We start from the raw sequence: 57671 nt of genomic DNA on the forward strand, positions 1-57671 counted from the left end.
GCCGGATGACCAAGGGTTCCTGGGGCAGGCTAATCCGCCCAGGGTAAGTCGGGACCTAAGGCGAGGCCGACAGGCGTAGTCGATGGACAACGGGTTGATATTCCCGTACCCGCTACGATGCGCCAGCGCCGAACCTCGTGATGTTAAGGCCGTGAAGCCGCCGGGATCCTTCGGGTGATCGGATGGGTGGAGCCGCCGAACCAATCGGGTAGTAGGTGAGCGATGGGGTGACGCAGGAAGGTAGTCCAGCCCGGGCGGTGGTAGTCCCGGGGTAAGGGTGTAGGGCGTCGTGTAGGCAAATCCGCACGACATACAGCCTGAGACCTGATGCCGACCCGATTGTGGGGAAGTGGATGATCCTATGCTGCCGAGAAAAGCCTCTAGCGAGTGTCGTGGCGGCCCGTACCCCAAACCGACTCAGGTGGTCAGGTAGAGAATACCAAGGCGTTCGGGTGAACTGTGGTTAAGGAACTCGGCAAAATGCCCCCGTAACTTCGGGAGAAGGGGGGCCATTGTTGGTGATCCCTCTTGCAGGGTGAGCTGGTGGTGGCCGCAGAGACCAGCGAGAAGCGACTGTTTACTAAAAACACAGGTCCGTGCGAAGTCGTAAGACGATGTATACGGACTGACGCCTGCCCGGTGCTGGAACGTTAAGGGGACCGGTTAGCTCTTCGGGGCGAGGCTGAGAACTTAAGCGCCAGTAAACGGCGGTGGTAACTATAACCATCCTAAGGTAGCGAAATTCCTTGTCGGGTAAGTTCCGACCTGCACGAATGGCGTAACGACTTCTCGACTGTCTCAACCACAGGCCCGGTGAAATTGCACTACGAGTAAAGATGCTCGTTTCGCGCAGCAGGACGGAAAGACCCCGGGACCTTTACTATAGTTTGATATTGGTGTTCGGTTCGGCTTGTGTAGGATAGGTGGGAGACTGTGAAGGGGACACGCCAGTGTTCTTGGAGTCGTCGTTGAAATACCACTCTGGTCGTGCTGGATGTCTAACCTGGGTCCGTGATCCGGATCAGGGACAGTGTCTGATGGGTAGTTTAACTGGGGCGGTTGCCTCCCAAAGGGTAACGGAGGCGCCCAAAGGTTCCCTCATCCTGGTTGGCAATCAGGTGTCGAGTGTAAGTGCACAAGGGAGCTTGACTGTGAGACCGACGGGTCGAGCAGGTGCGAAAGCAGGGACTAGTGATCCGGCGGTGGCTTGTGGAAGCGCCGTCGCTCAACGGATAAAAGGTACCCCGGGGATAACAGGCTGATCTTCCCCAAGAGTCCATATCGACGGGATGGTTTGGCACCTCGATGTCGGCTCGTCGCATCCTGGGGCTGGAGTAGGTCCCAAGGGTTGGGCTGTTCGCCCATTAAAGCGGTACGCGAGCTGGGTTTAGAACGTCGTGAGACAGTTCGGTCCCTATCCGCTGTGCGCGTAGGAGTCTTGAGAAGGGCTGTCCCTAGTACGAGAGGACCGGGACGGACGAACCTCTGGTGTGCCAGTTGTTCTGCCAAGGGCATGGCTGGTTGGCTACGTTCGGGAGGGATAACCGCTGAAAGCATCTAAGCGGGAAGCTTGCTTCGAGATGAGGACTCCCACCAGCTTCGGTTGGGTAAGGCCCCCGAGAGACGATCGGGTTGATAGGCCGGGTGTGGAAGCCCTGTGAGGGGTGGAGCTGACCGGTACTAATAGGCCGAGGACTTGTCCTCAGTTGCTACGCGTCCACTGTGTGGTTCCCGAACCGCAATCGGTTTCGGGGAACCTGTTTGATAATTGAATCACCGCATGTGATTTCTGGTTCACCGAACGACCCATGGTTGTGGGTTCGATGGTTTTCCGGTGGTCTTGGCGGAGAGGAAACGCCCGGTCTCATTCCGAACCCGGAAGCTAAGCTCTCCAGCGCCGATGGTACTGCACTCGAAGGGGTGTGGGAGAGTAGGACGCCGCCGGAATCTACGTGAATAAGGGGCCCCACCCCGGTGGGGCCCCTTATTTTTTTATCCTGTTCTATTTATCGTGGCGACCCCTGCGTTCAGGGGTTCACGGCCACTGTCGGGTGCGCCGACTTCGTTCGTCATACGGGACAATGGTGGTCGCGCCACAGGCGACTGCGTACCCGCACGACGATCACGAGGAGCAAATCCCATGTCCAATCCCCCCTCCGAGGGACGGCCGAGTCGCCGTCCCGGTGGATCGCAGTACTCGGGGGCGGTGGCGGCGGTGATCGCCGGCCGTTCAACCGTGACGATCGTGGTGGCCGTCCGGCTTCCGGTGATCGTGGCCAGGGCGGTCGTGATGATCGGGGCGGTTCGCGTCCTTCGTTCAACCGTGACGACCGTGGGGGCAACCGCGGTGCGGGTACGGGGCGTCCGCAGTCCGGTGGGCGGGACGATCGTGGTGGGTTCTCGCGTCCGTCGTTCAACCGGGACGATCGTTCCGGTGGCGGTTCGCGTCCGCCGTATCGGTCGGACCGGCCCGAGCGTTCGGATCGGCCTGCTCGGGACGACCGTGGTGGGTCGCGGCCGCCGTTCAATCGTGACGACCGTGGGTCCGGTCGGCCGTCGTATGGCAACCGCGACGATCGTGGTGGGTCGCGTCCCTCGTTCAATCGTGACGACCGTGGTGGGGACCGGCGTTCCCAGGGTGGGCGCGACGATCGGCCCGGGTTCCGTGAGGAGCGCGGTGGGGATCGTCGGCCGCCGTTCCGGTCGGATCGGCCCGAGCGTTCCGACCGGCCTGGTCGTGATGACCGTGGTGGGTCGCGTCCGCCGTTCCGGTCGGATGCTCCGGAGCGGGATCGTGGGCAGTCGCGTACTTCGTACGGGGCCCGTGGCGACCACGCGATCGCCCGTCCGAACCGCGAGGACCGGCCGTCGTACGGCCGTGACGATCGTGGTGGTCGACCGTCGTATGGCAACCGCGACGATCGTGGTGGGTCGCGTCCCTCGTTCAATCGTGACGACCGTGGTGGGGACCGGCGTTCCCAGGGTGGGCGCGACGATCGGCCCGGGTTCCGTGAGGAGCGCGGTGGGGATCGTCGGCCGCCGTTCAACCGCGATGACCGTGGCGGGGACCGTCGTCCGCCGTTCCGGTCGGACCGGCCCGAGCGCTCCGACCGGCCTGCCCGCGATGAGCGTGGTGGGTCGCGTCCTCCCTACGGTCGGGACGACCGTGGGGGGCCCGGTGGGCGGTTGCCGTTCCGTTCGGATCGTGCGGATCGGCCTGCTCGAGACGATCGTGGTGGGTCGCGTCCGGGGTTCGAGCGTGATGACCGCGGTGGGGATCGTCGGCCGCCGTTCAACCGTGACGACCGTGGGTCCGGCCGGCCGTCGTATGGCAGCCGGGACGACCGTGGCGCGTCGCGTCCGCCGCAGCGGGCGGAGCGGCCTGCTCGGGACGAGCGTGAGTTCGGGGATCGTGACCACCGCGACGGCGCCAGCAGCCGGCCGACCTACAACGGTCGGCCCGGCGCGCGGCAGCCGTTCCAGGAGCGTCGTCCGGCGCCGCGGCGGGACGACCGGGGTTCCGGGCGTCCGGCGAGTGGCGGTCGGGACGAGCGCGGTGGGGATCGTCGGCCGCCGTTCAACCGCGACGACCGTGGTGGGGACCGTCGTCCGCCGTTCCGGTCGGACCGGCCCGAGCGCTCCGACCGGCCTGCCCGTGACGACCGTGGTGGGGCGCGTGCTCCGTTCCGGTCGGATCGGCCCGCGCGGGACGATCGTGGGGGCTCGCGCCCCTCGTTCGGGCGGGACGACCGCGGTGGTCGGCCCTCCTTCGGGGACCGGGACCGCGATCGTGGCGGTCGGTCGTCGTACGGGAACCGGGACGACCGTGGCGCGTCGCGTCCGTCGTACGACCGTCGGGACGAGCCGGGCTACGTGCCGGTCGAGCGCATGTTCATTCCGGAGGACGTCCAGGCCGAGGAACTCGGTGCGGAGGCGCGTCAGGAACTGCGTGGGCTGCCCAAGACGCTTGCCGACGAGGTCGCGCGCAACCTGGTGATGATCGGCCGTACGGTCGACGAGGACCCCGAACTGGCGTACAAGTACGCGAAGGTCGCGCTGCGGCTCGCGTCGCGCGTGGCAGCCGTGCGTGAGGCGGCCGGGATCGCGGCGTACATGGCCGGGGCCTATGCCGAGGCGCTGTCCGAGCTGCGGGCGGCCCGGCGGATGACCGGGTCCAGCGAGCACTGGGCCGTGATGGCCGACTGCGAGCGTGGCCTGGGCCGTCCGGAGCGGGCGTTGCAGATGGCCGGGGCGGACGAGGTCAAGGAGCTGGACAAGGCCGCGCAGATCGAGCTGCGGATCGTCGCGGCCGGTGCGCGTCGGGACCTGGACCAGCTCGACGCGGCCGTGGTCACCCTTCAGGTGCCGGAGTTGAATTCGGCGTCGACGAATCCGTGGGTGGCGCGACTGCGGTTCGCGTACGCCGACGCGTTGGCGGCGGCGGGTCGCGACGACGAGGCGCGGGACTGGTTCGGGCGGGCCGCCGAGGCGGACACGACGGGCGAGACCGGTGCGGCCGAGCGGGTCGCGGAGCTGGACGGACTCGACTTCACCGATGCGCTCGACCCGGACGCGGAGGACGACGAGGTCGACGACGATGAGGTCGACGTCGACATCGAGGACTCGGCTGCGGAGGCGGTCGAGTTCGAGGGTGACGCCGAGACCGAGGTCGAGACCGAGACCGAGACCGACTCGGACGATGACGAGGATTCGGTCGTCGGTGACGTCAAGGACTGATTGAGCGTCGAAGAGGTGTGATGGGAAGGGCCCGGCATTCGTGCCGGGCCCTTTTTGTGTTTCGGTGTGGTGGGCTACGTGGTCATTCGGCCAGGTCGAGGCTTCTGAGAACCAGGCCCGTGGCCGGCTTCGGGCCGAACGAGGTGGACTTCCTGGGCATGCGGATGTCCTGTTCGGCCAGGTCCCGGACCACTCGTTCGTCCGTGGGGCGCAGCAGGATCGCGGTGCCGCCGGTGTGGTTGGCCTGGCGGACGGCGGCCGCGGCGTCGTGGACGTAGGTGATGTTGTCCCAGTTGTCCGGCACGTGCCACACCTGTTCGAGCAGGGCGGCGTGCAGGACCGTGGCGTCCAGGCTGCGCCAGATGCGCGGGCGGTCGGCGCGGATGGCGAGGTCGAGCAGGTCCGGGTCGGGGCCGGTGAGCAGGTGGAAGCGGCGGTCGCCGGCGAGCAGGAACGCCGGCCCGGTGGCCTGGTCCAGGGCCCACAGGGCGGCGGGCAGCGTGCCGTCGAGGGGGCGGGCCAGGAACGCGCCGGCGCCCGCGTCGCCGTACGTGGCCAGTTCGTTCAGCGCCTGTGCGGGGCGCAGCTTCGGCAGTACGCGGTGGATCGCGCCGACCCGCAGCGGGTGGCGGACGGTGTCCACGAGCAGCACCAGGCCGCGATCCCAGGGGCCGTCGCCGCGGCCGTCCGCGTGCGCGCGGTCGCGCATCCGCGCGTAGGCCGCCCAGCGATGGTGGCCGTCGGCGATCAGCGCCTTGCGGAGTGCCAGGTCGTCGCGGATCCCGGCGAGCGCGTGGCGATCGGTCACCCCCCACAGCCGGTGCCGTATGCCGTCGGGTGTGCGCAGGCCGACGAGCGGCGGTTGGTGGGTGGTCTGTTCGACTATGTCCGAGGCGCGTCCGCCGCCCGTGTACACGAGCAGGATCGGCTCGGGGTTCGCCGACAGCTCGCTCATGATCGCGGCGCGGTCCGCGACGGGGCCGGGCATCACGTCCTCGTGCGGCAGTACCGCGGAGTCGAGTGAGAGGGCGCCGATCAGACCGCGTTGGATCGAGTTGTGGTCGCGCTGCTCGTAGACGTAGAGCGCGGGCAGCGGATCGGGACGCAGCACCCCCTCGGCGAGCCAGGTGCGCAACGTGGTGCCGGCGTGTACCGCGCTGCGCGGCAGCACCAGGCGCACGATGTTGTGCGGGTCGGCGTCCTCCAGCGCGGGTACGCCGCCGGGCTCGACCACGTCGTACGGTGGCGAGGTCACCGACGCGACGTCCCCCACGCGTTCCGGGTCGTAGCGGAGCCCGCGGAAGGGGGCCAGATCGAGCCCGTTCGGCACTGCGTCATCCATGACCGAATGTTACGGGCCCGAGGGCGGGCAAGATCAGGACATCCGATGTCGCCGGCCCTCCGGATCGTCGGACGTCCCGGTTCGGGGCGTCGGTTCGGTGGACGGCGGGGTGGTCGAGGTGCGGGAGGGCATCATGGCGATGGCTCAGGGAGCCGACGGGGTGAACGGTGCGCCCACTGGAGACGTGTACGACTGGTATCGGCGCGGGGTGCAACTGCTCGCGTCGGGTAATCCGGCCGCCGCCGCGCTGTTGCTGGCGCGGGCGGCGGACGCGGCGCCGGAGTCGCGCAGCGTGCGGGAGGCGCTGGCGCGGGCCTGGTTCGACTCGGGTAGACACGATGAGGCGCTGCGGCATTTTCGGGCGGTGGCGGAGTCGGATCCGGCGGACGACTACGCCCAGTTCGGCTGGGGCCTGTCCGCCTCGCGGCTCGGCGACTTCGAGACGGCCGTGGAGCACTTGGCGCTCGCGGTGGCGATGCGGCCGGAGACCAAGCACTACCGGACGGCGCTGGTGCAGGCGCGGGCCACGTTGCGGGCGCGGGCGGGGGCATACGGGACGATCGGTGCGGACGGCCGGGACGGTGGGTCCGGTCGGGACGGTGACGAGACGAGCGACAGGAGTGGCGACGCGTGAGCGGGCATACCTCGGCGGTGGCGACGGACGGTTCGGACGCGGGCGGGGACGGGGGTGAATTGGCGCGGGCCTACGACGTGGCGCTGCTCGACCTGGACGGGGTCGTGTACACGGGTGCGCGGGCGGTGCCGCATGCGGTGGAGGTGTTGGCCGAGGCGCGCGAGCGGGGGATGGGGTTGGCGTTCGTCACCAACAACGCGTCGCGTACGCCCAAGGCGGTGGCCGAACACCTGGTCGAGCTGGGGGTCCCGGCGCAGCCGGAGGACGTGGTGACGTCGGCACAGGCCGCCGCGCGGGTGGTCGCGGAGCGGGTGCCCGCGGGGGCGTCGGTGCTGGTGGTCGGCGGTGAGGGCCTGGAGGTGGCGCTGCGGGAGCGTGGGTTGCGACCGGTGCGGTCGGCGGATTCGGACTCGGGTTCGGACGCGGGTTCCGGTTCGGATTCGGGCTCGGACTCGGGTTCGGGTTCCGGCTCGGGTGGGGACGGGCCTGCGGCGGTTGTGCAGGGGTTTGCCGCGGATGTGGGGTGGGCGGAGTTGGCGGAGGCGTCTTATGCGGTGGCGCGTGGGGTGTTCTGGGTGGCCTCGAACGCGGACCTGACCATTCCGACGGAGCGTGGGATCGCGCCCGGGAACGGGGCCCTGGTGGGGGTGGTGCGCGCGGCCACGGGGGTCGAGCCGGTGGTGGCGGGCAAGCCGGAGTTGCCGCTGCATCGGGAGACGATCCTGCGTACCGGGGCACGTCGGCCGCTGGTGGTGGGCGATCGGCTCGACACGGACATCGAGGGCGCGCACAACGGCGGCGTGGACAGCCTGCTGGTGCTGACCGGGGTGACCACGCCCGGGGCGTTGTTGGCGGCCGGTGCGGGCCGGCGGCCGACGTTCGTCGCGGAGGACTTGCGGGCGCTTCTGGAGCCGGCGGTGACGGCGCGGCGGGACGGCGACGCGTGGGTGTGCGGCGGGTGGTCGGCGCGGGTGGTGGACGGCGCGTTGGCGGTCACGGGGAAGGGCGCGCGGATCGACGGGTTGCGGGCGGCGTGTGCGGCGGTGTGGGCCGAGGACGCGGAGGCGGCGGATGGGGTCGACACGGATGGGGTCGACACGGACGGGGTGGTGGAGCGGTTGGGGTGGTAGGGGCGACGGGCGGTCCGGGCGCTGCCGGGTGTTCGGGGGTTCTTGATTTACCCGGTTCCCCGGTTCCCCGGTTCCCCGGGTCAGAGCAGCTTGCGGAGTACCAGCAGGTCCCTGAAGGACGCCTCCAGCTTGACCCGGCCCTTGGCCCATGCGGAGGCGAAGTTGAGGGTGCCGGCCACCAGCGCGACCAGGTCGTCGCCGGTCATGGCCAGTCGGATCTGCGCCTTCTCGGTGCGCGGCTCGGTGTCGATGTCGTGCAGGGCGCCGTCGCGCAGGCGTCCGGAGAAGGTGACGTCGAGGTCGGTGACGTGGCAGCTGAGGCTGCGGTCGAGTTGAGCGGCCTTGCGGGTGTCGCCCTCCGCTCGGCCCATCTTGGCGGACAGTTCCTCGAGGGCCGTGCGGCACTCTTCGACGGTGGCCATGCGGGGACGTTCCTTCCGTGGGATCCGGTTGGCGACCGTACCCCACCCGGGGGCGGCCGATGCCCGGGGTGGTCGTGCGGTGGGCGGTGCGGCGCGGTTCGGGTTCGCCGCGTTCGTGTCGGCGGCATGTCGTTGCTTCCGTTCGCGCGCCGGTCGAGAGGGTAGCGTCGGGGGCAGACCGATCATCGCCGTTCGTATCGCCGCGCAGGCACCGATACGGCGGCCGGAGCAGGAAGGCGGGCGCCGGTTCATGCGAGACGTCGTGCGCAGTTACCTTCAGATCGCCAGTGGCTTGACCGAGATGACCAGGCAGCGGGTCACCGAGGTGGCCAAGGTCCTCGTCGAGCGCAGCGGCCTCGACCTGGAGCAGGTTCCGGAACAGGCCCAGGCGCTGCCGCAGTTCGTGCAGCAGGTGGCCGAGGAGTTGTACGAGACCGGCAAGGCGAACCGGGACCTGCTCGTGGGCATCGTGCGCGGCGAGGTGGACAAGGCGCTGACCCGTACGAGGCCGTGGACCAAGGATCTGGCCAAGGCCGAGGAGGAGATCACCCGGTTGAAGAGCCGGGTGACGGACCTGGAGCACCGGTTGGCGCGGGCGTCCACGCCTCGGGCGGCGCGGCCGGCGGGTGCGCCGGGATCGGGTGGTGGGGTGGGGCGTTCGGCGGGGTCGAGCGGTTCGTCCGCGACGCCGGTCGCGACTCCGCCGGTGACCGGCCCGCCCGTTGCCACACCGCCTGTTGCCACGCCGCCGGGCGCCGGCTCGTCGGGGTCCGGCAAGCCGGTCGCGAAGAAGGCGGCGGCGAAGAAGAGCGTCGCGGACCTGCCCGCGGCGGAGGGCGGTTCGGCGTCGCCGGCCGCGCCGCGCAAGCCGGCGCGCAAGACGAACGGGACGGCCGCCACGAAGAAGACGGCGCCGGCCAAGAAGGCGATCCGCAAGCCGACCGCGCCGGCGGCGGACGCGGACGGGCAGTCGTGAGCGAGGCCCTCGGTACGGAGCGGGTGGTCGGCGAGGACGCCGCGACCGGGTCGGGCGTCGTCGAACCGCCGCCTCCCACGGGCGACCCGCACGTGGATGCGGTGCTGGCCACCCTGAGCCGTGTGGGTGACCTGCCCACCGAGGCGCACGGGCCGGTGTACGAGGATGTACACCGGGGATTGCGGGACACCCTCGCGGATTTGGATCGTTAGGGCGGGTCCGTGCTCTCCCGTCGGGCTCCGCGGCGTCCGGCACCGCGCCTCGCCGTATCGGCGAAGCATCCGATCGGGACCACCGAACGGGTGCTTCGCCGGTACGCCGGGGCACGGCACCGGGCCCCGCGGAGGCCGGCGGGCGACCTCCCGGCGCCGGCGCGAGAGTGGCGGTTCTCGTCGACGACTTCGGCACAACCAAGGAACGGCAGGCACGACCGGTGGCACGACGCAGGCTCGACGCCGAGCTGGTGCGCAGGGGACTCGCTCGCTCCCGGGACCACGCGAGCGAACTGATCGCGGCCGGGCGCGTGACGGTGGGCGGCCAGGCCGCGACCAAGGCCGCCACGCAGGTCGACGCGGGGGCGGCCGTGGTGGTCGCCGCCGACGCGGGCGACCCGGACTACGTATCGCGCGGCGGGCACAAGCTCGCGGGCGCGCTCGCCGCGTTCACCCCGCTCGGGCTGACCGTGGAGGGGCGGCGCTGTATCGACGCGGGCGCCTCGACCGGCGGCTTCACCGACGTGCTGCTGCGCGCGGGGGCGGCGCACGTGGTCGCGGTGGACGTGGGGTACGGGCAGCTCGCGTGGGCGCTGCGCAACGACGACCGGGTGACCGTGCGGGACCGGACCAACGTGCGCGAGTTGACGCCGGATCAGGTGGGGCCGGCGGCCGAGGTGGTGGTGGGCGACCTTTCGTTCATCTCGCTCGGGCTGGTGTTGCCGGCGCTGGTGCGCTGTGCGGCGCCGGAGGCGGACCTGGTGATGATGGTCAAGCCGCAGTTCGAGGTGGGGCGCGAGCGGTTGGGCGCCGGTGGCGTGGTGCGCGATCCGGCGTTGCGGGCCGAGGCGGTGCGGATCGTCGCGGAGCAGGCCGCGAAGTCGGGCCTGGGGGTGCTCGGGGTGACCGCGTCGCCGCTGCCGGGGCCGTCGGGCAACGTCGAGTACTTCCTGTGGATGCGGGCCGGCGCGCCCGAGCTGGACCCGGCGGACGTCGATCGGGCGGTCGCCGAGGGGCCGCGGTGAAGGGCGTGCGCGATAGCGTCGCGGCGTACGGGTCGGGCTCGGCCCGAGGTGGTGTGGACGGCGGCGCGGTGGATGGATCGGGCTCGGTCTGCGGGTCGGGTTCGGCCGGAGGCTGCGCCGAGGGTGGTACGGCGTACGGGTGCGGTTGCGCCGGCGACGGTATGGCGTACGGATATGGCTGCGGTCGACGCGATGCGGACGAGGGGATTCGGGGATGAGCGATCGCACGATACTGGTGGTCACGCACACCGGCCGTCCCGCGGCGTTGCGCAGCGCGCGGCTGGTGGTGGAGCGGCTGATCGCGGCGGGCCTGGGTGTGCGGGTACTGGAGCCGGAGGCGGACGATCTGGCCCTGCCGGGCGCGGTCGTGGTGTCCGTGGAACCGGATGCGGCCAAGGGCTGCGAGCTGGCGATCGTGCTCGGCGGCGACGGGACGCTGCTGCGCGGCGCGGAGTTGGTGCGCGAGGCGGCGGTGCCGATGCTCGGGGTCAACCTGGGCCGGGTCGGCTTCCTGGCGGAGGCCGAGCGCGAGGACCTGAACGACGTGGTCGAGCGCGTGGTGGCGCGGAACTATGACGTCGAGGAGCGCATGACGCTCGACGTGGTGGTGCGGGTCAACGGCGAGATCGTGCATACGAACTGGGCGTTGAACGAGGCCGCGATCGAGAAGGCCTCCCGCGAGCGCATGCTGGAGCTGGTCGCCGAGGTGGACGGCCGGCCGCTGTCGCGCTGGGGCTGCGACGGGGTGGTGTGCGCGACGCCGACGGGGTCGACGGCGTACGCGTTCTCCGGTGGCGGACCGATCGTGTGGCCGGAGGTGGAGGCGCTGATCATGGTGCCGATCAGCGCACATGCGCTGTTCGCGCGGCCGGTGGTGGTCTCGCCGAACTCGGTGCTGGCGCTGGAGTTGGCGGCGGAGACTCCGCCCGGTGCGCTGTGGTGCGACGGGCGGCGGACGGTACACCTGCCTGCGGGCGCGCGGGTCGAGGTGCGGCGGGGGACCCAGCCGGTGCGGTTGGCGCGGCTGCATCGAGCGCCGTTCACGGATCGGCTGGTGGCCAAGTTCGCGCTGCCGGTGAAGGGGTGGCGCGGGCGGCGCTGAGGCGTTCACGCGTGCGGACGGGGTTCCGCGGGCGGGACGGGCGAGGCTCGATCCGCGGGGCGGTGGCCGTGCCGGCGGGGCGGTGACTGCGCTCGCGAGGTCGGTGGTCGTGCCGGCGGGGCCGAGTCTGTGCTCGCTCGGGAGGCGGTGACTGCGCTCGCGAGGCTGGTGGTCGTGCCGGCGGAGCTCTGTGACTGTGCCCGGGATCGCGCGTGTGGGGGCGGGTGGCTGCGTCCGCGAGCCGTGACTGCGTCCGCGAGGCTGGTGGTCGCGCCGGCGGCGCTCCGCGCTGTGCCTGGGAGCGGGGGATTGCGTGTGCGGGGGTGGCTGGTTGTGCGTGCGGGGTGGAGCTGTGCCTGTGGTGTCGTGGGAGTGCGTTTGTGGCCGGTCCGGCTGTGCGGGCGGGGCTTGGTGATCGTGCTTGCGCGGGGCGGGTGGCTGCGTCCGCGAGCCTTGGCTGCGTCCGCGAGGCGGTGAATCCGCTTGCGAGGCTGGTGGTCGTGCGGGCGGAGCTCTGTGGCTGTGCCTGGGAGCGGGGGATTGCGTGTGCGGGGGTGGCTGGTTGTGCGTGTGGGGTGGAGCTGTGCCTGTGGTGTCGTGGGAGTGCGTTTGTGGCCGGTCCGGCTGTGCGGGCGGGGCTTGGTGATCGTGCTTGCGCGGGGCGGGTGGTTGCGCCTTCGTGGGCGGGGGACTGTGCTTTTGGGGTCGTGACTGCGCCCGCGAGGCTGGTGGTCGTGCCGGCGGAGCTCTGTGGCTGTGTCTGCGAGCGTGAGATCGCGCGTGCGGGGGCGGCTGGTTGTGCTTGCGGGGCCGGGCTGTGCCCGTGCGGCGGGATGGTGCTCGTGGGGTTGTTTTTGCGGCGCGGGCTGGTGCTTGCCAGGTGGGTGGTCGTGTATGTGGGGACCCGTGGGTGTGTGTGCTTGTGAAGGTGGCGGGCTGGGCCGGGTGGGTCGTGGGGGTGCGCCTGCGGGGCCGGGTGGGCGGGGCCCGTGGTGCCGGTCCGTTGGGCTTGTCGGGTGGGTCCGTTGCGTGTGTGGGGGCGTGTTGGGGTGGGTGACACACGCCGTTGAACTGCTTTCTTCGCGTGGAGTCCCCGCGACCTCGTAGTGTCGTCCCCGTGCTCGAAGAGATGCGGATACAGGGTCTGGGTGTCATCGAAGACGCCGTAGTCGAGCTCGCGCCGGGCTTCACGGTGGTCACGGGCGAGACCGGCGCCGGCAAGACGATGGTGGTCACCGGGCTCGGCTTGCTGTTCGGTGGGCGGGCCGATGCCGGGCTGGTGCGCAACGGGACGGGGAAGGCTCTGGTCGAGGGCCGGCTCGGGGTGCCGGCGGATTCGCCCGCCGGGCGGCGGGCGGCCGAGGCGGGTGCCGACGTCGACGACGGCGAGCTGCTGCTGGCCCGTACGGTCTCGGCCGAGGGGCGCTCGCGCGCACACGTCGGCGGGCGATCCGCGCCGATCGGGTTGCTGACCGATCTGGCCGACGACCTGATCGCGGTACACGGGCAGACCGACCAGCAGCGGCTGCTGCGGCCCGCCCGGCAGCGCGCCGCGCTCGACCGGTACGCCGGGGAGGCGGTGTCGGTACCGCTGAAGGCGTACGGCGCGGTCTACCGGCGACTGCGCGAGGTGAGCGCGGAGCTCGACGAGATCACCACGCGGGCGCGCGAGCGGGCGCAGGAGGCGGACCTGCTGCGGTTCGGGCTGACCGAGATCGAACAGGTGGTGCCGCAGCCGGGCGAGGACGCCGAACTGGCCGCGGAGACGTTGCGGCTGGGACACGCGGACGCGCTGCGCACGGCGGCGACCACGGCGCACGAGGCGTTGCTGGGCGATCCCGAGACCGGTTCGGACGCGGTGGACGCCTCGACCCTGCTCGGTGCGGCGCATCGGGCGGTGGAGGCGGTGCGGGCGCACGATCCGGCGTTGGCGGCGCTCGCCGATCGGCTGGGCGAGGTCGGGTATCTGGTGGCGGACGTGGCCACCGAGCTGGCGTCGTACGCGGCCGGGGTGGACGCGGACCCGGTGCGGTTGGCGGCGGCGGAGGAGCGGCGGGCGGCGCTGGCGGGGTTGACCCGCAAGTACGGCGAGTCGATCGACGAGGTGTTGGCCTGGGCGGAGCGGTCGGCCGCGCGGTTGGCCGAGTTGGACGGCGACGACGACCGCACCGAGGAGTTGACCGCCGAACGCGACGCGCTGCGGGGCGAGTTGACGGCGCTCGCGGGCGAGGTCTCGGCGGCTCGGCATGCGGCGGCGGAGAAGTTCGCGGCGGCGGTGACCGGTGAGTTGACGGCGCTGGCGATGCCGTATGCGCGGGTCGGCGTGGCGATCGACGGGGTGGACGACGCGGACGGGCTGGCGGTCGGGGACCGGGTGCTGGCGTATGGGCCGACGGGCGTGGACGAGGTCGAGTTGCAGCTGTCCCCCCACCCGGGCGCGCCGCCGCGGCCGCTGGCCAAGGGTGCCTCCGGCGGTGAGCTGTCGCGTGTGATGCTCGCGGTCGAGGTGGTGTTCGCGGGGGCCGACCCGGTGCCGACGTTCGTCTTCGACGAGGTCGACCAGGGCGTCGGGGGCAAGGCCGCGGTCGAGGTGGGCCGCCGGCTGGCCCGTTTGGCGCGCGTCGCGCAGGTGATCGTGGTGACGCACCTGCCGCAGGTGGCCGCCTTCGCCGACCGCCACTTGGTGGTCGAGAAGTCCAGCGACGGCACGGTCACCCGCTCCGGCGTGGTCACCCTCGACGACGCGGCAAGGGTCCGGGAGCTGTCCCGCATGCTGGCGGGCCTGGAGGACTCGGAACTGGGCCGCGCACACGCGGAGGAACTACTGGCCACAGCGGCCGGTGCCAAGCGCGAGGCCGCCTCGCCGTAAGGGCCACGGACCTGGGCGGTGGGCCGGGTGCGGAGTGTGTTCCCACCCGGCCCACCCGTGCTGTCGGTCCCCGAGGCTGCGGTTTAGAGGCTTCGGGTGGGCCTGGTCGGGCCTGGCGGCCCGTGGCGGGGCCGGTGGCCTGGTGGCGCGAGGAGGAGGCTGCGTGGTTCGCTGCGCAGCGGGTGGGTGCGGGGGCTGCGCTGTGCGCATCGGGATGCGTGCTCGCCGTCGAGCGGTGGGCTGCGGGGGCGTCGGGCCGGGTGCCGGGTGTTCCCACCCGGCCCACCCGTGCTGTCGGTCCCGGAGGCTGCGGTTTAGACGCCTCGGGCGGGCCTGATCAGGCCGGGGTGGCCGGGGTGCGCCCGGGTCTGGTGGCCGGCGGGATGAGGAGTGTTGCGCGTTCGCTGCGCATCGGGTGGGTGCGGGGCTGCGGTGTGCGCATCGGGTTGCGGGGGTGTTGGGCCGGGTGTGGTGTGTTCCCGCCCGGCCCACCCGTGCTGTTGGTCTTGGAGGTTGCGGTTTAGAGGCTTCGGGTGGGCCTGGTCGGGCCTGGTGGCCGGGGTGGGTGGGTTGCGCCCGGGCCTGGTGGCCGGCGGGATGAGGGGCGTTGCCCGATCGCTGCGTAGTCGGGTGGGTGCGGGGCTGCGCTGTGGGCATCGGGCTGCGGGGGTGTTGGGCCGGGTGTCGGGTGTGCTCCCGCTCGGCCACTTGTGCTGTCGGGTTCGGAGGCTGCGTTCACTGAGGTTTGCGTTTTTGGTTGCGTGGTGCCGGTGCCGGCACGTGCGGTGGACGGCCGCCGGCGTACGGGGCCCGAGAGCGGAAGCCCCGACGATACGGGCGGGTTGCTCGGCGAGAACCGGTCGGCAGGCGGCGGGGGTGCTGGTGGTCGGGTTGGGTTCTTCGGGGAGCTTCCTGAGAGGGCCGGGGCGTTTGGGTTCGTGAAGGGGTGGCTTACGTTTCGTGAGTCGTTGACCTGCAGTTTCGCGGTGGAGGCGCGGGCTTGCGGGTGTCGAGTGCCCGTTTCGTATGCGCTCGAGGCATGAGGCCCAGGTCGCGCATCAGGGCGCGGATCAGCTCCGGCGAGACCGTCTCGCCGGAGCGGGCCAGGACGGCGTGGACGCGCCGATAGCCGTAGGTCTCGTGATTGGCCGTGAAGATTTCGTTGATCGCCGCGGTCAGGTGTCGGCGTCGTTGCGCCGTGGCGGATTCCGGGCGGGTCCGCCATTCGTAGTAACCGGATCGGGAGACGTCGAGCCATCGGCACATGTCGGCGATGCGGAAGTGGGCCTCCTCCGCCTCAACGAGTTCGTAGCGGGAGCTCACCGATGGTTGCGGGCGAAGAAGGCGCTTGCTTTTACCAGGAAGGCGTTCTCCTCGCGGAGTTTCCGAACTTCGCGTTCGAGTTCCCGTTCGCGCGCGGTCACCGGTTCGTCGCCACGCGGTGTCGACCCGGGTTTCGTCACGGACCTGCGATGCTGTGCGACCCAGTTCCCGAGCGTGGTGTCGTTGACTCCCAACTCGCGCGCGACCTGGACGATCGGACGGGGGCCGTCCAGCACCAGACGAACGGCTTCGTCTTTGAACTGCTGCGTATATCTCTTCGGCACGCGCTTTCTCTTTCCGGTTTCCTACGACCTTCCGCGGGTCACTGTCCGGAAGATCAAGGGCACGCGGGTTACGCTGCGTGGTCGCGGTCGCGGTCGGCACGTGGCTCGCTGTTTACCGCGCTGTGTGTCGAGGTGTACCTCCGCTGCGCGATCGGCGGCGGCGGCGGTCGGTACGCGCCCTCGGTTGCCGCGCTGCGCCTGTCGGCAGGGGACGACCGACTTCCGCCTTCGGCCGCCCGGGCCCGCCGCCCGCCTCGGCGCGTCAGCGCCCACGACCCGGGTCGCCCACGTGATCGACGCGCGAAGCGCGGAGAGCGGCGGAGCCGCCGCTTGTTTTTTAGGCTGGGCGACCCGGAGCGAAGCGGAGGGGCGCACAGCCGCGAGCGGGGTGCCGCTTTTCTGCGGAGGAGCGAAGCGGGGGAGCAGAAAAGCGGTGCCCCGCGAGCCGGCGCGAAGCGCCCAACAAGAAGCAACGCTGCGGACACGACTCTGGCCTCCCGTGTCGCTCGCGTTGCGCTTGTGGTCTCCCGTGTTGCTCGCCTTGAGCTTCTGGTGTTCAGCGTTGCTCGCCTTGCGCTTCTGGCCTCCCGTGTCGCTCGCCTTGAGCTTCTGGCCTCCCGTGTCCTCGCCCTGCGCTTCCGGCCCCCCGCGTCGCTCGCCCTGCGCGTTGGGTCTCCCGCTCCGGCCCCCTTGTGCCTTGGGCTGTGCGTTTCGCGTTGCTCGGTTTGGGTTTTCGGGCTGTGCCGGCGTGGCAACTGGCCGTGTTTTTGCGGGACTTGACGGATCGCGCCAACGAGTTTGGGTGCTTGTCAGGTTGGGTGTGGGTTGCTCTACTTGGTTCGCGCCCTGTGTGGAATTGGTTCGCAGTGCTTCTGCTCCTTCGTACGGTTCGGGTCCAACCCAGAAACCCGGGAGTCAGCCATGCCAAAGCGTGTGAAGGTTGCTGCGCTCGCCAGTGCCGGTGCACTGGCCGCCGTGACCACGTTCGTCGGATCCGCCTCCGCGGGCGGGCCCTCGACGGCCCCTTACGACTGTGTGGACGCCAGGGGTCGTGCGTTTCCCGCCAAGGTGACCTACTTCACCGGTGGCGGCCAGTTGAAGGTGACCATCTCCGCTCCGGCGATTCCGGCCGGCTTCCCGGCCAACTCGATCAATACCACCGCGATCTTCAACGGGCCCAGCGGCGGCGTGGTCTACGACGGTGCCATCAACCCGCCGTATCCGGGTGGTGCGCCCGTGTTCAATCTCGGTGCCATTCCCAAGGTCAGCGGCACCATCGGGGTCGGCCAACCGCTGGCGGACGTGATCTCGGGGCCGCCGCCCTCGCCGTCCAACTGGAGCCTGCGCGTGCTCTTCCCGGGGTGGCCGGGTTGGTACTGCGTCGCACGCGCACCACTGAGCCCGACGCTGCTGTACAGCTGACGCGGCGCCCGTTCGAAACGGCTGCCCGCAACGGCCGCCCGCAACGGTGCCCAGGACGGCGGCGCGTGAACGCACGCGCCGCCGTCCCCTTCCCTTCCCTTCCCTTCCCTTCCCCCCTCCCCGCCCCTACGCGGTCGCCTCCGGCGTCGACGTGAGGCCGTGGTAGATGCGCGGCGCCCCGTCCAGGCGTACCCCCACCCGACCCCCCGTCGCCGTCAGCGTGCGCTCCCGGCCGATGCAGTCCACCTCCCGGACCGTCGTGCCCGCTGCCTGGACCGACAGGGTCGTCTTGGTCGGCCACGGGTCCACCCACGGCTCGGGTGCGGGGAACCAGCCGGAGTCGGTGGGGTGGGTCGGGTTGAGGGTGTAGCCGTCCTTGCGGCTCCACAGGATCGAGATCGGGCCGTCGGGGGAGTCGAACAGCAGGCCCTTGAGGTCCGGGTTGGCCGGCGTCAACCATCGGACGAACGTGGCCCGGTCCAGCACACGGGCGGCGGTGGCGTAGGCCAGCATGGACGGCTTGGCGCCGAGGTCGCGGTGCATCAGGCCGTAGTGGTACTCGGAGTTCGCCGGGTCCGCCCACTGCGGCTTGCCCAGGACGCTGTCGTGCAGCTGGTACCAGTTCACGCACCGCACGCCCTCGGCCTTGGCCAGTGCGAGGGTGAGCAGCACGTTCTCGGCGGCGTGCCGGTAGGTGTCGTGCCACCAGCTGTTCGGCTTGGTGCACGCGTACGCCTCGGTCAGCCACAGCTCCTTCGGGCCGTACGCGGCGATCACCTCGCGGGCCTTGCGCAGCCCGCCGAGGAAGTTCCAATACGTGCCGTTGTCGCCCATCGTCCAGTCGGCCGGCGCCGGGGCGTAGTCGGGGGTGAAGTTGCCCCGGCCCGGGTGGAAGGCGAAGCCGTCGATCAGGTCCCAGCCGCCGGCGTTGCGGAAGTTCTCCGTCCAGACGTAATCCATTCCGGCAAGTCCCGCGTTGAGCACCTTGGTCGGCGCTCCCGCCGCGGTCAGCCGGTCGCGTACCGGGTGCAGTCCGTCGCGGACGTAGGCGGCGGCCGTCTGGCCGCTCATCCAGGGCTTGTTGATCTCGTTGGCGACCTCGAACCAGTCGGCGTTCGCCCCGATCGCCTTGGCGGTGTTGGTGTCCGCCCACGCGGCGACCTGGGCGGTGGTGCCGCCGAGCGGGATGCCGGCCAGTTCGATGTTGTGGGCCAGGCCGGCCGCGTCCAAGGTGGCCGGTGGCAGCCCGGGGCCGCCGTCGTAGGAGATGCGTACCCGCTTGATGCCGATGCGGCGCATCAGGTCCAGGACGGCCGGCGTGGACGGTTGGAGCAGCCACGGGTAGTTGGCGATGCCGAACATGCTGTCCGCGCCCGCCTGGTAGTCGAACGGCGGCAGTACCGTCAGGTTGGTGCGGGCGAACGCCTCGTCCGGGCCCGAGGTCGCGCACACCTCGGTGAACACGATGCCGTGCGCCGGTGCGGTGACGGTGAAGGTCCGCGTCCACGTGGCGCCGGCGGCGACCGTCCCGGAGACCGTGCCGCTGCCCAGCACCGCACCGTCGAAGTCCCTTGCCCACCAGGAGAGTTGCACCGGTCGGGCGGTGGTGCCGCCGTTGGCCACCTCCGCGTGCAGCGGCATCGGTACGCCGCCCTGGTCCCAGAGTGAGAACGGGCGGTCGGTCCACACCTCGACGCCGAGCGGCCGGCCCGAGCCGGTGGTGCCGGCCGCCGCGGGGCGCATCGCGCCGAGTACGAGGTCGGCCTCGGTCACCGCGCCGGTGGGGGTGACGGTGCCCGGGGCGTGGATCCAGGTGGCGTTGGTCCAGGCCGGGGTGGTGCCGGCGAGGCGGAAGTAGGCGTTGGTGTCGGCCCAGGTCTCCCGGTAGACCACGCCGGTGTTGGTTTCGTACGGGATGCCGCCGCCCGCGTCCCGGTTCCAGGCGGTGAGCGCGACGAAGGCTTCCGGCGCGGTGGGGGCGAGCACCGTACGTCCGAACATGAACCCGGCCGGGACGAGCGTGGTCGAGCCGCCGACCTCCCAGCGCAGATGCGCGCGGTTGGGGGCGACGTCGAGGACGGCCCGGACGGTGATGCCGTTCGCGGCGGCGGCCAGGGTGTAGTCGACCCGGATCGCCGCTCTGCCGTCCGGGAGCGTGATCGGGGACGGGGTGCCGCCCGTCGTGGGTTGCAGGCCGGCGACGGTGTCCTTGGTCATGAACCTGGTCAGCCGGATGCGTTCGGTGCCGGCGCCGTCGCGGACCGAGATCTGTCCGTCGGCGCCGGCGGTCAGGGAGATGCCGGGGGCGGAGATGGTGACGGGGGCGGCCGTCGTCGCGCCGGCAGAGGCGGGGGTCGCCGCCCCGGCGATGCCGGCTGCTCCGGCCACGCCCGCCACGCCGGTCGCCACGGCGCCGGTGAGGAAGCCGCGTCGGTGCAGGCCGGCGCGGGGGGCGAGGGCGGGGTGGTCCGGAGCGGCGTCGGGTGGTTCGGGGCTGTGCTGGTCGGCGGACATGGATCCCTTTCCCGAGCGACGAGGACGGTGGAAGTACCAGAAGCGGCGGAAGCGCACGGCCCGGCGGCCGGGGCGCGGCGGTGACGGCAGCGGTGACGCCGGCGGTGACGGCGGCGACCGCGGCGGTGTCGGTAGGGGCGGTCGGCGGGTCACACCGATCTAATGCGGATTAGAGCGAATGTGTACCCCGATCCCCCGGCCGCGTCAAGACCCCCGTATGTCTGATTCGCCGGGCCGGGCAACCCGCCCGCAACCCCCTTGACACCTCCTCCTAATGCGAATTAGATACGACCCCATCGGCTCCGGAGCCAGTTCCGGAGCGGGGATGGTCAGGACCCAGGGAGGTACCCGTGACCGAGTCAGTCCCGGTCAGTACGCTCCGGCGTCGACGTCGGCGGGTGGTGGCGGGAGGCGGAGTGCTCGCGCTCGCCCTCGTCGCCGGCACCGCCGGTTGCTCGTCCGGCTTGTCCGGCTCGTCCGGCGCCGGTTCCTCCGGCAAAACCACGATCACCGTCGCGGGCATGCCGGCGACCACGTCGCCCAAGACACGGCAACAATTCCTGGACGCCGTCGCGGCGTTCGAGAAGGCCAACCCGAAGATCAAGGTCAAGCCGACCGACACCCAGTGGGACGCACGCACGTTCGCCGCCCGGTTGGCCGGCGGCAACGCCGAGACGGTGTTGACCGTTCCGCTGACCGAGCCGCCCGGCCTGATCGCCCGCAAGCAGATCGCCGATCTCGGCGCCGAACTCGAGGCGTTGCCACACTCGGGCGACCTCGACCCGCGCGCCCTGGCGCCGGCCACCGCCGCCGACGGGCGCGTCTTCGGGCTGCCGGTCACCGAGTACGCGCTCGGACTGGTGTACAACCGCGACCTGTTCACGAAGGCCGGCCTGGACCCGGACAAGCCGCCGACCACCTGGGACGAGGTCCGCACCGCCGCGAAGAAGATCTCCGACACGGGCGTCACCGGCTACACGCAGATGACCGTCAAGAACACCGGCGGCTGGATCCTGACCGCGATGACCTACGGCTTCGGCGGTTCGATGGAGAAGAAGGTCGGCGATACGTATGTGCCGGCCCTGCTCGACGGCCCGGCGGAGAAGGCGTTGGGGCAACTGGCCGCGATGCGCTGGCAGGACGACTCGATGGGCAACAACCACCTGCGTACCCAGCAGGATGCCGAACGGGACTTCGCCGCGGGCAAGATCGGCATGATGATCAGCACGGTCAACAGCTACAACCGCTACATCACCCAATACTCCGGCAAGCCCGCCGACTTCGGCATGGCCGCGCTGCCGCAGCAGAACGGCGGCCGGTCCACACTGCTCGGCGGTCTGATGGCCGTGGTCAGCGCCAAGGCCACGCCCGCGCAGCGGACCGCGGCGGTGAAGTGGATCGACTACTTCTACCTCAAGCCCGCCTACGACCCGGCCGCGGCCGAGGAACAGGCGGTCGCGCAGGCGGCGGACAAGCTCGCGGTCGGGCTGCCCACGCTGCCGTTCTACTCGGCGGCGGTCTCCGATCCGGTGAACGTCGCGATCGGCAGGCACACGAACATCCCGACCGGGAACTTCGCGCCGTATGTCGCCGGTGTCGGCAAGCTCGAGTATCAGGTCGAACCCCCCGTCGCCGCGCAGGAGTTGTACGGAGCGCTGGATACGGCGGTACAGGCGGTGCTGACCCGCAAGGACGCCGATCCGCGGGCCGAGTTGGCCAAGGCGGCGGATCGACTCGGGCCGGTCGTCGAAAAGGCGCAGGCACCGTGAGCGGGCGCGGGCGGCGCGGGGCGCGGGTCGGCCGGCGGTCCGGGGCGCGGCTTGCCCTGCCGCGCGGAGTCGAGGGGCCGTCGTGAGTACGCCGACCCTCCCTCGGGAGAGCGCCCAGGTCGTGGCGTCGGCGGCGGTTCGTCCGAGCGGACCCGGGTCCCGGAGCGCGCGGTGGCGCGGCGGCGCCCGCCATCTGGTGCCGGCGCTGTTCCTGTTGCCGACGGTGTTGGTGTTCGGCCTGTTCTCGTGGTGGCCGATCATCCGTAGCCTGCTGCTGAGTTTCCAGCAGACGAACCTGGTCGAACCGGCCACGTGGGTCGGGTTCGACAACTACCAAACCCTGCTGGACGACCCGCTGTTGGGCAAGGCGGTCACGAACACCCTCGTGTTCACCGGTCTGGCGCTGCTGATCGGCTTCCCGCTGCCGCTGTTCCTGGCCGTGCTGATGTCCGAACTGCGGCGCGGAGCGGGGCTGATGCGGGTGCTGGTGTACCTGCCGGTGGCGGTGCCGCCGGTGGTGGCGGTGCTGATGTGGAAGTGGTTCTACGACCCGGACTCGGGCCTGTTCAACGAGGTGTTGGGCAAGGTCGGCCTGGGCCCGTACCCGTGGTTGCAGTCCGCCGATACCGCGATGGCGAGCCTGGTGGTGGAGGCGACCTGGGCGGGCGCGGGCGGAGCGGTGTTGATCTACCTCGCGGCGTTGGCGAGCGTGCCGACCGAGTTGTACGAGGCCGCCGAACTCGACGGTGCCTCGGTGCGACGGCGGTTGTGGCACGTCACGTTGCCGCACATGCGTCCGGTGCTGCTCATCATGATGCTGCTTCAGGTGATCAACACCTTCCAGGTGTTCACCGAGCCCTTCGTGCTGACGGACGGCGGGCCCGAGGATTCCACGGTCACCGTGCTTCTGCTCATCTATCGATACGCGTTCGTCAGCGGCGACTACGGCGCGGCGGCGGCGCTGAGCGTGAGCCTGGCCGCCGTGCTCGCGGTCCTGTCGGCGATCTATCTGCGGCTCACCCGCGCATGGGGGACGAAATGAGTACCGGTGCCGGCGGTAGGGGTGTGATGTCCGAGGCCGAACGCCGACGGCCGATCACCCGGTTCGGACTCGGGACCACCCAACTGCTGTTGATCGCGGCCCTGATCATCGAGGGGGCCGGTCCGATCTATTGGGTGTTCAAGGGTTCGATCTCCTCGACCCAGGACTCGCTGCGGCATCCGTTGGCGCTGTGGCCCGAGGAGGTGCACTGGTCGAACATCTCGACCGCGTGGACGAGTCTGGACCTCGGCCGCTATCTGACCAACACCGTGGTGCTGGTGGGCGGTTCGTGGTTCGTGCAGTTGTTCGTGGCGGTGACCGGGGCCTATGCGCTGTCCGTGCTGCGGCCGTTCTACGGCAAGTATGTGTATGCGGCGGTGCTGGCCACGCTGTTCCTGCCGGGCACGGTGTCGATGGTCTCGCTCTACCTGACCATCCAGGACCTGCCGCTCACGGGCGGCTCGATCGCCAACACGCCGATGGCGGTGTGGTTGCCGGCGGGCGCGCACGCGTTCAACGTGCTGCTGATGAAGCAGTTCTTCGACGGCATCCCGAAGGAACTCCTGGAGGCGGCCCGCCTGGATGGCGCCGGCCCGTGGCGGATCCTGACCCGGATCGTGCTGCCGATGTCGCGGCCGATCCTGGCCGTGGTGTCGCTGCTCGCGGTGATGAACGCGTGGAAGGACTTCCTGTGGCCGATGATCGCCATCACCGACACGGAAAAGCAGCCGCTCGCGGTGGCGTTGCCGAGGCTGGCGGACACCTCGAACCAGAGCCTGCTGATCGCGGGCATGCTGATCGCGATCATCCCACCGGTGGTGGTGTTCCTGGTCTTCCAGCGGCAGATCGTGCGCGGGATCGCGTTCACGGGGTTGAAGTGAGGGGGTTGCGCGTGGCGCGCGGGATCGGTGGACGTGGGTCGACGGGGAGCGGGTCGGTGGGGCGTGGTTCGGTGGCGCGGGGGCTCGGGAGGGCCGGGGCCGTCGTGCGTGGAGGCGGGCTTCGGGTGATCGCGCGCCCGGGCGCCGGCGCGCACCCCGGCGCCGATGTGCCCCCTGGCGCCGACGCACACCCCGGCGTCGCCATGCGCGACGCCGGCGTGGGTCGGCCCACGGCGCGAACGGGGGTGCCCTGGTGAGGCGAGTTCTGGTGACCGGGGCCGCCGGGCGCCTCGGCACGGCTGTACTGGCCGAACTGGCCGATCGCGGCGTGCCGGTGACCGCGCTGGTCGTCGAGGACGGCGTGGGCGGCGGGGCGTTGCAAGCCGATCGGGTCGTGGTTGGTGACGCGCGGGATCCGGAGGTGGTGGCGGACGCGCTTCGCGGGGTCGACGCGGTGATCCACCTGGCCGCACTCGCTTCGCCCGAAGTGGCCCCTCCCGAGGTGGTGTTCGCGACGAACACGCAGGCCACGTTCGTGGTGTTGAACGAGGCCGGTCGGGTGGGGGTGCGGCGCACGGTGGTGGCGAGCAGCCTGTCCGTGACCGGGCTGCCGTTCGCCCGCTCCACGCCACGGCCACGGCCGGCGTACCTGCCGTTCGACACGGCGTTGCCGCTGCGGATCGAGGATCCGTACGCGCTGTCCAAGCAGGTCGACGAGGCCACCGCCGCGATGATGCATCGGCGGTACGGCATGACGGCGGTGGCGCTGCGTCTGCCGTTCCTCGGCGACGCGGACCGACTGGCCGCGCACGCGTCCCGGTTGGCGGCGGATCCGGCGCTCGGTGCGTCGGAGGTGTGGAGTTACCTCGACCTGCGCGACGCGGCACGGGCCTGCGTCCTGGGGCTGACCGCGCCGGCGGTGACGGGCGCGCCGGTGCTGTTCGTGGCGGCACCGGACACGTTGATGGCCGCGCCCACCGCGGACCTGCTCGCCGTGTATCTGCCGGACGTGCCCCGCCGGGCGGAATTTCCCGGCCGTACGGTGCCGATCGACCTGGCTCCGGGCCGGGCGCTGCTCGGCTTCACGGCGCGGTATCCGTATCCGCCGGCAGGGTTCGACCCGTCCGACCCGGATCTCCTCGTGGGGCCGCCCGAGGCGCCTCGTCCGTACCCGAACCCGCTTTCCCAGGAGCGTCACCCATGACCGAGCCGGAGACCCCGATACCGCCGGCCGCGATGCCCGAGACCCAGGCCCCCTGGGCCGCGCGGGACTCGCTGCGGATCACCTCGGTGCGGGCCGTGGTGACCGCGCCCGGCGGGGTGCCGCTCGTGGTGGTGCGGGTCGATACCTCCGAACCCGGGCTGTACGGGCTCGGTTGTGCCACCTTCACCCAGCGATTCCACGCGGTGACCGCGGCGGTCGAGCAACATCTGGGGCCGATGGTGGTCGGTCGGCATCCGGCCGACATCGAGGACGTCTTTCGACTGCTGCACTTCTCGTCCTACTGGCGCGGCGGGCCCGTCCACAACAACGCGCTGTCCGGCATCGACCAGGCGTTGTGGGACATCGCCGGCAAACGGTTGGGTGTGCCGGTGTACGAACTGCTCGGCGGGCGGGTGCGCGGCGGCGCGGCGGTGTACACCGGTGCCCGGGGCGGCAGCGTGGAGGAGTCGATCGAGCGGGCCGCGGCGCTGGCCGAACAGGGTTACCGGCACGTGCGGTTGCAGTGCGGCGGCCCGGGGCTCGGTACGTACGGCGCCGAGGGCACGCCGGGCGGCTATCCGGGCAGCCCGTACCCGGACGGCTGGGACGTCGGCCACTATCTCCGCACCACGCCGCGCCTGTTCGAGCGGGCCAGGGAGGTATTGGGCGACGAACTCGGTCTGTTGCACGACGCGCACAACCGGCTGACTCCGAAAGAGGCCGTGGGGCTGGCCCGTTCGCTGGAGCCGTACCGGCTCTTCTTCCTGGAGGATCCGCTCGCGCCGGAGCACTTCGACCGGCTGCCGGAGGTGCGCGCCGCGGCGCCGATGCCGATCGCGTCGGGCGAGTTGGTGACCTCGATGACCGACGCCACGCGCCTGGTCACCGCCGGCGGCGTCGACTATCTGCGCGTGCACGTCTCGGCGGTGGGCGGGTTGACGCCGGCCCGCAAGCTGGCCACGCTGTGCGAGCTGACCGGGGTGCGTACCGCGTGGCACGGTCCGCCGGACGTGTCGCCCGTCGGCGCGGCGGTCAACCTGACGCTGGACGTGACCAGTCCCGCCTTCGGCATCCAGGAGCAACACGTCTACCCCGAACGGGTGCACGAGGTCTTCCCCGGTACGCCGCGCACGGTGGACGGCTATCTCGTCCCCTCGGACCGGCCCGGCTGGGGCGTCGATCTGGACGAGGCCCAGGCGGCGAAGTACCCGCCGCAGGCCCACCTGCACGAGCGTTGGGCGGCCCGCGTGCGGCGGCCCGACGGTGGGTTGGAAGCTCCGTGAATCACGCACCGTTACTGGATATACTCGATTTCCATTCCGATCTGATGCGTATTAGGCGGCAGTTGGTGCCGGGCACTTGGAGGATGACATGAAGCCGAGCGGCGGGCCCGGGCGGCCGGCCGGTTCGCGGACGAACCGGCCCCGCCAGGCGGACATCGCCCGCCTGGCCGGCGTCTCGCAGCCGACGGTGTCCCTGATCCTCAGCGGCGGTTCGGCGGCGGTGGGCATCGCCGACGAGACGCGACGCAAGGTGATGGCCGCCGCCGAACAACTCGGCTACGTGCCCGACCCGATAGCGAAGCGACTGGCCGCCGGGCAGAACAACCTGCTCGGGCTGTACACGTTCACCGCGACCTTCCCCACCGAAATGTCCCACGCCTACCACCCGTTCCTGGTCGGCATCGAGCAGGAGTCCGCGATTCAGGGCTACGACCTGCTGATGTTCATCGCCTCCAGCGTGACCGGCGAACGGCCGCACGCCGAGGTGCTGAACCGGGTCCGGCTTGCCGACGGCTGCCTGTTCATGGGTCGGCATCTGCCGATCCGGGAGATGGACCGGCTCCTGGCCACCGATCTGCCGGTGGTCTACCTCGGTCGACACGACGACTTCGGCGACCGGCTGCCGTATGTCGGCGCGGACTACGTGACGGCGACGGCGGAGGTCGTGCGTCACCTGGCCGAGCTGGGCCATCGGGACATCCTGTACGTGCGCGAACTCGACGACGCGATCAGCGCCGTGGACCGCGAGGCGGGCTTTCGGCGGGGGATGGCCGAGTGCGGGCTCGCGCTCGACGAGGGCGCCGTGGTCCGTACGGACGGCTCCGATCTGACCACCGATCGGCTGCGCGGCTGGTCCGAGCGGGGCGTGACCGCGATCGTCACCGAGGCCACGGATACCGACGCGGCGCATCGGGCGCTGCTGGCCGCCGCCTCGGACGCGGGATACCGCTTCCCCGACGACCTGTCCCTGGCCACCCTCGGCGCCCCCGAGAACGCCGAGCACGGACCGCCGGCGCTGACCGGATTCGTGGTGCCGCGCCGGGAGATGGGCGCGGCGGCGGTGCGGCTGCTGACGGGGTTGATCGCGGGCGACGAGCGCCTGATCAGGCATCAGTTGATGGGTTGTGAGCTGGAGGTCGGGCGAACAGCGGCACAGGTTCGCTGAGTTCGCTGCTCCGTCGCAAGTCCCCACCGAATCCGTTCACGGAAGGCTTCAGCATGTCCGAAATCAGCACCGAGATACTCGTCGTCGGCGGCGGACTGGGCGGCGTCGCCGCGGCGTTGGCCGCGTGCCGGGCGGGCCGTACGGTCGTGCTCACCGAGGAGACCGACTGGATCGGCGGTCAACTCACCGCACAGGCGGTGCCGCCGGACGAGCATCCCTGGATCGAGAGCTACGGCGCCACCGCGACCTATCGCGAACTGCGCACCGCGATCCGCGACCACTACCGGACCTGGTATCCGCTGACCGGCGCGGCGGCGCGGCGGCGTGATCTCAACCCTGGGGCCGGCTATGTGAGCAAGCTCTGCCACGAACCGCGCGTCGCCCTGGCCGTGCTGCAGGCAATGGTGGCCCCGCATCTGGCGTCCGGGCGGTTGCGCATTCTCCTGGAGCACGTACCCGCCGAGGTGTTCACCGAGGGCGACCGGGTGTCCGGGGTGACCCTGTGGGGTCTGCGGACCGAGGAGTCGCACACCGTCACCGCGGACTTCGTCCTGGACGCCACCGAGACCGGCGAGTTGCTGCCACTGGCGAAGGCGGAGTACGTGACCGGTGCCGAGTCCCGGGCGGAATACGGCGAACCGAGCGCGCCGGCCGAATACCAGCCGCTGAACATGCAGGGCATCACCTACTGCTTCGCCGTCTCGCACCACGAGGGCGAGAACCACGTGATCGACCGGCCCGCCGACTACGACTTCTGGCGCTCGTACCGGCCGGACTTCTGGCCGGGGCCGCTGCTGGGCTTCCTCGCGCCGGATCCGCGCACGTTGAAGCCCGAGGCCCGCACGTTCGTTCCGAATCCGGCGGGCGATCCGCTGGCGATCACCGCCGACCAGAGTGCCAACGCGGGCGGCGACGACCTGTGGTTGTTCCGACGCATCCTGGCCAAGGGGGTGTTCGAGCCGGGCGCGGTCGACTCGGACATCACACTCGTGAACTGGCCGTTGAACGACTACTGGTTGCGGCCGATCATCGAGGTCGGCGCCGACGAGGCCGCCGCCGCGCACCGCGAGGCGAAGCAGTTGTCGTTGTCGGTGCTGTACTGGCTCCAGACCGAGGCGCCGCGTCCGGACGGCGGCCGGGGGTATCCCGGACTGCGGCTGCGGCACGATGTGGTGGGCACGGCCGACGGGTTGGCCAAGTCGGCGTACGTGCGCGAGTCGCGGCGGATCCGGGCGGTGACCACGGTGACGGAGCAGCACGTGTCTCGGGACGTCCTGGGCGGGGACGCCATTCACCACTTCCCGGACTCGGTGGGGGTGGGCGCGTACCGGATCGATCTGCATCCGTCGACCGGCGGCGACAACTACATCGACGTGGCCAGCATGCCGTTCGAGATCCCCTTGGGCGCGCTGCTGCCGATCCGGATGCGGAACCTGCTGCCGGCTGGCAAGAACATCGGGACCACGCACATCTCGAACGGGTGCTACCGGCTGCACCCGGTCGAGTGGAACGTGGGGGAGGTGGCCGGGCACCTGACGGCGTATTGCCTGCGGCGGGGCGTCGAGCCACAGGCGGTGCGCGAAGATTCCGCGTTGTTCGCCGAGTTCGCCGCCGAGTTGGAGGCCGCCGGGGTGGAACGGCGGTGGCCGGCCCCGGCCGGGTACTGAGCCGTCGCCACGGTGCCGGGACGGCCGGCCCGGCGGGCTCACCAGACGCCGGCCGTCCCGGCGCGGTCCATCGGGATCGGGATACCGGTGTGCGGCCTCCGGAGCCTTCGATGAGGTCTCCAGTGGCTCGGAAGAGGGCGCACGCGGTGGGTCGTCAGCCCAGGTAGCCGAGGGCGGCCACCGCGCCGAGGCCGCCGGCGCCCATGAACAGGGGCATCAGGACCTTGACCTCGACCTTGGCACCGGCGCGGAAGCGCATGGACTTCGGGGGGCCGAGGGGGTACCAGCGCTTGCGGCCTATGGGGATCGGCCACAGGATCGGGCAGCCGGAGACGGTGAGTGCGTCGCCGATGCAGTGGGTGAGGGCGCCGAGGGCGATCGGGAGGCCGACCCACCAGTACTCCTGGCCGGGTCCGGTGAAGAACCAATCGGAGCCGTTGCCGGGGCGGTTGAGGATTTCGACCAGCATCCAGGTGCTGGTGCCGCCGAGCAGCCAGACCAGGATGTCGCTGTGCAGGCGGGCGGCGCGCCACAGGAGTCCTTCGATGGCCAGGACCATGTGCACGAACAGTACGCCCAGGACGCCCCACCGGCCGCCGTAGGCGCAGATCGCGGAGGCGGCGAGGCCGACGAGTCCGGCCCAGACCCAGGTGTGGGTGAGCGTGCGGTGGCCGCCGTTGCGGCGGGGGTCGCCCTTCATGCGGGTAGCCCTGTACGTGGCGCTCGCGAGGGCGTCCACCACGCCGCACAGGACCATGGATATCGGGCCGAAGGAGCGGGAGACGGTGGCGGCCTTGTGGTCCAGGTCCGGCCCCAGGGCGGCGCCGGCGCAGATCAGGCCGCCTACCACGAGGACGGGCCAGGGCATCGGTTGGCCGTAGGCGTCGGCGGCGGCTCCGACGGCCATCCAGGCGCAGGCTCCGGACAGCGAATGGGCCGGTCCCATCATGCGGTTGGTGCTCCTTCTGGTGCCCGGGCGAACCCCGAGCCCGCACAGTGGGGGCAGCTTATCGTTGGCGATCATGGCGAGTTGCGCGGGCACACCGCGGAACGCCTGCGGCCCGCCTCACGGTTGGAGGCGGGCCAAGGAGCGGCGTGGTGTGGCCTAGCTTTGACGTTTCACGGAGTCGAGGAAAGCTTCCCAGGGACGGGCGTGGAAGAGGAAAGCGCCGCGGGAGGGGTCCTTCGAGTCGCGTATGGCCATTGACTGGTCCGGGGCATGAGCAGCTTCCACACACATGCCGCCTTGGTCGTTGGTGCGGCTGGACTTGAACCAACCGCTTGTGGGTATGTGGGGTGAACTCGTCACGATCGATACGTCTGCACCGGGCCCGGCGGCGGCTCATGAAGGAACTGGGGGCGCCGGCCGCGGATTTGCCCCGCGGCATCCGGACGGCAGCACAGGTGCGGGCGGAGGCGAAGGCATGATCGGGTTCGAGGAACGGGCGCTGGAAGAACTGAAGTCCCTGGCGGCCGGTGGTGGCGTGCCGGCGGTCGAACCGGCGCAGCCGGTGCGGCGGGCGACCTCGCGACGCCGCCGGATCGGGTACGGGCTGGCGGCCTCGGTGGTACTCGCGGCGGGCATCGGGGTCGGCGCGCCGATGCTCAGTGGTGGCTCGGCGGAGGCGCGACCGTTCGAGGTGGTGAAGCGGCCGGACGGCGGGATCCTGTTCAAGGTCGACGAGTTCCGCAATCCGAAGGGGTTGGAGCAGCGACTACGGGATCTGGGCGTGCGGGCGGTGGTCGACTACGTGCCGTACGGCAAGCAGTGTGCACCGGGGCGGTATACCGAGCATCGCCTCCCCGACGGCGGCATGGATGCGCTGTACCACTGGCTGCCCTCCCCGGAAGGACGACTGCTGACAGACGAGGAGTTGGACTTCTACTCCCAGGGGTGGACGGAGATTCGCCCGGAACTGATGCCTTCCGGGGCCACGTTGGTGATCACCGCGACCCTTACGAAGGTTTCGGCGAAGGACCTGCCCGACGCGGGTGACCGCGACGGCCGTCGGGTTCACAACGCGGACAGCTCCGGCAGCACCAATACCTTCCGGCTCGCCGACGGCCCGGTCGCGCCCTGCGCTCTGGTCGACGACCCGACGGGTAGGGGGCCGTGGGTCGACGACGGCCCGGAGAGGGGGGCGAGTTCGGCACTCTCGGCCGGCCCGGCCCGATAACGCTTCTGCGTCCCGGGACGCGCTCGGTGGCGGTGCGACTCGTTGTTCGCGACTCGCCCCGCCTCCGGGCGCCGAGGTCACGCCTCCATCTCGTCGACGTACACCTTGGTGCCGTCGGCGAAGATTCGGTACTCGCGTGTGTTCGGGTCCTCTTCGTCGAGGTACACCCGGGTGCCGTCCGCGTACTGCTTGTAGACGCGTCCGTTCTCGCCGCCGATCCCGGGCAGGCCCAGCGCGTGCAGCTCCGCGACGGCCTTGCGGACGCCCTCGGCCATTGCCGCGTCGAATCGTTCCGGGCCCATCTCGTCCCGCAAGGACTTTGCCATCCGGTCCTCCTCACGCCGGGCGTCCCGGTTATCCACCAAGGTTGCCAGGCCACCCCCCGACCCCGACACCCCGGATCGAATCGAGGACCCCGAGGGCGGTGGGGAGTTGACCTCAAGTGCGGTTGAAGTTGCAAGGTGGCGTGGCCTTGTCCTCCGCCTCGAAGGAGCATCCATGACCGCGTCGTCGCGCCACAATCGTCACGATCGTCGCTCTCTGCCCGAGGTTCGACGGGCCGATGTCGGGACGATCCTCGTCAGTCCCTGGATCGTGGGTACGCCGGAGCGGCAGCGGGCCGCCGCGGAGGCGACGCTCGGCGAATGGGAGGGGGTGCCCTGGCCGGACGGGTTTCTCACGCTGAGCTGTCTGCTGAGCGTCGATGGCGGACGGGTCCTCAACTACGCGCAGTGGACGAACGACGAGGATCACCGGGCGTTCGTCCGGACCACCCGGCCGGGGATGGTGCGAAACATCGACGAGGTGGTGCCCGGGATCGAACGTCCGGGCCTGATCCGCTATCGCCTCGTCGGCAGCGCGGCGCGGTCCGAACTCCCGGGTGAGCCCGTGCTGGTGGAGGTCGAGGAGATCGAGGCGGACGACGCGCCGGCGGCCCGTCGATGGGTCGAACGGGCCCTCGCGGCGGCGGACGACGGGCGGGCTCCGGTCCCGGGCCGCGTCGCCACGCATGTGCACCTCGACCTCGGCGGCACCCGGGGACTGGCCTACACCGAGTGGGTCGACGAGCGGGCGTACGAGGCGTTCCGGGCCGTGCCCGCGTCCACCCCGGCCCCCGCGCCCTCGGACGTTCGACCGCTCGGGACGCGTGCGTATCGCCCGTACGGGAGCCTGCGCCGGCCCGTCTGACGCTCGCGCGGGCTCGGTCGACTCACGCATGATCACCACGAGCAGGCCCGACGCGACCTACAGCGGCAGCAGGATCGGCCCAGGCCCGGACGTGGACCTCGCGGGGGCGGGCCGGCGTGTAGGCGATCAGCGCGGCGATGCCGTCCGTGGTGGGTGAAGGTGAGGGCGTTGGCGGCGATTCCTCGGCCCCGGTCGAGCTCGTCGGGGTGGACGACGCCGACGTCGACGCCGAGCACCCAGAGCAGCTTGAGGGCCAGGCGGGGGGAAGCAGGCGGCGACCGCGAACCAGGCGAGGTGTTCGCGGAGGTTGTGTGGCGGTGGGGCCTGAGCGGTCGGGTCGGTGAGTGCCGGGGCTTCCATGACCACAGCCCTCGCGCCGGCAGGACACGAACGGGGTGGTGGTGCCGGGTGCGCCCGGGCGCCTCGCACCCCGAGCCGCGCCGGCTCGGGCGCGGGCTGCCCGGCCCCGTCGCGCCTGCCGCCCCACCGTCGGGCCAGGGCCGCGATTGCGGCTTTGGCCGGATTCGCCCTCGCCGCCGCCGACCGGGACCTCCCGGAGCGGGGATGCCCTATGTAACAGCCCCGCTCCGATTTCCCGCCCGTGCGTCCGCGCCGGATCGCGCCGGGCCGCGAGTCTCCTGCTTCGACCAGCCTCCCGCACCGCCCCCGGCCGCTGCGTATTCGGCCACCCGTAGGCGCGTCAGCGCCCACGGCGTGATCGTCGACCGGGGATCGACGAGCGCGGCGGAGCCGTCACCCCAGCCCCGCAGGACCTTTTCCACGGCGGGCGGAGGCCGCCGGAGAATTTCGTGCATGGCAGGATTGCGCCGGTGAGGATCCCCACGCTTCGTCGTCGACGGCACACCGAGGACACCGGCTCGTTCGCCCGGGTCGATCGGCGTACCAAGGACCTCACCAAGCGGCTCCGCCCCGGCGACATCGCGATCATCGACCACGTCGACCTCGACCGGGTCGCCGCCGAGGCGCTGGTCAAGTGCCGCCCGGCCGCCGTGGTCAACGCCGCCGCCAGCATCAGCGGGCGCTACCCCAATATCGGGCCGCAACTGCTCGTGGAGGCCGGCGTACCGCTCCTGGACGAGGTCGGCGGCAGTGTGCTCGACCGGATCCGCGAGGGCGAGCTGGTCCGGGTGGAGGACAACGTCCTCTATCGCGGCGACGACCCGATCGCCGTCGGCACGCTGCTCGACGCGGATTCCGTGGCCGCCGCGATGGAGAAGGCCCGGGCCGGGCTGTCCGAGCAGATCGAGGCGTTCGCCGAGAACACCCTCAAGTACATCCGCGAGGAGCGCGAACTGCTCCTCGACGGCGTCGGTGTTCCCGAGATCCGCACCCGGGTCGACGGCCGCCAAGTGCTCATCGTGGTGCGCGGCTACCACTACCGCGAGGACATCGCCGCGCTGCGCCCCTATATCCGCGAGTACCGCCCGGTGATGATCGGTGTCGACGGCGGCGCCGACGCGCTGCTCCAGGCCGGCTACAAGCCGGACATGATCGTCGGCGACATGGACTCGGTCTCCGACCAGGCGCTGCGCTGCGGCGCGGAGATCATCGTGCACGCGTACCGCGACGGCCGCGCCCCCGGGATGGAACGCCTCGACGAACTGGGCGTGGACGGCATCGCCTTCCCCGCCACCGGGACCAGCGAGGACATCGCGATGTTGCTCGCCGACGACGGCGGCGCCAGCCTGATCGTCGCGGTCGGTACGCACCTCACGCTCGTCGAGTTCCTGGACAAGGGCCGGGCCGGCATGGCGAGCACCTTCCTCACCCGGTTGCGGGTCGGCGGCAAGCTCGTGGACGCCAAGGGCGTCAGCCGTCTGTACCGCAGCCGCATCTCCACGACTTCGCTGCTCATGCTGTGCCTCGCCGCGCTGATCACGATCGCGGTGACCGTGCGGGTGACCCCGCTCGGGCGCGCGTACTTCCACGTGTTCGGGGCACAGTGGGACGCCTTCGTCTACTGGCTCCAGGGACTGTTCAGTTGATCGACTTCAGATACCACGTCGTCTCCATCATCGCGGTCTTCCTGGCCCTGTCGGTCGGGCTCGTACTCGGCGCGTCCTTCCTCAAGGAGGCCGCCGTCTCCGGGCTCGACCAGTCGGTTCAGGACCTCGCCCGGAACAACGAAGGGCTGCGTCGCGAAGTCGACCGGGCGAACGCCGGTCAGCGGTACCTCAACGGCATCATGGGCACGGTCGGTCCCGAGCTGACCAAGGGCCGGCTCGCCGGGCACAAGGCGGTCGTGGTCTCGCTGCCGGGCGCGGACACCAAGCTGGTGGACGGCACGGTCAAGCTGCTCGACGGGGCCTCCGCGACGGTCACCGGCCAGGTGTCGGTGAAGGGGCAGTGGACCGACCCCAAGCGGGAGAACGAACTGGTCGGCGCGCTCGGCGCGAACGGGCTCGCGTTTTCGACCGGGCCGGCGACCGAGCGGGCCGCGAAGGTGCTGGCGGGGGCGATCACCGAGAGGACGCCGCCGGTACAGGGCGGGACGCCGGGCGGCTCGACCACGCCCCCCGCGTCCGGGACGCCGTCCACGGGGGCGCCGGCCTCCGGGACGCCCGCGACGGGCACGACCGGGTCGGGCGCGCCCTCGGGACCCGGGGCCACCTCGGCGCCGCCCGCCGGCGGGGCGAACACGGGCCAGACGCCCGGGACGGGCACCACCACGTCCGGCACGCACAACACGCAGGCCGCGAACGAGGCGCTGACCAGGCTCAAGGAAGCCGGCTTCATCGACGTCAAGGACAATCCGGCCCTCGGCGCCGACCTGGTCGTGGTGATCGCGCCCTCGGGAGTCACCTCCGGCGAGGACCCGGGGCGGACGAACAACGCCTACCTCGCGCTCGCCCGGGCGCTGGACGGCGGCGACAACGGGACGGTCATGGCCGGCACCGCGTCCGCCGCGCAGGAGAACGGTGTGATCTGGGCGCTGCGCCGTAACGATCAGACCGCCAAGGCCGTTTCCACTGTGGACACCGCCGATACGCCCGTGGGTCAGGTCGCGGTCGTGTGGTCCCTGGTGGTCGAGGACAAGCAGGGTATTTCGGGACAGTACGGGACGACGGGCACCACCGACGGTCCGCTGCCGGAACTGCCGAAGAAGGAGACGCCGTGACGAAGGCCGCCGTGACGCCCAGCACTGCGACGGGGGGTGCCGTGCCCCGTCGGGGTCGAGCCGGTCGGCTGGTGACGGCCCTGGCCGCGACCGGCGCGGCCCGGACCGCGTACGCCGCGCTGACCCGCCGCGCCCCGGGCGGCGCCGCCCTCTGGGAGCGGCGCAACCACCGGGGCGAGACGCTGACCCTGCTGGAGGGGCCGGCCGCGGCGATCGGCGCGACCGTGGCCGCCGGGTGCGCTCCGGGCGTGCCGGGGCGGTGGCGGGCGGCGAGTGCGTTGGCGGCGGTCGCGGGAGCCGGGTTCGGGACGTACGACGACCTGGCCGGGTCGACCGACCGGCGCGGTTTCAAGGGCCACCTCGGGGCGCTCGCCAAGGGCGAAGTGACCAGCGGGGGCGTCAAGATCGTGGGGCTGGGCGCGGCCGGACTGGCGGCGGGCGTGCTGGTGCAGCGGCATCCGGTGGACCGGGTGCTGGCCGCGGTGGTGGTGGCCGGGACCGCGAATCTGATCAATCTGTTCGACCTGCGTCCGGGGCGGGCGGCCAAGGCGGTGCTGATCGCGGGTACGCCGGGGCTGGTACGGGGCGGCGCGGCGGCGGCTCTGGCGGCGGCGCCGGTGGGCGCGGCGGCGGCGCTGCTGCCCGAGGACCTGGGCGAGAAGGCGATGCTCGGCGACGCGGGCGCGAACGCGCTGGGCGCGGCGCTCGGGGTGGCCCTGGCGGCGGGCGCGTCCCGGACGGGGCTGCTGACGAAGGCGGCGGTGCTGGTCGGCCTGACGGCGGCGAGCGAGCGGGTCAGCTTCACGAAGGTCATCGCGGGCAACCGAGCGCTGAACACGATCGACATGCTGGGCCGGCGACCGGTGGCGGCCGCGAACGCGGGGTCGGCCACGCAGGCCGGCGCGGGGTCGGTGCCGGGGTCCGCTGCGGGCACCGCGTCGGCGTCCACCACGGACGCGGAGGCGGACGCTGGGTCGGATGCGGAGTCGGCCTCGGGGTCGGCCGCCAGCGCCGGGTCCGGGTCGGTCGTGGACGCCGGTGCGGCCACGAAGGCCGACGCCGGCGCGGCCACGGAAGCGGGTACGGGGTCGAAGCCGGCCAGGGAGGCCGGCGCGGCGATCACGGACTCCGGCGCGGTCGCCGACGCCGGCGTGGTGCCTGGGCAGTCGAGTGTCGAGGGGCCCGTCGCGTCGGCATGATGATCGGCCGTACCCACCATCGCCCCCCGACCGGCTCGGTCGGCCGCCGGTGACCGCCCCTCGCGACGACGTTCCGGTGGTGGGCGGCTCCGGCGCCACGCGGGCGGTTCGGGGGCTGGCCGGGGCCGCCGCGTTGATGGGGCTGGTCACCGTGTTCGCGCGGTTGGCCGGGTTCGGGCGGCAGTTGGTGTTCTCCGGGACCGTGGGCGACACCGGTCTCGGGACCGCGTACAGCACCGTCAACTCCGTTCCCAACATCGTCTTCGAGATCGTCGCCGGCGGGGCGCTCGCGAGCGTCGTGGTGCCGGTACTGGCCGGCCCGGTGGCCCGGGGCGCTCGCGAGGACGCCGGGCGGATCGCGTCCGCGCTGCTGACCTGGGTCGTGCTGGTCCTGACGCCGATCGTGCTGCTGGGGGCGTTGCTGGCGCGGCCGATCGCCGAGGTGCTGCTGGCCGGGAAGGCCGACGGGCCCGGGGCGGTGGACGTGGCCGCGCGGATGTTGCTCGTGTTCGTGCCGCAGGTGCTGCTGTACGGGGTCGCCGTGGTCGCCGGCGGCATCCTCCAGGCGCATCGGCGCTTTCTCGCCGGCACGCTCGCGCCGCTGGTGTCCAGCCTCGTGGTGGCCGGCACCTATCTGCTCTTCGCGAACCGGTACGACGTCGACCTCGACGACCTCGCGCACCTGCCGCGCGGCGCCGAGCTGACGCTGTCCCTGGGGACGACGGCGGGCGTGTTGGCGCTGGCGCTCGTCACCGTCGTGCCGCTGCGGTCCACCGGGCTGCGGCTGCGTCCGACGTTGCGGTTTCCGGACGGGGTGGGACGCCGGGTGCGCACCCTCGCGCTGGCCGGCGTCGCCACGCTGGTCGCCCAGCAGGCCGCGACGATCGCGGTGATCCTGCTCGCCAACGGGCGCGGGACACACGGGTCGCTCGTGGTGTACCAGACGACCTGGATGGTGTACCTGCTGCCGTACGCGGTCCTGGCCGTGCCGATCGCCACCGCCGCCTTCCCGCGCCTGAGCGCGCACGCGCACGACGGCGACCGGGACGCGTTCGCCGACGCCGTGGCGGCGACCACCCGGACGGTGCTCCTGGTCGGCGCGGCGGGCACCATGCTGCTCCTGGCCGCCGCGGCGCCGGTGGGGCGCTTCTTCGCGCTGTTCATGGCCGGATCCACCGGGGCGGACCAGATGGCGTGGGCGCTGGCCGCGTTCGCCCCCGGGCTGATCGGGTATGCGCTGGTCGCGCACCTGGGCCGGGTGTTGAACGCGTCCGGGCACGGGCGGGCCGCCGCGGGGTGTGTGGTGGTCGGCTGGTGTGTGGTGGTGGTCGCCGATGTGATCCTCGCGTACGTGCTGCCCGCGCGCTGGACGGTGGCCGCGCTCGGGCTGGGCAACTCGATCGGGATGACGGTGGCGGGTCTGCTGCTGGCGTATCCCGTCGCCAGGACGGCCGGGCCCCGGGCACTGCCGGTTCGGGCGATGGGCCGGGCGGCGATCGCGGCGGTGGCCGGTGCGGCGGCCGGCGGCCTGGTCGGATTCGGGGTGTCGCGGGCATCGGGCACCGGGGGCATCGTCTTTACGTTGATCATCGCGACGGTTGCCGCCATCGTGGGCACCCTGGTGTTCGCGGGAGTCGTCCTCGCCACCGTCGGCGAGGCCGTGAAGGCGGCGTTGCCCGGGCGGCGGACGGCCGAAACGGAAGGGGAGCAGCGACGTGGACACGACGACTGAGTCGCGGGAGCGTACCGAGCCGGCCCGGCTGCGGGCCGTCCTGGTACTGGCCACGTCCACCGGCGGGATCGGCGCGCACGTGCGCTCGCTGGCGGCCGGACTGGTCGGGCGTGGGGTCGCGGTGACGGTTTGCGGGCCGGCTTCGACCGAGGAGCACTTCGACTTCGCGGGCACCGGCGCGCGGTTTCGGGCGGTGGAGATCCCGGCCGCGCCTCGGCCGTCGGACCGGGGCGCGGCGCGCGAGTTGCGGACGGCGTGCGCGCACGCGCACGTGGTGCACGCGCACGGGCTGCGCGCCGGGTTGGTGGCGGGCAATGCGCTCGGCCGGCATCGGGTGCGGCGTACGCCGTTGGTGTTGACGCTGCACAACGCGGTGTTGGCGGGCGGTGCGAAGGGTGCGCTGACCCGGGTGTTGGAGGGGCGCGCGGTACGGGCGGCCGACGTGGTCCTGGGCGCGTCGGCCGATCTGGTGGACCGGGCGCGGCAGTTGGGGGCGCGGGACGCGCGGCTCGGGCCGGTGTCGGCGCCGCCGTTGCCGCCGGCATCGCGGGACCGGGTCGCGGTGCGGGACGAATTCGCGGCGGGGGATCGGCCGTTGGTGGTCGCGGTGGGCCGGTTGGCGGAGCAGAAGGCGTATCCGGTGTTGCTGGACGCGGCGCGGGAGTGGGGCGAGGTCCGGCCGGCGCCGTTGGTGGTGGTCGCCGGGGACGGGCCGTTGCGCGAGACCCTTCAGGAACGCATCGACGCCGAGTCGTTGCCGGTTCGGTTGCTCGGGCATCGGTCGGATGTGGCCGACCTGTTGGGCGCGGCGGACGTGGTGGTGCTGCCCAGCCGGTGGGAGGCGCGGGCGCTGGTCGCCCAGGAGGCGCTGCGCAGCGGGGTGCCGCTGGTGGCGACGGCGGTCGGGGGAGTGCCCGAACTCGTCGGCGAGGCGGCGGTACTGGTGCCGTACGGCGACGCCGAGGCCCTGGCCGGCTCCGTCACCGCGCTGCTCGCCGACCCGGACCGCCGCAGCGAACTCGCGGCCGCGGGCCCGCTCCAGGCCGCCACATGGCCCGGCGAACGCGAAACCATCGCCCAGGTCCTCAGCATCTACGAGGAACTGGGCCCGGTATAGCCGAGGCCGCCGGCCCGTCCGTCCGGTGCGGTCCCTGCGTGTCCCGCGTTGGCGTGGTCGTCGGGGGATCGGGCGGGGCCGGGTGGCCGGGAGTGGTGCCCGGGGCCGGTGCGCACACCTGCACAGCGCGCCCACCGGGCCCGAACGTCACACCGAGTCGGGCCGGACGTTCCCCGCCCCTCCTACTCCGCCGCCGCGACCGCCCCCGCGCGCATCGTCGCCGTCAGTCGCAGTGCCGTGTCGATCAGTGGCACGTGACTGAACGCCTGCGGGAAGTTGCCCACCTGGCGCTGGAGGCGCGGGTCCCACTCCTCGGCGAGCAGGCCCAGGTCGTTGCGCAGCGCCAGCAGGCGTTCGAACAGCTCGCGCGCCTCCTCCACCCGGCCGATCATGGCCAGGTCGTCGGCGAGCCAGAACGAACAGGCCAGGAACGCGCCTTCGTCGCCGGGCAGGCCGTCCAGACCGACACTGGAGCCGTTGGTGGGGTAGCGGCGGACGAAGCCGTCCTCGGTCAGCTCGCGCTGGATCGCCTCGATCGTGCCGATCACCCGCTTGTCCTCCGGCGGCAGGAAGCCCACCTGCGGGATCAGCAGCAGCGAGGCGTCCAACTCGGTGGAGCCGTAGTACTGGGTGAAGGTGTTGCGCTCGGCGTCGTAGCCGTACGCGCACACCTCGCGGTGGATCTCCTCGCGCACACCCTTCAGGTGCTCCAGCATCTTGTCGGTGTCGGATGCCTGGGGCTGCTCGACCAGCATCCGGATGGTGCGGTCCACCGCGACCCACGCCATCACCTTGGAGTGCACGAAGTGCCGGCGCGGCCCGCGCACCTCCCAGATGCCCTCGTCCGGGTCGCGCCAGTGCTGCTCCATGTAGTCCATCAGCTTGAGCTGGAGCGCGTGCGCGTGGTCGTTGCCCTCCATGCCGGCCTGCCGGCCCAGATGCAGCGCGTCGATGACCTCGCCGTAGACGTCGAGCTGGAACTGCTCGGCGGCGGCGTTGCCGATCCGTACCGGGTGCGAGCCCTCGTAGCCGGGCAGCCAGGTCGCCTCGTACTCGGTGAGCCGGCGCTCGCCGCCCACGCCGTACATGATCTGCAGGTTCTCCGGATCGCCCGCCACCGCCCGCAGCAGCCACTCGCGCCACGCCTTGGCCTCGTCCACGAAGCCGGTCTTGAGCAGCGCCCCCAGCGTCATCGCCGCGTCCCGCAGCCACGTGTAGCGGTAGTCCCAGTTGCGCACGCCGCCCACGTCCTCGGGCAGCGACGTGGTCGGCGCGGCGACGATGCCGCCGGTGGGGGCGTACGTCAGCGCCTTGAGCGTGATCAGCGAGCGCACCACCGGCTCGCGCCACGGGCCCTGGTAGGTGCAGCGGGTCATCCAGTCGGCCCAGAACGCCTCGGTGTCCGCCAGCGCCGCGAGCGCGTCGGTGCGCAGCGGGCCGTCGACGTGCGAGGGATGCCACGTGAGGGTGAACGTGACCCGATCGCCCTCCCCGAGGGTGACGTCCGAATAGGTGGTCAGCCCGCGCCCGTAGGTCTCGGTGTCGCTGTCGAACCACACCGCGTCCGGTCCGGCGACGGCGACGGTGCGGCCGTCCGCCTCGCGGCGTACCCAGGGCACGACCTTGCCGTAGTGGAAGCGCATGCGCAGCTCCGAGCGCACCGGCACCTGCCCGGACACGCCCTCCACGATCCGCACCACCACGGGCGCGCCCACCAGGGCGTCGGCCGGCGGCATGAAATCGATCACCCGAACGGTGCCCCGAGGGGTCTCCCATTCCGATTCGAGGATCAGCGAGTCGCCGCGATACCGGCGGCGTGTCGCGGGGCCGCCCGAAAGCGGCGCGACCCGCCACGAACCGTGTTCCTCGCTGCCGAGCAGGCCGGCGAACACGGCGGGCGAATCGAAGCGGGGGAGGCAGAGCCAATCCATGGAACCGTCGCGGCCCACGAGAGCGGCGGTCTGCATGTCCCCGATGAGGGCGTAGTCCTCGATGCGGCTGGTCACGGGCAGCGCTTTCCGTTCCTGGTCGTCCTGGTGAGGCCGGTGGTCCCGCCGTGTGCGGCGGGGGCCGGCCGGGGGGCTGGGCGCGTACGAGGGATCGGCTCGTACGGGTTGCTGCATTTGGTGCCGGTGGGTCGTGCTGCGTTCCGGTACCGGTGGGTGGTGCTGGGTGCTGCTGCGGGTGGTACGTACCCTGCGCGCCGATGGTCGTCTTCTGATCGGCGATCGATCGATTCGTTGCCTCGGTTGCCTTGATCGATTCATTCCAGGGTGCACCACGCACGCGTGATCGACCGCCGCAAGGGTGGCCGAATCGACCGGTGCTCCCGAAATGTCGTCCCGTCGGGATCCGGGGGACGTGCACCCGTCGCGCGCGTGGTTTCCGCTGCGCGCGGGTGTCGGCGAACGGAGAGAGGCTCGCGCGCCGTCTGCGTAGCATAGTGCGCCGTCGGCGCTGAAACGTGCCTGCTTTTGCCGACCCGCTCGTTGACTCTGCGTGGAATCCGACTCGGCCGTTCCGTCGGCATGCGTCCGGATTCTCCCGTGCGTCGTCACTCTGGGCAATCGCCGGGTGGTGTCGCAGTTGTACCGCCCCGGGTGCGGGACCTCGGCCCCCGACGCTGTTAGGCTGGTATCCCGTGGACTTGGTGGGACTGTTCCGGGCCCGCGTCGGCCCAACAGCGTCCCCTTCGATATCCCTCGGATGTCCCCAGGACATCCCTCTCATCGCAACCACGGGAGCCCTTCCTTGGCAGTGCCTCAGACGCCCAGTCGCACCCGGCAGGCGAAGCACCTCTTCGTCACCGGAGGCGTCGCCTCCTCGCTTGGCAAGGGGCTCACCGCGTCGAGCCTCGGAGCGCTCCTCAAGGCGCGCGGCCTGCGGGTCACCATGCAGAAGCTCGACCCCTACCTCAACGTCGACCCCGGCACGATGAACCCGTTCCAGCACGGCGAGGTCTTCGTCACCAACGACGGCGCCGAGACCGACCTGGACGTCGGCCACTACGAGCGCTTCCTCGACGTCGACCTGCACGGCTCGGCCAATGTGACGACCGGTCAGGTCTACTCGACGGTGATCGCCAAGGAGCGCCGCGGCGAATACCTGGGCGACACCGTCCAGGTGATCCCGCACATCACGAACGAGATCAAGTCGCGGATCCGGGCGATGGCCGCCGCCGACGTCGACATCGTGATCACCGAAGTCGGCGGGACCGTCGGCGACATCGAGTCGCTGCCCTTCCTCGAGTCGATCCGGCAGGTCCGGCACGAGGTCGGCCGGGACAACGTCTTCTTCCTGCACGTCTCGCTGCTCCCGTACATCGGCCCCTCGGGCGAGCTGAAGACCAAGCCGACCCAGCACTCGGTCGCCGCGCTGCGCAGCATCGGCATCCAGCCGGACGCGATCGTGCTGCGCGCCGACCGCGCGGTGCCCCAGGACATCAAGCGCAAGATCTCGCTGATGTGCGACGTGGACGAGGAGGCCGTGGTCGCGGCCATCGACGCCCCCTCGATCTACGACATCCCCAAGGTGTTGCACGCCGAGGGCCTGGACGCCTACGTGGTGCGCCGGCTCGGGCTGAACTTCCGGGACGTGGACTGGACCGAGTGGGACGACCTGCTGCGCCGGGTGCACCAGCCCGAGCGCGAGGTCACCGTCGCGCTGGTCGGCAAGTACATCGACCTGCCCGACGCCTACCTCTCGGTCACCGAGGCGATCCGCGCGGGCGGGTTCGCCAACAACGTGCGCACCCGGATCAAGTGGGTGACCTCGGACAACACCGCCACGCCCGAGGGCGCCGCGCGCGAACTCGGCGACTGCGACGCGGTGCTGATCCCCGGCGGCTTCGGCGACCGGGGCGTCGAGGGCAAGGTGCAGGCGATCGCGTACGCCCGCGAGCACCGGATCCCGACCCTGGGCATCTGCCTGGGCCTGCAGTGCATGGTGATCGAGGCCGCGCGCAACCTGGCCGGGCTCGACGGGGCCAACTCGCTGGAGTTCGACCCCGAGGCCGCGCACCCGGTGGTGGCCACCATGGCCGATCAGCTCGACATCGTGGCGGGCCAGGGCGACCTGGGCGGCACGATGCGGCTCGGCCTGTACACCGCGGACCTGGCCGAGGGCTCGATCGCGCGCGAGGTGTACGGCGCGGCCCGCTCCGAGGAGCGCCACCGGCACCGCTACGAGGTCAACAACGCCTACCGGACCCGGCTGGAGGAGACCGGCCTGGTCTTCTCCGGGCTCTCCCCCGACGGCCGACTCGTGGAGTACGTCGAACTGCCGCGCGAGCAGCACCCCTACTTCATCGCGACCCAGGCCCACCCGGAGCTGAAGTCCCGCCCCACGCGTCCGCACCCGCTGTTCGCGGGCCTGGTCGCGGCGGCGGTCCGCCGGATCAAGGGCGAGGACCGGGTCGCGGAGACGACCTCCTGACCGATCGCCCACCGTAGGATCGCTCGACGCGCCCGACCGCTCGACCCGCCCGAGCGCTCGACGACCCGGGAAGCCACCCATCCGCGCACGCGGGCGGGTGGCTTCCCGCGTTTCGCCGCGACTCGGGTCGTGCCGTCGTCGCCGGCCGGCACGCGCCGGCACGCGCCGGCCGCCCGGCCGACCCGGTCGTCGGCGGTCGGCGTCGGGGCGATCACGCTCGCGCTCGTGGCCAGCGCGCGGTCGAAGACCATTAGGCTGGCCGATCGGGGCGGCGGTATTCGGCCGGCGGCCGGGTGAGAGGAAGCGCATCGTGAACGACCCGCGGATTCGGGCGAGGATCGGCGACACCCCCGAGTCGTGGCCGGTTTCGGCGAGTGAGACGCCGTTTCGGGGGCGGGTCTGGTCGATGCGCAGCGACCAGGTCGAGATGCCGGACGGGAGCAGCGCGCGGCGCGACTACCTGGCCCACCCCGGCTCGGTGGGCGTGGTGGCGCTCGACGAGCAGGGGCGCATCCTGGTGCTGCGGCAGTACCGGCATCCCGTGCGGCAGAAGTTGTGGGAGATCCCGGCCGGGTTGCTGGACGTGGCCGGCGAACATCCGCTGCACGCGGCCCGGCGGGAGTTGTTCGAGGAGGCGCACCACGAGGCCGCCGTCTGGAACGTGCTGGTGGACATCTACACCACTCCCGGCTCCTCGGACGAGGCGATCCGGGTGTTCCTCGCACGCGGGTTGTCCGAGTCCACCGCCGAGCGGTTCGCGGTGGAGCACGAGGAGGTCGGGATGGAGCTCGCCTGGCTGCCGGTGGACGAGGCGATCGGGCTGATCCTGGCGGGCGAAGTGCACAATCCGATACTGGTTTCGGGGGCATTGGCGCTGGCGGCCGCGCGGGCGGGGGACGGGTTGGACGCGCTGCGGGCCGCGGACGCGCCCTGGCCGGCTCGGCCGTTCTGACGGGCCGCGGTCGCGTCCGGGTGGGCACGGGATGCTTGTGCCCACCCGCTCACCCGTTGCCCCGGGGGCGAAAGGCCCGGGATTTCGCGACCCGGGGTTGGCGAGTCGGACCCTGTGGGCGGCTGCGTGGTCGTAATCTGCGCGATGGGTGTGGGTGAGACAGGGGGCGTCTGCGGTGGGTGTGACCGGGGAGTCCGAGGTCGCGTGCGCGTCGACCGAGGGGCTGGTTCCCGGAATGCGCGCGCCGGTCGGGACGTTGCCCGCGATCGTGGACCAACTGCCGCCCGGCGGACCCGACTTCGTCGGGCGTACCGACGAACTCGACACCCTCTACACCTGGGTGACCGGACCCGGCGCGGCGATCCCCGCGCAACTCGCGCCGACCGATCCGGAACACCCCGGCACCACCCGCACGGTGTGGCTGCCCCGGGACCGGGTGGTCGCGATCACCGGACCGGTGGGGGTGGGGCGCACCGAGTTCGCGGTACGGCTCGCCCATCGGCTGGCCCCGCACTTCCCGGACGGGCGGCTCTACGCCCGGCTCACCGGGCCGCGCGGTGAGCTGATCCCGCCGGGCGACGTGCTGGAGTCGATGTTGTACGCGCTCGGCACGGCGAGCATCCCCTCCGCACACGAGGAGCGCATCCGCCTCTTTCGCGAGCACCTGGACGGCAAACGGTTCCTGATCCTCCTCGAGGACGTGACCGGGACGCCGCAGTTGCGGCCCCTGCTGCCGGAGAGCCCGACCACGCTCGTGATGGTCACCTCGGTGGCCCCGCTCACCGGCCTGGGGCGGGCGGCGGCGGTGCGCAGTTGTGCGCTGGACATGCTCGACTCGCGCGCCGCGGCGGAGTTGCTCGGCAACCTCGCCGGGCACACCCGGGTCGCGTGCGATCCGCGGGCCGCGGACGAGTTGGCCACGCTGTGCGACTACCACCCCGCGGCGCTGCGGATGGCGGGCGCGTGGTTGCGGGCCCGGCCGCGCTACGCGATGGCCGATGTCGGGCGGCGGCTGCGGGCCGAGCGGTTGCGGCTGCACGAGCAGGCCGGGGACGACCTGGCGGTGCGGGCGTGCTTCTCGCTGATCCATCGTGAACTGGTGCCGTCGGCCGCCCGACTGCTGCGGCTGCTCGCGCTGGTGCCGGGGCGCGAGTTCGGCGCTGACGCCGCCGCGGCGCTGGCCGACTGCGGGCCGGACGCGGCGACCCGGTCGTTGATCGAGCTGCGCGAGCTGCACCTGTTGGAGCAGGGCTCGGTACCGGGCCGCTTTCGCTTCCACGACCTGGTGCGCGGCTATGTACAAGAGCGCCTGGACGCGGAGGAGCGGCCCGGCGAGCGGCGCAACGCCCGGGTGCGGCTGCTCGACCGGTATGTGCGCCTGGCCCGCTCGGCGGAGCGGATCATCATCGGCGCGGGCGGTCCGGACCCGGCCGCCGACGTGCGCTTCGACAGCGCCGACGAGGCCCGCGCGTGGTTGCGCGACGAGCGGCCCGAGCTGCTGGCCGCCGCCCGGGTGGCCGCCGCGGCCGGACTGGACGCGGCGACGCGCCGGCTGGTCTCGGTGCTCACCCGGCTCCTGGACCGCCGCGCGCACTGGAGCGACGTACGCGAACTGCACGAACTCGCGCTGACCACCGCGCGCCGGGCCGGCTCCGGCCGGCAGGAGGCGGTGGCCCTGCTCAATCTGGGCAACCTGCACGTCGCGCGCGCGGAACTGGAGGAGGCGCTGTCCTGCTACCGCGCGGCGCTCGAGGTCTCCCGCGGGCTGGGCGACCCGGCCGGCGAGGGGCGGGCGATGGTCAACCTCGGCAATGCCTACGCCGACCTGGGCGACCTGCAGCGGGCCGCCGACTGGTACGACCGGTCGCTGCTGCTGCGCCGCACCATCGGCGACGCGGCCGGCCAGGCGCGGGTGCTCTCCCACCTCGGCCGGCTGCACGCGCGGATGGGCCGCTTCGAGCAGTCGGTGCGCGACCACCGGGCGGCGCTCGGGGTGCGTCGGCGGATCGGCAACCCCGCCGACATCGGCCGGGTGCTGGCGGACATCGCCGCCGTGCTCGGCGAGGCGGGTCGGGTGCCGGAGGCGCTGACGGTGTACCGGGACGCGATGGAGGCGTTTCGCGCGGCCGGCGACGAGCGGCTGGAGGCGCTGGCGCTGTTGCAGAGCGCCGAACTGGCGCTCGATTCGGGCGACGCCCGGGACGCCCGATCGCGCCGCCGGCAGGCATTGGCCCTGCTCGTGGACGCGGGCGCGCCCGAGGCCGACGAGGTCCGCCGCTTTCTGGGTGACGAGTGATCCCCTTCCGGGTACTCGCTGCTGTCCAAAGTTTTTGGGCGCAACCTACGAAATAGACAAGCGGTCGAGTCCTCACTGCCACTTTGTAAGGTTGGCGGGGGGTTCCAACCGCACTAAGCTAGGGACACCACGAGGTACGGCGTGCATTCGCATGCTCGCGCTCGCCGGTGCCCAACCCTCTGTCGACAGGACTTGATAGCCGTGAAGGTCGGTATCCCCCGCGAGGTCAAGAACCACGAGTACCGCGTGGCGATCACGCCCGCCGGCGTGCACGAGCTCGTGCGCAACGGTCACGAGGTCTTCATCGAGCACGACGCCGGCGTCGGCTCGTCCATCCCGAACGAGGAGTACGTGGCCGCGGGGGCGACCATCCTCGGCACGGCGGACGAGGTCTGGGCGACCGGCGAGCTGATCCTGAAGGTCAAGGAGCCGATCGCCTCCGAGTTCGGCCGGCTCCGCAAGGACCAGACGCTGTTCACCTACCTGCACCTCGCCGCGGGTAAGGAGTGCACCGAGGCCCTGCTCAACGCCGGGACCACGTCCATCGCCTACGAGACGGTGCAGCTGCCCAACGGCGCGCTGCCGCTGCTCGCGCCGATGTCCGAGGTGGCCGGTCGGCTCGCGCCGCAGGTCGGCTCGTACCACCTGATGGCGCAGGGCGGTGGTCGCGGCACCCTCATGGGCGGCGTCTCCGGCGTCTACGCCGCGAAGGTCGTCGTGATCGGCGCCGGTGTCTCGGGGATGAACGCCGCGGCGATCGCGCTCGGCATGCAGGCCGAGGTGCTGCTGCTCGACCGGAACATCCAGGCGCTGCGCGACGCGGACCGGATCTACCAGGGGCATCTTCAGACGGTCGCGTCGAACACGTACGAGATCGAGAAGGCCGTGCTGGATGCGGACCTGGTCATCGGCGCGGTGCTGATTCCGGGCGCGAAGGCGCCGAAGCTGATCACCAACGAGCTGGTGTCGCGGATGAAGCCGGGCTCGGTGCTGGTCGACATCGCGATCGACCAGGGTGGGTGCTTCGAGGACTCGCACGCCACGACGCACGACGACCCGGTGTACAAGGTGCACAACTCGATCTTCTACTGCGTGGCGAACATGCCGGGTGCGGTGCCGCACACGTCTACGTATGCGCTGACGAATGCGACGCTGCCGTACATCGTGCAGTTGGCGAATCGTGGGTGGCGTGAGGCGGCGAAGGCGGATCGGGCGTTGGCGCTGGGTCTGTCGACGCATGAGGGTCGGCTTACGAATGCGGCTGTGGGCGAGGCGCTGGGGATTGACGCCGTTTCGCTCGAAGAGGTCCTGGGTTCCTGACCCCGTTTCGATTGGCCTCAAGCGCCGGCCGGGCTGAGGTTGGCTTGGCTGGGGCTTGAGGGCTGCGGTTTGACTGCTTGGCCTCAAGCGCCGGCCGGGCTGAGTGGCCTCAAGCGCCGGCCGGGCTGAGTGGCCTCAAGCGCCGGCCGGGCTGAGTGGCCTCAAGCGCCGGCCGGGCTGAGTGGCCTCAAGCGCCGGCCGGGCTGAGGTTGGCTTGGCTGGGGCTTGAGGGCTGCGGTTTGACTGCTTGGCTTCAAGCGCCGGGCGCGCTGCTTGGCTGGGGTTGAGGGTTGTGGTTTGGCTGCTTGGGTTCGGGTGCCGGCTGGGCTGAGCCGGAGTTGGGCCTGTTGAGGTTGTTGTTCGCATGCCGTACACCCCCGATGACGTGGGTGTGCGGCATGTGGTGTTTTGGGCGCCAGAATGAGGGCGTGGAGATCGCTGTCGAGGAGTATTTGGGGTATTTGGGGCTTCGGCGTGGGTTGGCCCGCAATACGTTGGTTGCCTATCGGCGGGATCTTGGGCGGTACCTCCTCTATGTGCGTGGGCTAGGCATCGAGGGGCTGGGCGGGGTTCGGGTCGCGGATGTGCGTGCGTTTGGTGAGGCGTTGCGGGATGAGGGATTGGCGCCGGCTTCCGTGGCGCGGGCGCTTGTGGCCGTGCGGGGGTTTCACGCGTTCGCGGTGAGTGCCGGGTGGGTTGCCGTGGATGTGGCGGGTGGGGTTGCTCCGCCCCCGGTGGCTTCGGTGCGGCGGCGTGGGGATGTGCTGTCGCCGGAGTCGGTGGAGGCGTTGTTCGTTGCCGCTTCGGCTGCCTCGGGGGTGTTCGGGCTTCGGGATCGGGCCTTGGTCGAGGTGTTGTATGGGTGTGGGGCTCGGGTTTCGGAAGCGGTGGGCATGGACCTCGCCGATGTCGATTTGGCGGCCGGCACGATCGGGCTTCGCGGTTCGGGTGGGCGGCGGCGGGTCGTGCCCTTGGGGGCGAGTGCCTTGGCCGCGCTCGACGTGTACCTGATGCGGGCGCGCCCGGAGTTGGCCGCTTCGGGATCCGGTGGCGCCGCCGTCTTCCTCAACGCGCGAGGCGGCCGGCTGTCACGGCAGAGCGGGTGGGCCGTGCTTGCCGACGCGGCCGGCCGATGTGCTCCGGAGCGGGGCATCTCCCCACGTACGCTTCGGAGTTCGTTCGCCACACATTTGCTCGACGGTGGGGCCGATGTCCGGGTCGTCCAGGAACTCCTGGGTCATTCCTCGGTGTCCACGACCCGAGTCTACGTGCGCGAAACCCCCGACCGACCACATCAGATGTACTGAGGATCCCACCCTCGGGCGCTTGACTGGATCACCTCACATGTTGCATGCGTCGGGCGGTTCGCCTTGCTGCGACCGTCCGCAACGCCATAGAGTCGCGATCCGTCGGCAAGGACTCAGGCTGACGAAGCAAGAAATGACCTGGTCGGCAAGGAGGTAAGACGACTTGTGAACGAGTCGACATTTGCTCCCGGGGGTGCCCAGCCAGGGGCGGCGCCGGGCCGTGCAGCGCCGACTACCTCTTCCTACGGGCCCGCCGACGGCCCGCAGGACCAGCAGGGGACGCGCACGGACGCCGCCGTCCAGGCGGGCCACACCGCCCCGGCCGGCCAGGCCGGGCCCGAAGGGCTCGATGGCCCGGACGCGCACGAGTACGCCTACGACATGTACTACTACGACGACGAGTTGCGCTACGCCGAGGAACTGCGTGGCGGACCGTTCGACCCCGACGCGGACTACGAACCGGATCCGGAATACGCCGCGACCCTCGCTCCCGACGCCGCCACGCAGCGGCGCGAGCGGGTCGGCCCGACCGGGCGCGCCCTTCCCTACTTCCCGATCCCGGCGCCGGTGAGCGAACACGGACCGGCGAAGATCATCGCGATGTGCAACCAGAAGGGCGGCGTCGGCAAGACCACGTCGACCATCAACCTGGGTGCCGCGCTGGCCGAATACGGCCGCCGGGTCCTGCTCGTGGACTTCGACCCCCAGGGCGCACTTTCGGTGGGCCTGGGCGTCAACCCCATGGAGCTCGAACTCACGGTCTACAACCTGCTGATGGAAAGTCATCTCAGCGCGGACGACGTGCTGCTGAAGACGATCATCCCCGGCATGGACCTGTTGCCCAGCAACATCGACTTGTCGGCCGCCGAGGTCCAACTGGTCACCGAGGTCGCCCGGGAGACCACACTCTCGCGCGCGATCCGGCCGCTGGTCAACGACTACGACTACATCATCATCGACTGCCAGCCCTCGCTCGGTCTGCTCACGGTCAACGCGCTCACCGCGGCGAACAGCGTCATCGTGCCGCTGGAGTGCGAGTTCTTCGCGCTGCGCGGCGTGGCGCTGCTGACCGAGACGATCGAGAAGGTGCACGAGCGGCTGAACCCCGACCTCGTGCTCGACGGCATCCTGGCGACGATGTACGACGTGCGCACCGTGCACGGCCGCGAGGTCTTGGCCCGGGTCACCGAGGCGTTCGGCGACCAGGTCTTCCACACGGTGATCGGACGCACCGTCAGGTTCCCCGAGACCACCGTCGCGGGCGAACCGATCACCACCTACGCCTCCAACTCGGTGGGTGCCGCCGCCTACCGCCAGCTCGCCAGGGAGGTGCTCGCCCGGTGTCGCGCCGAGTGAGTCTGCCGGGTGCCGACGAGCTGTTCCGCACCACCGGCGGCGCGATGTTGCGACAGCAGCAAAGCGCCGGCGGCGAAGCGGGAGAGCAGCGCGGCACCGTGCCGGCGCAGGTTCCACCGGTCGGGGCCACACCGGACAGCACCGAGCGACACGAGTCGTCCGGTGCGGACGGCGGACCCGGCGAGGCCGAACAGCACGCCGTACAACATCCCGTGCCCGGTCGCCGCGAGGCGCCCACGCCGTCGGGGGCGTCGTCGATGTCCGCCGCCGCGGGGGTCGACCCGAACGCGCGTCCGGCCCATCGGCGCACCCGTGCGCAGCGCCGCCCGAGCGGGCGCGAGCGACACGACGAGAAGATCACCGTCTACGTCTCCGCCGAGGAACTGATGGACCTCGAACACGCGCGGCTGAGTCTGCGCGGCGACTACGGTTTGGCCGTGGACCGCGGGCGGATAGTGCGTGAGGCGGTCGCGGTGGTCCTGGCCGACCTGGAGGCGCGCGGAGAGGCGAGCATCCTCGTCCGCCGGCTGCGTGGCTCTTGAGCGACGATCCCGATGCGAGCGGTTGTCCGCTCGGTGAAGTCTCGACGGACCCGCCGGTCCCCTGAGTGGCCCAATTCGGACCACCGCCCGGCGGGTCCGTGCCGTTTCCCGCAGTCGCGGCCCGCACCATTGAGCGCACGATGTCCGACACCCACGGTTCCGCCCGCCCCCGACGCGCGCTCGGGCGCGGCCCGGGCCGGCCCGCCGCTCCGGTCGGGCCGGACGGGTCGCCGCCGTCGACGTCCGCCGCCGGGGTCGGATCCGGGCCCGCCGATCCCGAGGCGGGACCCGCCGCGGTCCGCGTCCCCGCGCCCGCCCCGGCCGCACCCGCCGAGGCGCCGGCGTCGGTGCCGCCGGCGGACGACGGCGCCGGCTTCCGGGTCAGCCTGGACAACTTCGAGGGCCCGTTCGACCTGCTCCTCGGCCTGATCGCCAAGCACAAGCTGGACGTCACCGAGGTGGCGCTGTCCCGGGTCACCGACGAGTTCATCGCGCACATCCGGGCCCAGGGCCCGAACTGGGACCTCGGCCAGGCCACCGAGTTCCTGCTGGTCGCGGCCACCCTGCTCGACCTCAAGACGGCCCGGCTGCTGCCCGCGGCCGAGGTCGAGGACGCGGAGGACCTGGCCCTGCTGGAGGCTCGGGACATCCTGTTCGCCCGGCTGTTGCAGTACCGGGCGTACAAGCAGATCGCCGGCATCCTGGCGGATCGGTGGGCCGAGGAGTCCCGCCGGTATCCGCGCGACGTGCCGCTGGAGCCGCGCTACCAGGGGTTGCTGCCGGAGGTGGTGATCACCACCGACCTGGAGCGGTTCGCCCGGATGGCGGCCAAGGCGATGACCCCGAAGGCGCCGAAGGTGGTGTCCATCGAGCACATCCACGCACAGCGGGTGAGCGTGCGCGAGCAGGCGGCGATAGTGGTCGAGCGGCTGCGCCGGATGGGCAGCGCGACCTTCGCCGAGCTGGCCGCGGACGCGCCGGACACGCTGCACGTGGTGGCCCGGTTCCTGGTCCTGCTCGAACTCTTCCGCGAATTGGCGGTGGGGTTCGACCAGGCCGAGGCGCTGGGGGAGCTGACCGTGAGGTGGATCGCGGGCGCCGCCGAGGACGTGGCGGTGAGCGCGGAGTTCGACGAATTCGACACCGTGGTGCGGGACGCGGACGAGGAGGAGGGCACGTGAACGACGACGGCTACCGGCGCGAACCCGGAGTGGAACCCGAGGCCGCCCCCGGGCCCGACCGGCCGCCGGCGCCCGGCGAGGCCGCGGTGCCCGCTCCCCGCGCCGCGCGTGCCAAGACCCCGCCCCCCACCCTCCCGGTGTCCGACAGCCCCCTCCCGGCGGCCCTGGAGGCCGTCCTGATGGTGGTCCAGGAGCCGGTGTCCGAACACCTGCTCGCCGAGGTGCTGGACCACCCCCTGCCCGAGGTGGTCGCCACGCTGCGCACGCTGGCCCTGGAGTACACGGCCCAGGGGCGCGGCTTCGACCTGCGCGAGGTGGCCGGCGGCTGGCGCTTCTACAGCCGCCCCGAGCACGCCGCCGCGGTCGAGCGCTTCGTCCTGGACGGGCAGCAGTCCCGGCTCACCCAGGCCGCCCTGGAGACGCTGGCCGTGGTCGCCTACCGCCAGCCGGTCAGCCGCGGCCGGATCGCCGCGGTGCGCGGTGTCAACTGCGACGGGGTGATGCGCACGCTCCTGGCGCGCGGGCTGGTCGAGGAGTACGGGGTCGAGTACGAGACCCAGGCCACGCTGTACCGCACCACCGAATACTTTCTGGAGCGGATGGGCCTGCGCTCGCTGGACGAGTTGCCGGAATTGGCCCCCTTCCTGCCCGAGATCGAGGCCCTGGAGGCCGAGGGCGGGGCCAGTCCGGAGCTGCTGCCGACCCGCGCGGCGTACCCGCTTGCGCGGAGCGGGGATACTGGGAGGGATACCGGGGCGGTGCACACCGATCCCGACGACGGCGAGACGACTACGGAAGATTGATGGCACCCACCAACAGGCAAGGCTCCGGCGGCAACGACCGAGGCAAGGAACGCTCGGTGAACAAGCGCGGGGGCACCGGGCGCGGCAGCAACACTCCGCAGCCCCGGCGGGTCGCCGACGACAACCGTCGCGGCGGCGCGGGTGGGCAGCCGAAGTCGGGCGCCGCGGGCGGCAAGGACCGCCGCCCCTCGGCGGGCACCGGTCGCCCCGACCGCCGGCCCACCACGATGCGCAACACCGAGCGCAACGAGCGGGAGAAGCAGGAGGGCGTGCGGCTGCAGAAGGTGATGGCCGACGCGGGCATCGGCAGCCGCCGGCACTGCGAGAACCTGATCGAGGCGGGCCGGGTCCAGGTCAACGACGAGCGGGTCACCGAGCAGGGCATGCGGGTCGACCCGGACACGGTGGAGATCAAGGTCGACGGGATGCGCATCCCGACCCGCCCTGCGGAGACCTACATCGCGTTCAACAAGCCGACCGGCGTGGTCTCCACCATGTACGACCCGGACGGCCGGTTCACCCTCGCCGACTACATCACCGAGTTCGAGCAGCGCCTGTTCCACGTCGGTCGGCTGGACACCGAGACCGAGGGCCTGATCCTGCTCACCAACCACGGCGAGCTGTCCAACCGACTCACCCACCCCCGCTACGAGGTGCGCAAGACCTACCTCGCCTCGATCCAGGGCCCGATCCCGCGCGACCTGGGCAAGCGGCTCAAGGACGGGGTCGAACTGGAGGACGGCGTCGCGCGCGCCGACAGCTTCCGGATCGTGGACAGCGTCGGCAACAACTACCTCGTCGAGGTGGTCCTGCACGAGGGCCGCAAGCACATCGTCCGGCGCATGCTGGCCGAACTGGGCTTCCCCGTCGAGCGCCTGGTGCGCACGCAGTTCGGCCCGATCCAGCTCGGCGACCAAAAGCCCGGCCGCACCCGCCGGTTGTCCAACGACGAGATCGGGCTGTTGTTCCGCCAGGTCGACCTGTAACCGGCGCCATCGGCACGGGCAGCCAACTGCCCTGACGGCCGCGGCAGTTCCACTTCCGGGTGGAACCGCTGCGGCCGTTGTTCGTATCTGGCCGATTCGGTTCCGCCGGACGGTGCGATGGTGCATCGTGGAAGCCCGCACGGGGGTGCACGGGTGGTGGCCGATAACGGATCGGAACCGGGCGTGTTCCAGTGATCGCGAACGGTGCCCGCGACCCCCCGCATTGCTGCTAGAACGTTGCCGAACACCCGAGGTGTGTCCCGCGCTCGGCGGGGCCGACAGCAGGGGGGACGCCACAGTGGTGCTGCCTGTCCGCCGGGGAGCGCCGCGGCCGGCGCCCTCCACACGGCGTTTGCGACGGTCGGCCGGAGCGATCGGGCTCGGCGCGCTCGCACTCGCGCTCCTGCCCGGCGCCGCCCGCGCCGCCGACCCGCCCGGTGGAGATCCCAACCTCAAGGTCGCGCCGATCTCCTACGTGGTCCTGGTCGACGAGTCCGGCAGTCTCAAGGGCCCCGACCTGGATCGGGAGAAGGACGCCGCCGGACTCGCCGCGATCGGCGAACTCTCCCCCGACTCCCGGGTCGGCGTGGTCGGCTTCGGCAGCGGCGCCGGAGCCAGGCCCGCGGTGGACGTGGTCTGCCCGATGATCCCGGTCTCCGACCCGACCGCGGCCGGGTGCGCCGGCAAACTGCGCCCGCGCACCGACCAGGAGGGCAACAACACCGACATCCCGGCCGCGATCAAGCAGGGCGTGAGCATGCTCCGCTCCGCGCCGGCCGGGCAGCCCAGGGTCTTGTTCATCACCACCGACGGCGCGATGTCCGTGCAGCCGAACGAGGGCTACGGCGCCGACGCCGCGCGGATCCCGGGCGAGTTGGACAAGGCGCTGACCAGTGCGCTGGCCGAGGCCAAGGCGGCGGGCGTACAGATCTGGCCACTGGGCTTCGGCGCCGGGATCGACACCGCGCAGCTGAACCGGATCGCGAGCGGCGGGGCGCCGTCCTTCTGCTCGGCCCGCCCCGAGGACGCGCCGAAGGCGTCGGTGATCAAGGACTCGGGCGAGGTCGTCCAGACGCTGCGCAAGGCGTTCGGCAGCGCGCGCTGCGCCGGGGTGACCCAGACCGACTCGACCGAGGTCGACGGTGAGGCCGACCTCGAGGTGACGATCCCGGCGATCGCCACCGACGTGGTCATCCAGGTGCAGAAGGCCAACCCGGACATCGACGCCACCTTCTTCGACCCGGACGGCAGGCAGGTCGACGCCGCGCCCGGCACCGAGCGGCGCGGACAGGGTTCGCGGACCGAGACGCTGCGGGTGTCCGACCCGATCGCCGGCAAGTGGCGGATCCACCTCAAGGCACGCGCCGGCGCGTCCGGGCCGGTCAGCGCGGCGGCGCTGTGGCAGGGCGTGGTCAAGTCCTACGTGCAGCTCAACCCGCCGCAGCCGAGCGTGGGCGAGTCGGTCCGGTTCAGCGTCTTCCTCCAGACCCGGGAGAAGAACCTCACCGATCCCGCCGCGCTCAAGGGCGTCACGGTGGCCGGGCACGTCGAGGGGGCCGGTCTCAAGGCCGACATCCCGCTCAAGGCCGGTGACAAGGGCGAGTTCTACAGCGATTACCGGATCCCCGGCGGCACCACCGGCGACGTGCGCTTCACCGGCACCATCACCGCACCCGGCGTGGCCGGCGCCCAGGAGGTCAAGACGGTCACCCTGGGCCAGGGCCCGGCGCCCGTGGGCGTCGAACTCACATGGGGCGACACCACCATCGAACCCGGCGGCAGCGTCGCCGGCACCGTGCAGTGGAAGGTCACCGACGGCAAACCGCACACCCTGCGGGTGGTCGCCGACTTCCCGCCGAACGTGGGCATGCGGATCACCGGCGGCGAGCAGCGGGTGAGCGCCGGCTCCGACTCGTTCGGCTTCGAGCTCGCCTTCGGCGACGGCATCGCCAAGGGCGACCACACCGGCCGGGTCCGGGTGGTGGACACCAGTGACGGCGACAAGGTCCTCGCCGACACCACCCGCACCATCACGGTCGAGCCGCCGCCCGGCTTCTGGGACCGGTATCTGTGGCTGGTGATCGGGGGCGTCGTGCTGATCGCGCTGCTGCTCGGCCTGCTCGGCTACCTCGCCAAGCGGCGCGGGCGGGCCCGGCGGATCGGGCCGATCGTGCTGCGCCTGTACCGCGACGGGCAGCAGATCGGGGTGGAGACCCGGCCGCTGGACGAGCGCGCCGAGGCGATGTGGTTCAAGCTCGACACCACCGGCTTCCCGCCGCAGTTGATACCGCTGTACCAGCACGAACCCGGAACCGCGTGGACCGTGCGCCGGACCGCCGCGACCGGCACCCTGGACGTGGAGACCCCGCTCGGTACACGTCTGCAGTTGGACATGGGCCGCCCCACCGAGATCGAACCCGGACTGGCACTCGGCTTCGCCGACGAGCGGGTGCAGGCCGGGCCGGCCGACGGGGTGGGCGGTTCCGCCGATCCGTACGGCGGGGGTTCCGCCGATCCCTACGGCGGCTACGGCCCGGCCGCGCCCACGCCGCCGCGACCGTACGGCGGCGAGGGGGTCCACGGCGCGGAACGGCCGTACAACCCCTACGGCCCGTACGGTTCGGGACCGCCCGCGGAGCCCGGCTCGGGTCCGGGGGCCGACCGCGGCCCCGACGACACCACGTTCGGCTACGGACCACCGCGTTAGTCCCCGGCACGAGGTCCAAGGCACCTGAACTCGCACGTCACGCACTTTTCGAGGAGGGCCCGTGGCAGCGCAAGGCCGCAGGGGCATGTCCATCCACCAGTCCATGCTGTTCGTGGGCCTGGGCGGTACCGGATGTCTGATCGGAGCCGAACTCGAGCGACGGCTGCGCGAGGAGTTGTGCGGGGCGGACGGCACGGGGCTGATGCAGCGGCTCGGTGGCCAACTCGCCCCC

Annotated in this window: 44 protein-coding genes and 2 rRNA genes (2 of these 46 cut by a window edge); 37 read left to right on the plus strand and 9 right to left on the minus strand. The window is 71.6% G+C overall.

Features of this window, described 5'->3' with window-relative positions; genetic code table 11:
- The 3 genes from B4N89_RS23365 to B4N89_RS23375 form a co-directional block, all read left to right on the plus strand.
- Positions 1 to 1704: ribosomal RNA gene (locus B4N89_RS23365) — 23S ribosomal RNA — on the plus strand (it extends 1424 nt beyond the left edge of the window).
- A gap of 126 nt (positions 1705 to 1830) precedes the next feature.
- A 5S ribosomal RNA gene (gene rrf / locus B4N89_RS23370) occupies positions 1831 to 1947 on the plus strand.
- Between the two features lie 1941 nt (positions 1948 to 3888).
- Positions 3889 to 4737: a hypothetical protein gene (locus B4N89_RS23375; RefSeq protein WP_078979567.1), complete on the plus strand. Its 849-nt coding sequence runs from the start codon at positions 3889 to 3891 to the stop codon at positions 4735 to 4737.
- An 82-nt stretch (positions 4738 to 4819) separates the two neighbouring features.
- Here B4N89_RS23375 and B4N89_RS23380 read toward each other — a convergent pair whose 3' ends face one another.
- Positions 4820 to 6079 (minus strand): DUF1015 family protein, encoded by a 1260-nt coding sequence (locus B4N89_RS23380; RefSeq protein WP_078977771.1) that lies wholly within the window; start codon positions 6077 to 6079, stop codon positions 4820 to 4822.
- Positions 6080 to 6212: 133 nt separating this feature from the next.
- On the opposite strand from B4N89_RS23380, the gene B4N89_RS23385 reads away from it, so the two are divergent.
- Both B4N89_RS23385 and B4N89_RS23390 read left to right on the plus strand, forming a co-directional pair.
- The gene (locus B4N89_RS23385; RefSeq protein WP_235618741.1) at positions 6213 to 6713 is read left to right on the plus strand and encodes a tetratricopeptide repeat protein; all 501 of its coding nucleotides are present in this window, start codon (positions 6213 to 6215) and stop codon (positions 6711 to 6713) included.
- A 17-nt stretch (positions 6714 to 6730) separates the two neighbouring features.
- Positions 6731 to 7843, plus strand: coding sequence for an HAD-IIA family hydrolase (locus B4N89_RS23390; RefSeq protein ID WP_414646427.1), 1113 nt, complete (start codon positions 6731 to 6733; stop codon positions 7841 to 7843).
- An 80-nt stretch (positions 7844 to 7923) separates the two neighbouring features.
- Here the strand turns inward: B4N89_RS23390 and B4N89_RS23395 are convergent, their stop codons facing one another.
- A complete protein-coding gene (locus B4N89_RS23395; protein WP_078977772.1) occupies positions 7924 to 8265 on the minus strand; it encodes an alkyl sulfatase C-terminal domain-containing protein in 342 nt (113 codons plus the stop codon).
- Between the two features lie 250 nt (positions 8266 to 8515).
- On the opposite strand from B4N89_RS23395, the gene B4N89_RS23400 reads away from it, so the two are divergent.
- The 5 genes from B4N89_RS23400 to recN all read left to right on the plus strand — a co-directional run bounded on the left by B4N89_RS23400 (position 8516) and on the right by recN (position 14449).
- Complete coding sequence (locus B4N89_RS23400; protein WP_078977773.1) at positions 8516 to 9241, plus strand: hypothetical protein; 726 nt, start codon at positions 8516 to 8518, stop codon at positions 9239 to 9241.
- Positions 9238 to 9453, plus strand: a complete 216-nt coding sequence (locus B4N89_RS23405) for a hypothetical protein (protein WP_078977774.1) — start codon at positions 9238 to 9240, stop codon at positions 9451 to 9453. Before B4N89_RS23400 ends, B4N89_RS23405 begins: the two co-directional genes overlap by 4 nt.
- Before the next feature lie 221 nt (positions 9454 to 9674).
- On the plus strand, positions 9675 to 10478 hold the full coding sequence (locus B4N89_RS23410) for a TlyA family RNA methyltransferase (RefSeq protein WP_078979570.1): 804 nt from the start codon (positions 9675 to 9677) through the stop codon (positions 10476 to 10478).
- A 214-nt stretch (positions 10479 to 10692) separates the two neighbouring features.
- Positions 10693 to 11580, plus strand: coding sequence for an NAD kinase (locus B4N89_RS23415; protein ID WP_078977775.1), 888 nt, complete (start codon positions 10693 to 10695; stop codon positions 11578 to 11580).
- A 1129-nt stretch (positions 11581 to 12709) separates the two neighbouring features.
- Positions 12710 to 14449 carry a DNA repair protein RecN gene (gene recN, locus B4N89_RS23420; RefSeq protein WP_078977776.1) on the plus strand — a complete coding sequence of 580 codons (1740 nt, stop codon included), beginning with the start codon at positions 12710 to 12712 and terminating at the stop codon, positions 14447 to 14449.
- A 951-nt stretch (positions 14450 to 15400) separates the two neighbouring features.
- Here the strand turns inward: recN and B4N89_RS23425 are convergent.
- Together B4N89_RS23425 and B4N89_RS23430 are read right to left on the minus strand one after the other, a co-directional pair.
- Entirely contained in the window at positions 15401 to 15772 is a 372-nt protein-coding gene (locus tag B4N89_RS23425; protein ID WP_078977777.1) for an IS3 family transposase, read from the minus strand.
- Positions 15769 to 16056 (minus strand): transposase, encoded by a 288-nt coding sequence (locus B4N89_RS23430; protein ID WP_078977778.1) that lies wholly within the window; start codon positions 16054 to 16056, stop codon positions 15769 to 15771. The genes B4N89_RS23425 and B4N89_RS23430 overlap by 4 nt, the downstream gene beginning before the upstream one ends.
- 921 nt (positions 16057 to 16977) lie before the next feature.
- On the opposite strand from B4N89_RS23430, the gene B4N89_RS23435 reads away from it, so the two are divergent.
- A complete protein-coding gene (locus B4N89_RS23435) occupies positions 16978 to 17478 on the plus strand; it encodes a hypothetical protein (protein WP_143658060.1) in 501 nt (166 codons plus the stop codon).
- A 126-nt stretch (positions 17479 to 17604) separates the two neighbouring features.
- Here the strand turns inward: B4N89_RS23435 and B4N89_RS23440 are convergent, their stop codons facing one another.
- Positions 17605 to 19992 carry a hypothetical protein gene (locus B4N89_RS23440; RefSeq protein ID WP_078977780.1) on the minus strand — a complete coding sequence of 796 codons (2388 nt, stop codon included), beginning with the start codon at positions 19990 to 19992 and terminating at the stop codon, positions 17605 to 17607.
- 350 nt (positions 19993 to 20342) lie between these two features.
- Between B4N89_RS23440 and B4N89_RS23445 the strand changes: the two genes are divergently transcribed.
- From B4N89_RS23445 to B4N89_RS23475, 7 genes are all read left to right on the plus strand, one after another.
- Positions 20343 to 21761 carry an ABC transporter substrate-binding protein gene (locus B4N89_RS23445; protein ID WP_143658061.1) on the plus strand — a complete coding sequence of 473 codons (1419 nt, stop codon included), beginning with the start codon at positions 20343 to 20345 and terminating at the stop codon, positions 21759 to 21761.
- Between the two features lie 82 nt (positions 21762 to 21843).
- The gene (locus tag B4N89_RS23450; protein ID WP_201260887.1) at positions 21844 to 22803 is read left to right on the plus strand and encodes a carbohydrate ABC transporter permease; all 960 of its coding nucleotides are present in this window, start codon (positions 21844 to 21846) and stop codon (positions 22801 to 22803) included.
- Complete coding sequence (locus B4N89_RS23455; RefSeq protein ID WP_235618742.1) at positions 22800 to 23684, plus strand: carbohydrate ABC transporter permease; 885 nt, start codon at positions 22800 to 22802, stop codon at positions 23682 to 23684. The genes B4N89_RS23450 and B4N89_RS23455 overlap by 4 nt, the downstream gene beginning before the upstream one ends.
- Before the next feature lie 253 nt (positions 23685 to 23937).
- Positions 23938 to 24888 carry an NAD-dependent epimerase/dehydratase family protein gene (locus B4N89_RS23460; protein ID WP_235618743.1) on the plus strand — a complete coding sequence of 317 codons (951 nt, stop codon included), beginning with the start codon at positions 23938 to 23940 and terminating at the stop codon, positions 24886 to 24888.
- Positions 24885 to 26171, plus strand: coding sequence for an enolase C-terminal domain-like protein (locus B4N89_RS23465; RefSeq protein ID WP_235618744.1), 1287 nt, complete (start codon positions 24885 to 24887; stop codon positions 26169 to 26171). Before B4N89_RS23460 ends, B4N89_RS23465 begins: the two co-directional genes overlap by 4 nt.
- Positions 26172 to 26259: 88 nt before the next feature.
- The gene (locus B4N89_RS23470; protein WP_235618745.1) at positions 26260 to 27336 is read left to right on the plus strand and encodes a LacI family DNA-binding transcriptional regulator; all 1077 of its coding nucleotides are present in this window, start codon (positions 26260 to 26262) and stop codon (positions 27334 to 27336) included.
- 53 nt (positions 27337 to 27389) lie between these two features.
- On the plus strand, positions 27390 to 29003 hold the full coding sequence (locus B4N89_RS23475; RefSeq protein WP_078977785.1) for an FAD-dependent oxidoreductase: 1614 nt from the start codon (positions 27390 to 27392) through the stop codon (positions 29001 to 29003).
- A 154-nt stretch (positions 29004 to 29157) separates the two neighbouring features.
- On the opposite strand, the gene B4N89_RS23485 is transcribed toward B4N89_RS23475, so the two are convergent.
- Positions 29158 to 29952: a metal-dependent hydrolase gene (locus B4N89_RS23485; protein WP_078977787.1), complete on the minus strand. Its 795-nt coding sequence runs from the start codon at positions 29950 to 29952 to the stop codon at positions 29158 to 29160.
- Between the two features lie 156 nt (positions 29953 to 30108).
- Entirely contained in the window at positions 30109 to 30312 is a 204-nt protein-coding gene (locus B4N89_RS23490) for a DUF397 domain-containing protein (protein WP_078977788.1), read from the minus strand.
- A 115-nt stretch (positions 30313 to 30427) separates the two neighbouring features.
- On the opposite strand from B4N89_RS23490, the gene B4N89_RS23495 reads away from it, so the two are divergent.
- Entirely contained in the window at positions 30428 to 31180 is a 753-nt protein-coding gene (locus B4N89_RS23495) for a hypothetical protein (RefSeq protein ID WP_078977789.1), read from the plus strand.
- A gap of 77 nt (positions 31181 to 31257) precedes the next feature.
- Here the strand turns inward: B4N89_RS23495 and B4N89_RS23500 are convergent, their stop codons facing one another.
- Positions 31258 to 31506, minus strand: coding sequence for a hypothetical protein (locus B4N89_RS23500; RefSeq protein WP_143658062.1), 249 nt, complete (start codon positions 31504 to 31506; stop codon positions 31258 to 31260).
- Positions 31507 to 31678: 172 nt separating this feature from the next.
- On the opposite strand from B4N89_RS23500, the gene B4N89_RS23505 reads away from it, so the two are divergent.
- The 6 genes from B4N89_RS23505 to B4N89_RS23530 all read left to right on the plus strand — a co-directional run bounded on the left by B4N89_RS23505 (position 31679) and on the right by B4N89_RS23530 (position 39555).
- Entirely contained in the window at positions 31679 to 32368 is a 690-nt protein-coding gene (locus tag B4N89_RS23505) for an antibiotic biosynthesis monooxygenase (protein ID WP_078977791.1), read from the plus strand.
- A gap of 830 nt (positions 32369 to 33198) precedes the next feature.
- Positions 33199 to 34374: a putative cytokinetic ring protein SteA gene (gene steA / locus B4N89_RS23510; protein WP_078977792.1), complete on the plus strand. Its 1176-nt coding sequence runs from the start codon at positions 33199 to 33201 to the stop codon at positions 34372 to 34374.
- The gene (locus B4N89_RS23515; protein ID WP_161500791.1) at positions 34371 to 35507 is read left to right on the plus strand and encodes a copper transporter; all 1137 of its coding nucleotides are present in this window, start codon (positions 34371 to 34373) and stop codon (positions 35505 to 35507) included. The genes steA and B4N89_RS23515 overlap by 4 nt, the downstream gene beginning before the upstream one ends.
- Positions 35504 to 36706, plus strand: coding sequence for a hypothetical protein (locus tag B4N89_RS51595; RefSeq protein ID WP_161500792.1), 1203 nt, complete (start codon positions 35504 to 35506; stop codon positions 36704 to 36706). Before B4N89_RS23515 ends, B4N89_RS51595 begins: the two co-directional genes overlap by 4 nt.
- Before the next feature lie 49 nt (positions 36707 to 36755).
- Positions 36756 to 38438: a murein biosynthesis integral membrane protein MurJ gene (gene murJ, locus B4N89_RS23525; RefSeq protein WP_161500793.1), complete on the plus strand. Its 1683-nt coding sequence runs from the start codon at positions 36756 to 36758 to the stop codon at positions 38436 to 38438.
- Entirely contained in the window at positions 38422 to 39555 is a 1134-nt protein-coding gene (locus B4N89_RS23530) for a glycosyltransferase family 4 protein (protein ID WP_078977795.1), read from the plus strand. Before murJ ends, B4N89_RS23530 begins: the two co-directional genes overlap by 17 nt.
- A gap of 182 nt (positions 39556 to 39737) precedes the next feature.
- On the opposite strand, the gene B4N89_RS23535 is transcribed toward B4N89_RS23530, so the two are convergent.
- Complete coding sequence (locus B4N89_RS23535) at positions 39738 to 41561, minus strand: glycoside hydrolase family 15 protein (RefSeq protein WP_101897157.1); 1824 nt, start codon at positions 41559 to 41561, stop codon at positions 39738 to 39740.
- A gap of 751 nt (positions 41562 to 42312) precedes the next feature.
- On the opposite strand from B4N89_RS23535, the gene B4N89_RS23540 reads away from it, so the two are divergent.
- The 12 genes from B4N89_RS23540 to B4N89_RS23595 all read left to right on the plus strand — a co-directional run.
- Positions 42313 to 43989, plus strand: a complete 1677-nt coding sequence (locus B4N89_RS23540) for a CTP synthase (RefSeq protein ID WP_078977796.1) — start codon at positions 42313 to 42315, stop codon at positions 43987 to 43989.
- Positions 43990 to 44299: 310 nt separating this feature from the next.
- Positions 44300 to 44941 (plus strand): NUDIX domain-containing protein, encoded by a 642-nt coding sequence (locus tag B4N89_RS23545; protein ID WP_078977797.1) that lies wholly within the window; start codon positions 44300 to 44302, stop codon positions 44939 to 44941.
- 175 nt (positions 44942 to 45116) lie between these two features.
- The gene (locus B4N89_RS23550) at positions 45117 to 47237 is read left to right on the plus strand and encodes a tetratricopeptide repeat protein (protein ID WP_143658063.1); all 2121 of its coding nucleotides are present in this window, start codon (positions 45117 to 45119) and stop codon (positions 47235 to 47237) included.
- A 201-nt stretch (positions 47238 to 47438) separates the two neighbouring features.
- The gene (gene ald, locus B4N89_RS23555) at positions 47439 to 48557 is read left to right on the plus strand and encodes an alanine dehydrogenase (RefSeq protein ID WP_078977799.1); all 1119 of its coding nucleotides are present in this window, start codon (positions 47439 to 47441) and stop codon (positions 48555 to 48557) included.
- Between the two features lie 428 nt (positions 48558 to 48985).
- Positions 48986 to 49864, plus strand: a complete 879-nt coding sequence (locus B4N89_RS23560) for a tyrosine-type recombinase/integrase (protein WP_321170705.1) — start codon at positions 48986 to 48988, stop codon at positions 49862 to 49864.
- Positions 49865 to 50245: 381 nt separating this feature from the next.
- Positions 50246 to 51220: a ParA family protein gene (locus B4N89_RS23565; protein WP_020555592.1), complete on the plus strand. Its 975-nt coding sequence runs from the start codon at positions 50246 to 50248 to the stop codon at positions 51218 to 51220.
- On the plus strand, positions 51205 to 51762 hold the full coding sequence (locus B4N89_RS23570; protein WP_078977800.1) for a hypothetical protein: 558 nt from the start codon (positions 51205 to 51207) through the stop codon (positions 51760 to 51762). Before B4N89_RS23565 ends, B4N89_RS23570 begins: the two co-directional genes overlap by 16 nt.
- A gap of 140 nt (positions 51763 to 51902) precedes the next feature.
- A complete protein-coding gene (locus B4N89_RS23575; RefSeq protein WP_078979576.1) occupies positions 51903 to 52943 on the plus strand; it encodes a segregation and condensation protein A in 1041 nt (346 codons plus the stop codon).
- 179 nt (positions 52944 to 53122) lie between these two features.
- Positions 53123 to 53746, plus strand: a complete 624-nt coding sequence (gene scpB / locus B4N89_RS23580; protein WP_235618973.1) for an SMC-Scp complex subunit ScpB — start codon at positions 53123 to 53125, stop codon at positions 53744 to 53746.
- 56 nt (positions 53747 to 53802) lie between these two features.
- Positions 53803 to 54732: a pseudouridine synthase gene (locus B4N89_RS23585; protein WP_321170706.1), complete on the plus strand. Its 930-nt coding sequence runs from the start codon at positions 53803 to 53805 to the stop codon at positions 54730 to 54732.
- 352 nt (positions 54733 to 55084) lie between these two features.
- Positions 55085 to 57439 carry a VWA domain-containing protein gene (locus B4N89_RS23590; RefSeq protein WP_143658064.1) on the plus strand — a complete coding sequence of 785 codons (2355 nt, stop codon included), beginning with the start codon at positions 55085 to 55087 and terminating at the stop codon, positions 57437 to 57439.
- A gap of 61 nt (positions 57440 to 57500) precedes the next feature.
- Positions 57501 to 57671 carry the start of a tubulin-like doman-containing protein gene (locus B4N89_RS23595; protein ID WP_201260889.1) on the plus strand. It continues 3942 nt past the right edge of the window, so the window shows 171 of its 4113 coding nt (coding positions 1–171); it begins with the start codon at positions 57501 to 57503; its stop codon lies beyond the right edge, outside the window.

Source organism: Embleya scabrispora, assembly GCF_002024165.1.
In the GTDB taxonomy this organism is placed as follows: Bacteria; Actinomycetota; Actinomycetes; order Streptomycetales; family Streptomycetaceae; genus Embleya; species Embleya scabrispora_A.

Excerpts from the sequence above, each read along its gene's own strand:
- B4N89_RS23375 (WP_078979567.1), top strand. The coding sequence starts at position 3,889 with ATGTTCATTCCGGAGGACGTCCAGGCCGAGGAACTCGGTGCGGAGGCG.
- B4N89_RS23380 (WP_078977771.1), bottom strand. The coding sequence starts at position 6,079 with ATGGATGACGCAGTGCCGAACGGGCTCGATCTGGCCCCCTTCCGCGGG.
- B4N89_RS23385 (WP_235618741.1), top strand. The coding sequence starts at position 6,213 with ATGGCGATGGCTCAGGGAGCCGACGGGGTGAACGGTGCGCCCACTGGA.
- B4N89_RS23395 (WP_078977772.1), bottom strand. The coding sequence starts at position 8,265 with ATGGCCACCGTCGAAGAGTGCCGCACGGCCCTCGAGGAACTGTCCGCC.
- B4N89_RS23400 (WP_078977773.1), top strand. The coding sequence starts at position 8,516 with ATGCGAGACGTCGTGCGCAGTTACCTTCAGATCGCCAGTGGCTTGACC.
- B4N89_RS23415 (WP_078977775.1), top strand. The coding sequence starts at position 10,693 with ATGAGCGATCGCACGATACTGGTGGTCACGCACACCGGCCGTCCCGCG.
- recN (WP_078977776.1), top strand. The coding sequence starts at position 12,710 with ATGCGGATACAGGGTCTGGGTGTCATCGAAGACGCCGTAGTCGAGCTC.
- B4N89_RS23435 (WP_143658060.1), top strand. The coding sequence starts at position 16,978 with ATGCCAAAGCGTGTGAAGGTTGCTGCGCTCGCCAGTGCCGGTGCACTG.
- B4N89_RS23440 (WP_078977780.1), bottom strand. The coding sequence starts at position 19,992 with ATGTCCGCCGACCAGCACAGCCCCGAACCACCCGACGCCGCTCCGGAC.
- B4N89_RS23455 (WP_235618742.1), top strand. The coding sequence starts at position 22,800 with ATGAGTACCGGTGCCGGCGGTAGGGGTGTGATGTCCGAGGCCGAACGC.
- B4N89_RS23465 (WP_235618744.1), top strand. The coding sequence starts at position 24,885 with ATGACCGAGCCGGAGACCCCGATACCGCCGGCCGCGATGCCCGAGACC.
- B4N89_RS23470 (WP_235618745.1), top strand. The coding sequence starts at position 26,260 with ATGAAGCCGAGCGGCGGGCCCGGGCGGCCGGCCGGTTCGCGGACGAAC.
- B4N89_RS23475 (WP_078977785.1), top strand. The coding sequence starts at position 27,390 with ATGTCCGAAATCAGCACCGAGATACTCGTCGTCGGCGGCGGACTGGGC.
- B4N89_RS23485 (WP_078977787.1), bottom strand. The coding sequence starts at position 29,952 with ATGATGGGACCGGCCCATTCGCTGTCCGGAGCCTGCGCCTGGATGGCC.
- B4N89_RS23495 (WP_078977789.1), top strand. The coding sequence starts at position 30,428 with ATGATCGGGTTCGAGGAACGGGCGCTGGAAGAACTGAAGTCCCTGGCG.
- B4N89_RS23500 (WP_143658062.1), bottom strand. The coding sequence starts at position 31,506 with ATGGCAAAGTCCTTGCGGGACGAGATGGGCCCGGAACGATTCGACGCG.
- B4N89_RS23505 (WP_078977791.1), top strand. The coding sequence starts at position 31,679 with ATGACCGCGTCGTCGCGCCACAATCGTCACGATCGTCGCTCTCTGCCC.
- B4N89_RS23565 (WP_020555592.1), top strand. The coding sequence starts at position 50,246 with ATGTACTACTACGACGACGAGTTGCGCTACGCCGAGGAACTGCGTGGC.
- B4N89_RS23575 (WP_078979576.1), top strand. The coding sequence starts at position 51,903 with ATGTCCGACACCCACGGTTCCGCCCGCCCCCGACGCGCGCTCGGGCGC.
- scpB (WP_235618973.1), top strand. The coding sequence starts at position 53,123 with ATGGTGGTCCAGGAGCCGGTGTCCGAACACCTGCTCGCCGAGGTGCTG.